The organism is Humibacter sp., from assembly GCF_051954055.1.
In the GTDB taxonomy this organism is placed as follows: domain Bacteria; phylum Actinomycetota; class Actinomycetes; order Actinomycetales; family Microbacteriaceae; genus Humibacter.
The window spans coordinates 115,344-171,697 of record NZ_JBQCIE010000092.1; the positions used below are offsets into that span (position 1 = coordinate 115,344).

Annotated in this window: 51 protein-coding genes, 2 tRNA genes and 1 other RNA gene (2 of these 54 cut by a window edge); 21 read left to right on the top strand and 33 right to left on the bottom strand. The window is 67.2% G+C overall.

The window, feature by feature from the left end; translation table 11 throughout:
• The 4 genes in view from ACTHNC_RS10420 to otsA are tightly spaced (at most 57 nt apart) and all read right to left on the bottom strand, a layout consistent with a single transcriptional unit that may run on beyond the window.
• A protein-coding gene (locus ACTHNC_RS10420; RefSeq protein WP_440294530.1) for an acetolactate synthase large subunit crosses the window boundary here: on the bottom strand, positions 1-184 show its 5' portion. The gene continues 1,655 nt to the left of window position 1, outside the view; the window shows 184 of its 1,839 coding nt (coding positions 1-184); its start codon is at positions 182-184; its stop codon lies off the left edge, out of view.
• Between the two features lie 56 nt (positions 185-240).
• Positions 241-1,935, bottom strand: a complete 1,695-nt coding sequence (gene ilvD, locus ACTHNC_RS10425; protein ID WP_440294531.1) for a dihydroxy-acid dehydratase — start codon at positions 1,933-1,935, stop codon at positions 241-243.
• 57 nt (positions 1,936-1,992) lie between these two features.
• Entirely contained in the window at positions 1,993-2,802 is an 810-nt protein-coding gene (gene otsB, locus ACTHNC_RS10430; protein WP_440294532.1) for a trehalose-phosphatase, read from the bottom strand.
• Positions 2,799-4,316: an alpha,alpha-trehalose-phosphate synthase (UDP-forming) gene (gene otsA, locus ACTHNC_RS10435; protein ID WP_440294709.1), complete on the bottom strand. Its 1,518-nt coding sequence runs from the start codon at positions 4,314-4,316 to the stop codon at positions 2,799-2,801. Before otsA ends, otsB begins: the two co-directional genes overlap by 4 nt.
• Before the next feature lie 263 nt (positions 4,317-4,579).
• On the opposite strand from otsA, the gene ACTHNC_RS10440 reads away from it, so the two are divergent.
• Positions 4,580-4,768 carry a hypothetical protein gene (locus ACTHNC_RS10440; protein ID WP_440294533.1) on the top strand — a complete coding sequence of 63 codons (189 nt, stop codon included), beginning with the start codon at positions 4,580-4,582 and terminating at the stop codon, positions 4,766-4,768.
• Between the two features lie 150 nt (positions 4,769-4,918).
• On the top strand, positions 4,919-5,560 hold the full coding sequence (locus ACTHNC_RS10445) for a hypothetical protein (RefSeq protein WP_440294534.1): 642 nt from the start codon (positions 4,919-4,921) through the stop codon (positions 5,558-5,560).
• A gap of 28 nt (positions 5,561-5,588) precedes the next feature.
• Here the strand turns inward: ACTHNC_RS10445 and ACTHNC_RS10450 are convergent, their stop codons facing one another.
• A complete protein-coding gene (locus ACTHNC_RS10450; RefSeq protein ID WP_440294535.1) occupies positions 5,589-7,112 on the bottom strand; it encodes an ATP-dependent DNA ligase in 1,524 nt (507 codons plus the stop codon).
• A 42-nt stretch (positions 7,113-7,154) separates the two neighbouring features.
• Complete coding sequence (locus ACTHNC_RS10455) at positions 7,155-8,531, bottom strand: glucose-6-phosphate dehydrogenase (protein ID WP_440294536.1); 1,377 nt, start codon at positions 8,529-8,531, stop codon at positions 7,155-7,157.
• A 22-nt stretch (positions 8,532-8,553) separates the two neighbouring features.
• Here ACTHNC_RS10455 and ACTHNC_RS10460 point away from each other — a divergent pair, with 22 nt between their 5' ends.
• Positions 8,554-10,395, top strand: coding sequence for a glycoside hydrolase family 15 protein (locus ACTHNC_RS10460; RefSeq protein ID WP_440294710.1), 1,842 nt, complete (start codon positions 8,554-8,556; stop codon positions 10,393-10,395).
• Between the two features lie 9 nt (positions 10,396-10,404).
• Complete coding sequence (locus ACTHNC_RS10465; RefSeq protein WP_440294537.1) at positions 10,405-11,133, top strand: VIT1/CCC1 transporter family protein; 729 nt, start codon at positions 10,405-10,407, stop codon at positions 11,131-11,133.
• Position 11,134: 1 nt separating this feature from the next.
• Here ACTHNC_RS10465 and ACTHNC_RS10470 read toward each other — a convergent pair whose 3' ends face one another.
• Entirely contained in the window at positions 11,135-12,226 is a 1,092-nt protein-coding gene (locus ACTHNC_RS10470) for a chitinase (protein WP_440294538.1), read from the bottom strand.
• Between the two features lie 387 nt (positions 12,227-12,613).
• On the opposite strand from ACTHNC_RS10470, the gene ACTHNC_RS10475 reads away from it, so the two are divergent.
• From ACTHNC_RS10475 to ACTHNC_RS10485, 3 genes are all read left to right on the top strand, one after another.
• Positions 12,614-14,368: a 2-isopropylmalate synthase gene (locus ACTHNC_RS10475; protein WP_440294539.1), complete on the top strand. Its 1,755-nt coding sequence runs from the start codon at positions 12,614-12,616 to the stop codon at positions 14,366-14,368.
• A gap of 98 nt (positions 14,369-14,466) precedes the next feature.
• Positions 14,467-14,542 (top strand) — tRNA-Lys (locus ACTHNC_RS10480).
• 38 nt (positions 14,543-14,580) lie between these two features.
• The gene (locus ACTHNC_RS10485; RefSeq protein WP_440294540.1) at positions 14,581-15,393 is read left to right on the top strand and encodes an inositol monophosphatase family protein; all 813 of its coding nucleotides are present in this window, start codon (positions 14,581-14,583) and stop codon (positions 15,391-15,393) included.
• 17 nt (positions 15,394-15,410) lie between these two features.
• On the opposite strand, the gene ACTHNC_RS10490 is transcribed toward ACTHNC_RS10485, so the two are convergent.
• The 3 genes from ACTHNC_RS10490 to ACTHNC_RS10500 form a co-directional block, all read right to left on the bottom strand.
• Complete coding sequence (locus ACTHNC_RS10490) at positions 15,411-17,045, bottom strand: SulP family inorganic anion transporter (RefSeq protein WP_440294541.1); 1,635 nt, start codon at positions 17,043-17,045, stop codon at positions 15,411-15,413.
• A 33-nt stretch (positions 17,046-17,078) separates the two neighbouring features.
• Positions 17,079-19,424, bottom strand: a complete 2,346-nt coding sequence (locus ACTHNC_RS10495; protein ID WP_440294542.1) for an arylsulfatase — start codon at positions 19,422-19,424, stop codon at positions 17,079-17,081.
• Positions 19,425-19,528: 104 nt separating this feature from the next.
• Complete coding sequence (locus tag ACTHNC_RS10500) at positions 19,529-20,659, bottom strand: AI-2E family transporter (RefSeq protein ID WP_440294543.1); 1,131 nt, start codon at positions 20,657-20,659, stop codon at positions 19,529-19,531.
• Positions 20,660-20,823: 164 nt separating this feature from the next.
• On the opposite strand from ACTHNC_RS10500, the gene ACTHNC_RS10505 reads away from it, so the two are divergent.
• Positions 20,824-21,495: a GAP family protein gene (locus ACTHNC_RS10505; protein ID WP_440294544.1), complete on the top strand. Its 672-nt coding sequence runs from the start codon at positions 20,824-20,826 to the stop codon at positions 21,493-21,495.
• Positions 21,496-21,514: 19 nt separating this feature from the next.
• Here ACTHNC_RS10505 and ACTHNC_RS10510 read toward each other — a convergent pair whose 3' ends face one another.
• On the bottom strand, positions 21,515-21,715 hold the full coding sequence (locus ACTHNC_RS10510) for a hypothetical protein (RefSeq protein ID WP_440294545.1): 201 nt from the start codon (positions 21,713-21,715) through the stop codon (positions 21,515-21,517).
• A gap of 97 nt (positions 21,716-21,812) precedes the next feature.
• Positions 21,813-24,377, bottom strand: coding sequence for a LuxR C-terminal-related transcriptional regulator (locus ACTHNC_RS10515; protein ID WP_440294546.1), 2,565 nt, complete (start codon positions 24,375-24,377; stop codon positions 21,813-21,815).
• Between the two features lie 200 nt (positions 24,378-24,577).
• Here ACTHNC_RS10515 and ACTHNC_RS10520 point away from each other — a divergent pair, with 200 nt between their 5' ends.
• From ACTHNC_RS10520 to ACTHNC_RS10535, 4 genes are all read left to right on the top strand, one after another.
• The gene (locus ACTHNC_RS10520; protein WP_440294547.1) at positions 24,578-24,964 is read left to right on the top strand and encodes an SHOCT domain-containing protein; all 387 of its coding nucleotides are present in this window, start codon (positions 24,578-24,580) and stop codon (positions 24,962-24,964) included.
• A 13-nt stretch (positions 24,965-24,977) separates the two neighbouring features.
• Complete coding sequence (locus tag ACTHNC_RS10525) at positions 24,978-25,355, top strand: hypothetical protein (protein ID WP_440294548.1); 378 nt, start codon at positions 24,978-24,980, stop codon at positions 25,353-25,355.
• Between the two features lie 100 nt (positions 25,356-25,455).
• On the top strand, positions 25,456-26,721 hold the full coding sequence (locus ACTHNC_RS10530) for an Nramp family divalent metal transporter (protein ID WP_440294549.1): 1,266 nt from the start codon (positions 25,456-25,458) through the stop codon (positions 26,719-26,721).
• A 15-nt stretch (positions 26,722-26,736) separates the two neighbouring features.
• On the top strand, positions 26,737-27,123 hold the full coding sequence (locus tag ACTHNC_RS10535; RefSeq protein WP_440294550.1) for a TraR/DksA family transcriptional regulator: 387 nt from the start codon (positions 26,737-26,739) through the stop codon (positions 27,121-27,123).
• Between the two features lie 4 nt (positions 27,124-27,127).
• On the opposite strand, the gene ACTHNC_RS10540 is transcribed toward ACTHNC_RS10535, so the two are convergent.
• The 8 genes from ACTHNC_RS10540 to ACTHNC_RS10575 form a co-directional block, all read right to left on the bottom strand.
• On the bottom strand, positions 27,128-28,570 hold the full coding sequence (locus tag ACTHNC_RS10540) for a phytoene desaturase family protein (protein ID WP_440294551.1): 1,443 nt from the start codon (positions 28,568-28,570) through the stop codon (positions 27,128-27,130).
• Between the two features lie 88 nt (positions 28,571-28,658).
• Positions 28,659-28,991, bottom strand: a complete 333-nt coding sequence (locus ACTHNC_RS10545) for a hypothetical protein (protein WP_440294552.1) — start codon at positions 28,989-28,991, stop codon at positions 28,659-28,661.
• Positions 28,992-29,124: 133 nt separating this feature from the next.
• Positions 29,125-30,318: a Gfo/Idh/MocA family protein gene (locus tag ACTHNC_RS10550; RefSeq protein ID WP_440294553.1), complete on the bottom strand. Its 1,194-nt coding sequence runs from the start codon at positions 30,316-30,318 to the stop codon at positions 29,125-29,127.
• A complete protein-coding gene (locus ACTHNC_RS10555) occupies positions 30,315-32,021 on the bottom strand; it encodes a hypothetical protein (RefSeq protein WP_440294554.1) in 1,707 nt (568 codons plus the stop codon). Before ACTHNC_RS10555 ends, ACTHNC_RS10550 begins: the two co-directional genes overlap by 4 nt.
• A gap of 44 nt (positions 32,022-32,065) precedes the next feature.
• Positions 32,066-33,055, bottom strand: coding sequence for an SIS domain-containing protein (locus ACTHNC_RS10560; protein ID WP_440294555.1), 990 nt, complete (start codon positions 33,053-33,055; stop codon positions 32,066-32,068).
• Positions 33,055-33,969: a carbohydrate ABC transporter permease gene (locus ACTHNC_RS10565; protein ID WP_440294556.1), complete on the bottom strand. Its 915-nt coding sequence runs from the start codon at positions 33,967-33,969 to the stop codon at positions 33,055-33,057. The genes ACTHNC_RS10560 and ACTHNC_RS10565 overlap by 1 nt, the downstream gene beginning before the upstream one ends.
• The gene (locus ACTHNC_RS10570) at positions 33,966-34,919 is read right to left on the bottom strand and encodes a carbohydrate ABC transporter permease (protein ID WP_440294557.1); all 954 of its coding nucleotides are present in this window, start codon (positions 34,917-34,919) and stop codon (positions 33,966-33,968) included. Before ACTHNC_RS10570 ends, ACTHNC_RS10565 begins: the two co-directional genes overlap by 4 nt.
• Before the next feature lie 22 nt (positions 34,920-34,941).
• The gene (locus ACTHNC_RS10575; RefSeq protein WP_440294558.1) at positions 34,942-36,255 is read right to left on the bottom strand and encodes an extracellular solute-binding protein; all 1,314 of its coding nucleotides are present in this window, start codon (positions 36,253-36,255) and stop codon (positions 34,942-34,944) included.
• 198 nt (positions 36,256-36,453) lie between these two features.
• Between ACTHNC_RS10575 and ACTHNC_RS10580 the strand changes: the two genes are divergently transcribed.
• The 3 genes from ACTHNC_RS10580 to ACTHNC_RS10590 all read left to right on the top strand — a co-directional run bounded on the left by ACTHNC_RS10580 (position 36,454) and on the right by ACTHNC_RS10590 (position 41,710).
• Complete coding sequence (locus tag ACTHNC_RS10580; protein WP_440294559.1) at positions 36,454-39,516, top strand: alpha-mannosidase; 3,063 nt, start codon at positions 36,454-36,456, stop codon at positions 39,514-39,516.
• Between the two features lie 131 nt (positions 39,517-39,647).
• Positions 39,648-40,790: an ROK family protein gene (locus tag ACTHNC_RS10585; RefSeq protein ID WP_440294560.1), complete on the top strand. Its 1,143-nt coding sequence runs from the start codon at positions 39,648-39,650 to the stop codon at positions 40,788-40,790.
• Positions 40,787-41,710, top strand: coding sequence for a BadF/BadG/BcrA/BcrD ATPase family protein (locus ACTHNC_RS10590; protein WP_440294561.1), 924 nt, complete (start codon positions 40,787-40,789; stop codon positions 41,708-41,710). Before ACTHNC_RS10585 ends, ACTHNC_RS10590 begins: the two co-directional genes overlap by 4 nt.
• A 154-nt stretch (positions 41,711-41,864) precedes the next feature.
• Here the strand turns inward: ACTHNC_RS10590 and ssrA are convergent.
• Positions 41,865-42,257: a transfer-messenger RNA gene (ssrA, locus tag ACTHNC_RS10595) on the bottom strand.
• Between the two features lie 105 nt (positions 42,258-42,362).
• Between ssrA and clpS the strand changes: the two genes are divergently transcribed.
• Complete coding sequence (gene clpS / locus ACTHNC_RS10600) at positions 42,363-42,695, top strand: ATP-dependent Clp protease adapter ClpS (protein WP_440294562.1); 333 nt, start codon at positions 42,363-42,365, stop codon at positions 42,693-42,695.
• Complete coding sequence (locus ACTHNC_RS10605) at positions 42,692-43,231, top strand: DUF2017 family protein (RefSeq protein ID WP_440294563.1); 540 nt, start codon at positions 42,692-42,694, stop codon at positions 43,229-43,231. Before clpS ends, ACTHNC_RS10605 begins: the two co-directional genes overlap by 4 nt.
• 9 nt (positions 43,232-43,240) lie before the next feature.
• Here the strand turns inward: ACTHNC_RS10605 and smpB are convergent, their stop codons facing one another.
• The 4 genes from smpB to prfB all read right to left on the bottom strand — a co-directional run bounded on the left by smpB (position 43,241) and on the right by prfB (position 47,325).
• Positions 43,241-43,717 carry an SsrA-binding protein SmpB gene (gene smpB, locus ACTHNC_RS10610; RefSeq protein ID WP_440294564.1) on the bottom strand — a complete coding sequence of 159 codons (477 nt, stop codon included), beginning with the start codon at positions 43,715-43,717 and terminating at the stop codon, positions 43,241-43,243.
• A 113-nt stretch (positions 43,718-43,830) separates the two neighbouring features.
• Positions 43,831-44,745 (bottom strand): permease-like cell division protein FtsX, encoded by a 915-nt coding sequence (gene ftsX, locus ACTHNC_RS10615; protein ID WP_440294565.1) that lies wholly within the window; start codon positions 44,743-44,745, stop codon positions 43,831-43,833.
• Complete coding sequence (gene ftsE, locus ACTHNC_RS10620; RefSeq protein WP_440294566.1) at positions 44,742-46,157, bottom strand: cell division ATP-binding protein FtsE; 1,416 nt, start codon at positions 46,155-46,157, stop codon at positions 44,742-44,744. The genes ftsX and ftsE overlap by 4 nt, the downstream gene beginning before the upstream one ends.
• Before the next feature lie 58 nt (positions 46,158-46,215).
• The gene (gene prfB, locus ACTHNC_RS10625) at positions 46,216-47,325 is read right to left on the bottom strand and encodes a peptide chain release factor 2 (protein ID WP_440294567.1); all 1,110 of its coding nucleotides are present in this window, start codon (positions 47,323-47,325) and stop codon (positions 46,216-46,218) included.
• 214 nt (positions 47,326-47,539) lie between these two features.
• On the opposite strand from prfB, the gene ACTHNC_RS10630 reads away from it, so the two are divergent.
• Entirely contained in the window at positions 47,540-48,829 is a 1,290-nt protein-coding gene (locus tag ACTHNC_RS10630) for an MFS transporter (RefSeq protein ID WP_440294568.1), read from the top strand.
• Between the two features lie 77 nt (positions 48,830-48,906).
• Positions 48,907-50,220, top strand: coding sequence for a right-handed parallel beta-helix repeat-containing protein (locus tag ACTHNC_RS10635; protein ID WP_440294569.1), 1,314 nt, complete (start codon positions 48,907-48,909; stop codon positions 50,218-50,220).
• Positions 50,221-50,408: 188 nt separating this feature from the next.
• Here the strand turns inward: ACTHNC_RS10635 and ACTHNC_RS10640 are convergent, their stop codons facing one another.
• The 7 genes from ACTHNC_RS10640 to ACTHNC_RS10670 all read right to left on the bottom strand — a co-directional run bounded on the left by ACTHNC_RS10640 (position 50,409) and on the right by ACTHNC_RS10670 (position 55,051).
• Positions 50,409-50,900: a pilus assembly protein TadG-related protein gene (locus tag ACTHNC_RS10640; RefSeq protein WP_440294570.1), complete on the bottom strand. Its 492-nt coding sequence runs from the start codon at positions 50,898-50,900 to the stop codon at positions 50,409-50,411.
• Positions 50,897-51,355 (bottom strand): hypothetical protein, encoded by a 459-nt coding sequence (locus tag ACTHNC_RS10645; protein WP_440294571.1) that lies wholly within the window; start codon positions 51,353-51,355, stop codon positions 50,897-50,899. Before ACTHNC_RS10645 ends, ACTHNC_RS10640 begins: the two co-directional genes overlap by 4 nt.
• Before the next feature lie 10 nt (positions 51,356-51,365).
• Positions 51,366-51,752, bottom strand: coding sequence for a TadE/TadG family type IV pilus assembly protein (locus ACTHNC_RS10650; RefSeq protein ID WP_440294572.1), 387 nt, complete (start codon positions 51,750-51,752; stop codon positions 51,366-51,368).
• 1 nt (position 51,753) lies between these two features.
• Positions 51,754-51,957: a hypothetical protein gene (locus ACTHNC_RS10655; protein WP_440294573.1), complete on the bottom strand. Its 204-nt coding sequence runs from the start codon at positions 51,955-51,957 to the stop codon at positions 51,754-51,756.
• A gap of 75 nt (positions 51,958-52,032) precedes the next feature.
• Positions 52,033-52,971: a type II secretion system F family protein gene (locus tag ACTHNC_RS10660; protein WP_440294574.1), complete on the bottom strand. Its 939-nt coding sequence runs from the start codon at positions 52,969-52,971 to the stop codon at positions 52,033-52,035.
• Positions 52,968-53,831: a type II secretion system F family protein gene (locus ACTHNC_RS10665; RefSeq protein ID WP_440294575.1), complete on the bottom strand. Its 864-nt coding sequence runs from the start codon at positions 53,829-53,831 to the stop codon at positions 52,968-52,970. Before ACTHNC_RS10665 ends, ACTHNC_RS10660 begins: the two co-directional genes overlap by 4 nt.
• Positions 53,828-55,051 carry a CpaF family protein gene (locus tag ACTHNC_RS10670; RefSeq protein ID WP_440294576.1) on the bottom strand — a complete coding sequence of 408 codons (1,224 nt, stop codon included), beginning with the start codon at positions 55,049-55,051 and terminating at the stop codon, positions 53,828-53,830. The genes ACTHNC_RS10665 and ACTHNC_RS10670 overlap by 4 nt, the downstream gene beginning before the upstream one ends.
• Positions 55,052-55,175: 124 nt before the next feature.
• Here ACTHNC_RS10670 and ACTHNC_RS10675 point away from each other — a divergent pair.
• Positions 55,176-55,258 (top strand) — tRNA-Leu (locus tag ACTHNC_RS10675).
• A gap of 176 nt (positions 55,259-55,434) precedes the next feature.
• Positions 55,435-56,241, top strand: a complete 807-nt coding sequence (locus ACTHNC_RS10680; protein ID WP_440294577.1) for a DedA family protein — start codon at positions 55,435-55,437, stop codon at positions 56,239-56,241.
• Between the two features lie 33 nt (positions 56,242-56,274).
• Here ACTHNC_RS10680 and ACTHNC_RS10685 read toward each other — a convergent pair whose 3' ends face one another.
• A protein-coding gene (locus tag ACTHNC_RS10685; protein ID WP_440294578.1) for a cation diffusion facilitator family transporter crosses the window boundary here: on the bottom strand, positions 56,275-56,354 show its final stretch. 841 nt of this gene lie beyond the right edge of the window; only the last 80 of its 921 coding nucleotides appear in the window; its start codon lies off the right edge, out of view; it ends in the stop codon at positions 56,275-56,277.

Here is a 56,354-nt window from a genome sequence, read left to right on the forward strand (position 1 = left end):
GGATGACGGCGCCGCCCGGGATGCCGAAGACATCCTTGACGCCGAGGTGGGCGAGCGAACGCAGAATGGCGGCCGACCCGGTGATGAGATCCGGCCGGTGTGAATTGGTTGATTTGCGGGGAGAACCGTCGGCCCCGGCAGCACGCGCTGCCGAAGTCGGCACGGCTCGAGGTTCCGTTGTCATGGGGGACGATTTCCTTGAGATGCGTCGAAGGGAGGAACTGAACGAGAACGCGAGGACTACCCCGTGATCGCGCCCTCGGCGGCCGAGTGCACGAGCTTGGAGTACTTCGCGAGAACGCCACGGGTATAGCGCGGAGGAAGGGGCGCCCAGCCTTCACGGCGGGCGGCCAGCTCGGACTCGTCGACAAGTAGGTCGAGAGAGCGAGCCGCGATATCGACCCGTATCAGATCACCATCGCGCACGAAGGCAATGGGACCACCGTCCACTGCTTCGGGTGCTATGTGGCCGATGCACAAGCCGGTTGTGCCGCCTGAGAATCGACCGTCTGTCAAGAGTAGTACATCTTTTCCGAGCCCTGCGCCCTTGATGGCCGCGGTGATCGCGAGCATCTCGCGCATCCCAGGACCGCCCTTCGGGCCCTCATAGCGGATCACCACGACGTCGCCATGGTCGATCGCACCGTTGGTCAGGGCGTCCATCGCCTCGCGCTCGCGCTCGAACACTCGGGCGGGTCCTTCGAACACCGTGGCGTCGAATCCCGCGGTCTTGACCACGGCACCATCCGGGGCGAACGTGCCCTTCAGGATGGTGAGGCCGCCAGTGGGATGCAGCGGGTCGTCGAGCGTGTGCAGCACCTCGCCGTCCAGCGGCGCCGGGTCGATCTCGGCGAGGTTCTCGGCGATCGTCTTGCCGGTCACGGTGATGCAGTCGCCGTGCAGCAGGCCGGCGTCGAGCAGTGCCTTCATGAGCACCGGGATGCCGCCGTGCCGGTCGACGTCGTTCATCACGTACTTGCCGAACGGCTTCATGTCGGCGATGTGCGGCACCCGGTCGCCGATGCGGTTGAAGTCGTCGAGCGTGAGCTCCACCTCCGCCTCACGCGCGATGGCGAGGAGGTGCAGCACGACGTTCGTGGAACCGCCGAGCGCCATGGCGACGGTGATCGCGTTCTCGAACGCCTCTTTGGTCAGGATGTCGCGCGCGGTCAGCCCGAGTCGCAGCATGTTCACGACGGCCTCGCCCGAGCGGTGCGCGTAGTAGTCGCGCCTGCGGTCGGCCGATGGCGGAGCGGCCGATCCCGGGTAGCTCATGCCGAGCGCCTCGGCGACCGACGCCATCGTGTTCGCGGTGTACATGCCGCCGCACGCGCCCTCGCCAGGTGCGATGGCGCACTCGATGCGCTTGAGGTCGTCGAGGCTCATGGTGCCCGCCTTGCAGGCGCCGACGGCTTCGAAGGAGTCGATGATGGTGACATCCTTCTCGGTCCCGTCGCTGAGCTTGACCCAGCCGGGAGCGATCGAGCCCGCGTAGAGGAAGACGGAGGCCAGGTCGAGTCGCGCCGCCGCCATGAGCATGCCGGGGATCGACTTGTCGCATCCGGCCAGCAGTACGGAGCCGTCGAGGCGCTCCGCCATCATGACGGTCTCGACGGAGTCGCAGATGACCTCCCGGGAGACCAGCGAGAAGTGCATGCCCTCGTGGCCCATGGAGATGCCGTCGGAGACCGAGACGGTTCCGAATTCGAGCGGATAGCCGCCGCCGGAGTGCACGCCCTCCTTCGCCGCCTGCGCCAGGCGGTCGAGCGAGAGGTTGCACGGTGTGATCTCGTTCCAGGAACTGGCGATGCCGATCTGCGGCTTGTCCCAGTCCTCGTCGCCCATGCCGACTGCGCGAAGCATTCCACGACTCGTGGTGGCTTCGATCCCGTCGGTGACCACGCGGCTGCGCGGCTTCATGTCGATCTCAGGCATGAAGTCGAGTTTAGGACTGTAAGGGATGCCGCCAGGCACCGGATCCTGGTGCCTGCACTACCAGCGCGGGGCTCGTGCCGCCGCCAGCTCGGCGAGCAGAGCGGCGACGGCGTCCGGGTCGCTCACGCGATGGCCAGCCTGGGTCTCGCCAGGCCCCACCTTGACGCCGACATCGCCGGGATGCAGCGCGGCGAACGCGTCCTCGTCGGTGACGTCGTCGCCCGCATAGAGCACGGCGGTCGCGCGAACGTGCTCCCTCAGCCGCTCGACGCCGTCGCCCTTCGTCGCGTCCCGTACCGCGAACTCGAGGATGTCTTTGCCCGCGCGCTCGAGGAACCCGCCTCCCAGAGACGACGCGGCCTCCAGCGCTGCCCGATCAGCCGCGCGTGCCTCCTCGGCGCGCACGCCTCTGGTGTGCAGGCCGAGTCCTACCGGCTTGCGCTCGAGCTTGGAACCCGGCGTCGCAGCAACGATGCCCTCGAGCTCGACGGCCAGTGCGTCGAGCTTCCCGCGTTCCTCGTCGGTGAGGCCGACGTCCACCGCTCCGCCGGTGAGCCGCACCTCCACGCCGTGCGAGGCGATCAGCAGAGCCTCGTCGTCGGCCTCGGTCACCCGAACCAGGCCGGCGAGCGGGCGGCCGGAGACGAAAGCGATCCACGTGTCGGGCATCCTCTCGAGCTCGTGCAGCGCGGCCCGCGCGGCAGGCAGCACCCGAGAGTCCCGCGGGTTGTCGACGAGTGGGCTGACGGTGCCGTCGAAGTCGAGCGCGACGAGAAGGCGTTGTGTCGAGGCCAGCCGTTCGATCGCTTCCGGCAGGCTCTCGTCGACGTCGACCCGGCCGGTGGGCCGCGAAGCCTCGCCGCTCACGACTCCGCCGGTCCCTCCGAGCCGGGCACCGACCGCGCGGTCTGCGGGTTATGCGCCGCCTCGTGCGCGCCGAAGTCGTCCTCGTTGGTGACGTGGGTCAGCGCGTCGAAGAAGGTCGCTGACCAGCGCTGCACGTCGTGCGTGAGCACGCGTTTGCGCAGGGCGCGCATGCGGCGCGAGCGCTCCCGTTTGGGCATCTCGATCGCGCGAACCATGGCGTTCTTCAGCCCTTCGATGTCGTGCGGATTCACGAGCAGCGCCTGCTTCATCTCGTCGGAGGCACCGGTGAACTCGCTCAGCACGAGCACGCCGTCGTTGTCGATGCGGCTGGCGACGTACTCCTTGGCCACCAGGTTCATGCCGTCGCGCAGTGCGGTGACGAGCATGACGTCGGCCGCGAGGTAGAGCGCGACCATCTCCTCGCGCGGATACCCCTGGTGCAGGTAGCTGATCGCGGTGTGGCTGATCGTGGAATAGTCGCCGTTGATGCGACTGACCGTGAGCTCCACCTCGTCGCGGAGCTGCTTGTACGTCTCGACGCGCTCCCGGGAGGGACTCGCGACCTGCACCAGCGTCACGTCCTCGACGTCGATCGACTGGTCGCGCAGCAGCTCGCCGTACGCCTTCAGGCGATGCCCGATGCCCTTCGTGTAGTCGAGCCGGTCGACGCCCAGCATGATCGTGGTCGGGTTGCCCAGCTCCTCGCGGATCTGACGCGCTCTCGCCTGGATGTCCGGCTGCGACGCGAGATCCTGGTAGCGCTGTGCGTCGATGGAGATCGGGAACTGCTTGGCCAGCACGGTGCGCACACGGGCGCCGCGCCGGTTCGTCTTCACGTGCCGGTGGCCGACGCCCTCGTCATGGTCGAGCGGCACCTCGATCACCGCTCCCCGGGTCTCGTACCCGAGCAGCCGTCGCACCGCACGGGCGAAGTTGCCCGCATCGCCCAGCCGCTGGAACCCGATCACGTCGGCGCCGAGCAGTCCCTCGACAACCTGCTTGCGCCACGGCAGCTGGGCGTAGATGCCATATGCCGGGAATGGAATGTGATCGAAGAATCCGATGACGAGGTCAGGTCGGGCGTCCCGCAGCATCTTCGGAACCAGCTGCAACTGGTAGTCGTGCACCCACACGACAGCACCGGGGGCCGCCGATTCGAGCGCGGCATCCGCGAACCGGCGGTTCACCTGCACGTACGCCTCCCACCACTCGCGGTGAAAGCTGGGCGGCGCGATCACGTCGTGATACAGCGGCCACAGAGTGTCGTTCGAGAAGCCTTCGTAGTAGTACTCGACGTCCTGAGCGCTGAGCGCGACGGGCTTGATGTCGATGCCGTCCGCCTCGAACGGCTCGAACTCGGCGTCGGCGATTCCCACCCAGCCGATCCAGACGCCGTCCTCGCGCTTCATCATCGGCTCGAGCGCCGCGACCAGCCCACCGGGCGATGGCCTCCAGACGGCGTCTTCGCCCTCGCCGGAGACGTGGTCAACCGGGAGCCGGTTGGAGACGATCACGAGGTCGAATGCGCGAGACCGCTTGGCGGACTCAGAATCGCGCTTAGGCTTCGACGACCCGTTTGCCGCGGCTCCCCCGCCGCCGGATTCGGACTCGTCGTGAGCGGGCGTCGGAAGAATGAGTGCCTCCTGATTGAAAGCCTGGTCGGCCCCCAGCACGTTACCAGGCGGCGCATGGATCGCGTCGGAGACGCCGCGAGCCGTTGACAGTGCGGACGGCGGCAGGCTAGGCCGGAATAGTCGGCCGAACGTGAGGGGATTCGATGCGCAAGTACCTGCTGAACTGGGGCGTCGTGAGCACGGCGCTGGGAGTCGTGTCGGTCATCCAGACCACGCGCAACGGACCGCGAGACTGGCGGGTGCTGCTGGCGTGGGCGAGTTGGGCGCTCTCGCTCGCCGTGGTGGTGACGAGCGTGCACGACCATTCGAAGGAGCTCGAGAGCCGGCGATAGGACTCTGAGGCCGACACTGGCGGGCGGCGGCGTGTCCAGACCGGGCAGAGCCGAGCATCCGTCAGACTGTCTCGTGCGGGGGTTGGAAACGCGCACCACACGAGGGAGAAGTCGGTCATGTTCGGTCGTCGGAGGCACGCTGCTCAAGCGGTGGCCCCCACCGTCGAGGTCGCCGCGACCTCGACTCCTCTCCCCCGCCTCGCCGAGGAGCAGATCTTCGAGCTCGTGCACACGCGGATCGCCGCAGCGATCGGCGAAGGTGGCGAGTGGGTCGTGCGCAGGCGCACCCCGGAGGACACCGACGATCTCTTCCGCACCGTGCTCGCTCATCAGGTCGCCCTGGATGTGACGAGCGCGCTCCAGAGTGCACAGCTTCAGCTCGAGGCCGGTGAACAGCTCACCGTCGCCACCCGTGAGGGCGCCGTCGCACTGCGGTCGGCTGTGCACGTGGAAGAGGGGGCCGTCCTGGGTCGCTCCGCCGTGCACGCCGACGTCGACCGCGACGAGGTCGTTGTCGCGGTCGCGCAGGAAGCCGGCCGACTCGCGATGTCACCGGCATCCGAGGACGAGGCGGATGCCCTCCCTGCGGTCATCGCCGCGAGCGAGCGGCCCGAGGGCGACGACTCGGAGCACGGCCCGGCTCACCGGCACGACGAGCCGCAGGGCGACGAGGAGGCCGTACTCGACGAAGACGCCATCGCTCTGCAGTGGGAGCCGGCGCCCATCACCGTGTGGACCGACCTGAAGAAGCCGGTCACGGACTCCATCGCCCTGCAGTTGAGCAGGGCCTGACCCCGCCCACTCGAGTTGACCGCCGCGCTCAGCCGCGCAGCAACGACCTCAGCGTCTGGATGGTGTCGGCTTCTGCCGCCGTCTTGTCGTCGCGGTACCGTTTGACGCGCGCAAACCGCAGGGCGATGCCACCCGGGTAGCGAGAGGATGTCTGCACGCCGTCGATCGCGATCTCGACCACGGTGACCGGGTCCACCCACACCGTGCCCGGCGTGCGCCTCACCTCGAGCTGCTGGAACCGCTCGGTCTGCCAGCGCAACAGCTCGTCCGTCAGGCCCTTGAACGTCTTGCCGACCATGACGAACCCGCCAGTCTCGCCGAACTCCCCCGTCGGGTCGTAGGCACCGAGGTGCAGGTTGGACAGCCATCCGTGTCGCCGCCCGGAGCCCCATTCGCACGCCAGCACGACGAGGTCGTAGGTGTGCACCGGCTTCACCTTGATCCACCCGGAACCGCGTCGCCCCGCCGTGTAGGTCGAGTCGATCGCCTTCACGACGACGCCCTCGTGACCCTTCGCCAGCGCTTCCCTCGAGAACGCCTCACCGGCATCCGGATCGCTCGTGATCACACCGGGGATGAGGAGATGCGGGGCGATTTCGCCCAGAACACTACGACGGACCGATAGCGGCTCGTCGATGAGGTCACGACCATCCAGGTGCAGCAGGTCGAAGAACCACGGGCTGAGAAGCGCCTCTCGCGAGGCCTCCGCTCCGAAGCGCGACATGGTCTGCTGGAACGGGCGCGGCGCTCCCTCCTCGTCGAGCGTGAGGGTCTCCCCGTCGAAGATGGCGTCGTTGAGCGGCAGACGCCGGACGGCATCCACGACCTCGGGCAGACGATGTGTGACATCGGCGAGGCTCCGCGTGAAGACGCGCACCTCGTCGCCCCGACGATGCACCTGGATGCGCGCACCGTCGAGCTTGTACTCCACCGATGCCTCCCCCGTCTCGGCGAGCGCATTCGCAACGGTGGCGGCGGAGGCGGCGAGCATGGGCCGCAACGGTCGTCCGACGGTCAGCCTCACGCCTGCCAGGGCATCCGCTCCGCCGAAGAGGGCAAGCACGGCGGTGTCGCCGAGGCTTCCGGACAGCATCACGGCGCGCCGCACGACCTCGCCGGGGACGTCGGCCGCGCGCGCTATCGCGTCGACGAGCACACCCTCGAGCGCCCCCGTACGCATCTCGCCCAACATGGCCCGCACCAGGAAGCGCTGCTCCGCCTCCGTGGCGCGACCCAGGAGCTCAGCCAGCACCCCCGCGCGCGCCGTCGCAGATCCCGCACCCTCCGTTGCGGCGAGCCGGTCGAGGAGCGCGTGCACCTCCACTACGGTCAGCGTCGGATCCGTCGCCGGCGGTGTGGTGGCCGAGGACATGGAACGCCACCCGACGCCGAGCCGGCCCTGCACGGGGGAACCGATGAGCAGACCGACGCCGGGCGCCACCTCGTCGCGATCGAGCTTCGAAAGGAGCGCGGCGAAAGCATCCACCTTGGCCAGGCGGGACCGCGTCGCCCCGACGGCGGCATCGGTGACGACCAGCTCGTTCAGCAGCACGGGAACAGTCTGCGCGTCACCACCGACACCGATTCGAGATCGTCATGGGATGGCCGGCCAGTCCGAGGGCCCGTCCGATCCGGCCGGATAGTCCTCGAGCGGCACCTCGCCGTCGCCCCATGCGCTCAGCACGGGAGCGACGATGCGCCAGCACTCCTCGGCCGTGTCGCCGCGTACCGACAGCGATGGGTTCCCGTCGAACAGGTCGGCGAGCACCTCGCCGTATGCCAGCAGACTCCCCGGCCCGAAGTCGGCTTCCAGCGACGCCCGGCTGAGGTAGTGCGGGTCGCCCGGTCCGTTGGTGTTGAGCTCGAGTTGCATGACATCGGGCCCGAGGCGGATGCGCAGCCTGGTCGGATGCGCGGCTCCGCGCAGACCCTTCGGCACCCTCTGCGCGTCGCGGAACGTGATCACGATCTCGTGCCGCTGCCGGCCGATCGCCTTCCCCGAGCGCAGTGTGAAGGGCACTCCCGCCCAGCGCCAGGTGTCGATGCCGAACGTGACCTGGGCGAGCGTCTCGGTGTTGCGGTCCGGGTCGACCCCGTTCTCGTCCACATACGAGCGGAGCTCTCGCCCGTCGACGCGCCCTTTCGTATACCGGCCGCGGTGGCTGTTCGCGATCGCGTCGTCGTTCCATACGTGCGTCGCGCGGATGACGATGCCCTTGGCATCCCGGATGTCCGCCGCGCTCATCGTCGAAGGCGGCTCCATCGCCGTGACCGCCAGCACCTGCAGCAGGTGGCTCTGCAGCATGTCGACGAGGGCACCGGCGTGGTCGTAGTAGCCTGCACGACCCTCCAGGCCCAGGCCCTCGTCGTACACGATGTCGACTCTGGCGATGTGCTCAGATCTCCAGAGTGGCTCGAAGATGCGGTTGGAGAACCTCAGCCCGAACAGGTTCTGCACGGTGGAGTTGCCGAGGAAGTGGTCGATGCGATGCACCTGGTCCTCCGGCACGAGCTTCGCCAGCCGGCGATTGAGCGCGGCGGCGCTCCGCTTGTCGGTGCCGAACGGCTTCTCCAGTGCGAGCCGGAGCCCCTCGGGCAGGTCGATCTCGGCGAGGCCGGCGCAGACCTCCTTCGTCACCGCGGGCGGCAGCGCGAAGTAGAGCGCAGGCGTGCCGTCCGCGCGAGAGAGCAGCTCGCGAAGGTGATCCGGGTCGGTGACGTCGCCGGAGACGAAGTCCGTGCCGTCCAGGAGCGCGTCGACCGCCGGACCCTCGGCATCCACCGTCGCGAACGACGCCTCGACGACGCTGCGCCAGCGCTTCGCATCCCAGTCGTGCATGCCGGCGCCGAGGAGCGTGACGCGACGCTTGTCCTCCTCGGTCAGCAGCTGGCCGAGCGCGGGAAGGAGGAGCCGCGACGTCAGGTCGCCGTCCGCCCCGAGGATGATAAGAGTCCGCACCGCCTCAGCCATGTTCCTCACGCTACCTGCCATGATGACTTGCGTGGCATTGGCGATCGAGGACTATGCACTGATCAGCGATTGCTACACGGGTGCCTTGGTGGGAAGAGACGGCAGCATCGACTGGCTCTGCCTACCGCGATACGACTCGCCCTCTGTCTTCGGTGCGCTGCTCGGCACCCGGGATCACGGCAGATGGCTGGTGGCGCCGACCGACCCCGAGGCCACCAACGAGCGTCACTATCGGGGCGAGTCGTTCGTGCTCGTCACCACGTGGACGACGGCCGACGGCGTGGTTGAGGTGGTGGACGCCATGCCGCGCACACCGCACAGTGCGAACCTCGTGCGCCGCATCCGCGGTGTGTCGGGCGAGGTCGAGATGCGCGTCGACCTGCGCATGCGATTCAGCTACGCAGCCGCCGTGCCATGGGTTCGGCAACTGCACGACGAGCACCACACGCTGCTGGCCGCCGCCGGGCCGGACGCGCTCGTGATGCGAGGTGTCGAACTGCACCCCACCGATCACGCGCACGAGGGGACGTTCACCGTGCGCGAGGGCGAGGTGATCGACCACACCATGGGCTGGTATCCGTCTCACAAACCGCTGCCCGACCCGATCGACGGGCCGAAGGGCATCAGGGAAAGCGAGAAGTGGTGGGCGGACTGGGCTGCCACGTTCACCCATCGCGGGCAGTACGCCGACGAGGTGCTCCGTTCCCTGCTCGTGCTGCGCGCACTGACGCACGACGAGACAGGTGGCGTCGCCGCCGCCGCGACCACCTCGCTCCCCGAGGAGTTCGGCGGCACACGCAACTGGGACTACCGATACGTGTGGCTGCGGGATGCCTCGCAGACGATCAGCGCACTACTCGCGCACGGCTACCGCGACGAGGTCGACCACTGGCGCTCCTGGCTGCTGCGGGCGCTCGCCGGCGACCCGGACGACGTGCAGATCATGTACGGCCTCGGTGGTGAGCGCTTCCTCCCCGAGTATGTGATCGACACGCTCCCCGGCTATCACGGGGCGAGTCCCGTGCGCATCGGGAACGCGGCGGCCAAGCAGTTCCAGGCGGATGTGATCGGCGAGGTCATGATCGCCCTGCACGACGCGCGCCTTTCCGGCATGAAGGAGACCGACTTCTCGTGGTCTCTGCAGCGTGCTCTGATGGGCCGGCTGAACGCCGTGGCGCACCGGGCGGACCAGGGCATCTGGGAGATCCGCGGGCCGGCTCGCAACTTCACGCACTCGCGCGTCATGGTGTGGGCGGCGTACGACCGCGCCATCCGCGGTGCGGAGGAGTTCGGCCTCGAGGGCCCCGTCGAGGACTGGCGCGAGCGACGCGCCGCGCTGCGCAAGGAGATCGAGCGGAAAGGGTTCGATCGTCGACGCAATACGTTCACCCAGCACTACGACACCGCCGAGGTGGATGCATCCCTTCTCCAGCTGTCGCAGGTGGGTTTCATCGCACCGGACGACCCGCGGATGCTCGGAACCGTCGAGGCGATCGAGAACGACCTCCTGCACAGGGACTTCCTGCTGCGATACCGCTCACGCACGGATCTCGACGGACTCCCCCAGGGCGAGTACCCGTTCGTCGCCTGCTCGTTCTGGCTCGTGGAGCAGTATGCGCGCTCCGGGCGGCTCGAGAAGGCGCACGAGCTCATGAAGCGCATGTGTGCGGTGGCGAACGACGTCGGCCTGCTGAGCGAGGAGTACTCGACCGCGTCCGGCCGTCAGGCCGGCAACACGCCTCAGGCGCTTTCGCACCTCGCGCTTGTTCGCGCGGCGGATGCCATCGCCCGTGCCGAGGGTCACGGCGAGTCGCTCGTGGGCGGCGGCAGTCCATCGCGCGCCCTGGACGCCTCGGACGACTAGGGTAGGGCGGTGCCCGATCCGCTCATCCCGCCGTTCCGGAACCCGCACGACTACGACCACCGGCACTCGGATGTCTCCGGCGGCTGGCTGCGCGCCGCGGTCTTCGGCGCGATGGACGGCCTCGTCACCAACATCGCCCTGATCGCCGGCATCGGTGCGGCCGGAGCCCCGCTCGGCACGATCATCCTCACCGGTCTCGCCGGACTCGTCGCCGGGGCCTTCTCCATGGCGCTCGGCGAGTACACCTCGGTAACCACCCAGAACGAACAGGTGGACAAGGAAGCCGCGGTCGAACGCAAGGCGCTGGACCGCAACCCCGAGGGCGAGATGTACGAGCTCTCCGGCATGTTCCAGGAGATGGGCATGTCGGCGGCGACGGCACACCGGGCCGCGGCGGAGGTGCACGACAATCCCGACCGCGCCTTGCGTGTGCACGTCACCCAGGAGCTCGGCGTCGACCCCGACGCCAAGCCGTCGCCGTGGATCGCCGCCGTCTCCTCGTTCGTGATGTTCTCGATCGGCGCGGTCATTCCGCTGCTGTCGTTCCTGTTCGGATTCGGCCAGCTGTGGCTCGGCCTCGCGATCGGCGGTGTCGGCCTGCTGGTCGCCGGTGCGTTCGCCGCCTACTTCACGGGCAAGGCCTGGTGGCGAGGTGCGTTGCGGCAGCTGCTGTTCGGAGCGATCGCCGTCGCCGCAACGTACCTCGTCGGCCACCTGCTCGGCGTGCAGGCCGGCTGAGTCAGAACCAGGAATTGAACGCCGCGTAGGCGTTGCTGAACGCCCAGGTGGGCTGCACGAGACCGTCGCAGGAGTTCGCGCCCTTCACGCCCGGGCATCCGCCGTTGTCGCGTTGCAGCGCCCAGAAGCTCACGGTCTGGACGCCATGCGACTTCGCCCAGGCGGCCAGGGGCGCCGCCTCGTCGAGCGTGAAGGTCTCCTGCGGCCCGTAGTCGTCGATTCCGATCATCTGGATGATGCCCACCGTGTGCCACAGCTGCCATGCGGACGCGTGCGGCAGGATCGTCTGCTTCAGCTGACCGGTGAGCGCCGTCGCCGCCTGCTCCGCATCCGCGAGCATGTCGTGCGTTGCACCGTCCCAGTAGTCGAACGTCATCACGTTGACGTCGGCGATCTTCGCACCGTACTTCGCCGCCGACTGCAGCACCGCAACGCCGCTGGGCGCGAGCCCGGTCGGGAACGTCGGCAGCGTGTACGAGAACGAGACCGGCCAGTGGTGGGCTCTCCCCCACTGCTCCACCTCGGCGATCGCCTGATTGCGCCGGTCGACGCCCGCCTGGTTCGTGATCGAGTCCGACTCGACATCCAGGTCGATGCGGTGCACCTTGTAGACCGCGAACACGTTCTCGTACGCGAGCGCGATGTTGTGCACGTCGGTGCAGCTGTCGGCGATGTCGGTGCTTGTGGTGTCTGCGGTGTATCCCCCGAACGACGGGATGACGTCCCCGCCGTGGTCGCGGATGCGGTCGAACTGCGCGCCGTAGACATCCGGTGTCACGGGCTTCGACGTGTCACCGGCCCAGTACGGCGTGCACGAGCCGGGCGCCTCGGTCTGCAGGAAGGCGAGGCTGAGGAACCGCGAACCGGATGCCTGCGACAGGTCCGCAAGATCACCCACTGCCGTGACGTCGATGTACGGCGCCGCGATGCGCGACGGCAACGGGAGGCCCGGGTACACGATCGTCTGCGAGTGCGGTGTCGGCAGCCACGGATCGGGACCCTGAGATCCAGTGGCGGATGCCGGTGCTGCTGCACCGAACACGGCAAGCGCTGCGGCCAGGCCGGCGCCGGCGAGAACGGGCAATCGTTTCATCTGATGCTCCCTTGCATGGTGGTGCCGCGCACGGATGCACGCCACGAGATGAGGCGGCCGACAGGGTTAGTACATCTTCCTAACAAACCCACCGCACTCCAGCCTAGCCGCGGCGACGTCCCCCTTACAAGGGTCATGCTCGACGCCGAAGGCAGCGGCTGCTACCGTCGGAGCATGCTTCGCTTCGGGCTCCTTCTTCTTCGCCGCCACGGCGGGGCCTGATCGACGACCGGCCTCCCGTCGTGGAGGCCGCGGCGTGCCGGTCGATCAGACCATGAAGAAGAAGGATCACCGATCATGTCCGGCACCGCTTTTCCGACCATCTCTACGCCTTCGGGCCCCGTTCCCGACGGCTCGCCCTCGTGGAACCGGCAGCGTCGTTCTCAGATGCCGTCCCACAGGTACACGGATGTCTACCACCGGGTCCCCGTTCCCCTCGCCGACCGCAGCTGGCCGTCGGGACGCCTCGAGCGAGCGCCCCTCTGGGTACCGGTCGACCTCCGCGACGGCAACCAGGCCCTCGCGGAGCCGATGGACCCCGCTCGTAAATGGCGCTTCTTCGAGCTGCTCGTCGCGATGGGATACAAGGAGATCGAGGTCGGCTACCCGTCTGCATCGCAGACGGACTTCGACTTCGTGCGCCTCATCGTCGAGACGGCGGAAACAGGCGCGCCGATCGCTCCGGACGACGTCACCATCGTCGTGTTCACCCCGGCCCGCCGCGAACTGATCGAGCGCACGGTGGAGTCGGTGCGAGGCATCCGCAACCCCGTCGTCATCCACATGTACGCGGCCACCGCGCCGACCTGGCGCGACGTCGTGCTCGGCCACGACCGGGACGCACTGAAGCGCGTGATCCTCGGCGGTGCTGCGGACATCCTGCGTCTGACCGGCGACGAGCAGCACGTGCGCTACGAGTTCTCTCCCGAGGTCTTCAACCTCACCGAGCCGGACTACGTGCTCGAGGTGTGCGACGAGGTGACGCAGTTCTGGGATGCGACGCCGCAGCGCCCGGTCATCCTGAACCTGCCCGCGACGGTGGAGGTGGCGACGCCGAACGTGTATGCCGACCAGATCGAGTACATGCACCGCAATCTGGCCAGGCGCGACGCGGTCATCCTGTCGGTTCACCCGCACAACGACAGGGGAACGGGCATCGCGTGCGCCGAGCTGGCCATGCTGGCCGGAGCGCAGCGCGTCGAAGGATGCGTGTTCGGCAACGGCGAGCGCACCGGCAACGTCGACCTCGCCACGCTGGCGCTGAATCTGCACGCACAGGGCATCGATCCGATGATCGACTTCAGCGACATCGACGAGGTGCGCCGCACCGTGGAGTACTGCACGCGGATGCCCGTGCACGAGCGGCATCCGTACGTCGGCGACCTCGTGCACACCGCCTTCAGCGGCACGCACCAGGATGCTATCCGCAAGGGATTCGCGGAACACCGTTCTCGGGCGCAGCAGACCGGCGTGGCGGAACGCGAACTCGACTGGCGGGTGCCGTACCTGCCGATCGATCCGGCCGACATCGGACGCAGCTACGACGCGGTCGTGCGCGTCAACTCGCAGTCCGGCAAGGGTGGAATCGCCTACCTGCTCGAGACCGAGTACGGGCTCTCGCTGCCCCGCCGTCTGCAGATCGACTTCGCGCGGCACGTTCAGCGCCATACCGACACGACGGGCGAGGAGGTCACGGCCGCGCAGCTGTGGCGCCTGTTCCAGGATGCCTACCTGCCGGCATCCGGCGTCCGCAGCATCGAGGTGGTGGAGTTCGACGTCAGTGAGGGGCGCGACGACGACGCGAAGGGCACCGCCGAGCGAACGCGTATCCGGTTGCGGGTCGAAGACATCGAGTACGCGACCGAGCATGTCGGCGTCGGTCCGGTGGAGGCACTGACCGAGTCGCTGGCCGCGCGGGGCATCCAGCTCGATGTGCTCTCGCTGAGCCAGATGTCGACCACGGAGGGTTCGTCGAGCGACGCGATCACGATACTCGAGTTCCGCGGGGCCGACGGGCCGCGGTGGGCTGCCGGCCGGGATCGCTCAGTTCTCAAGGCGAGCATCGCCGCAGTGCTGACTGCGGCCGAACGGGTGCACGCCGCCGGGCGGGTCGACACCGATCCCCCTGCGTCTGCCGCGTAAGGTTCGGCGCTCCGCGGGCACCGGATCGATTCGCACCCAACCGTCCGCGATGCTATCGTGGTGCTTCGGTTCGGCAGTCCTCGTGGAAGCCGCACCATGCGCCTCTAGCTCAATCGGCAGAGCAACTGACTCTTAATCAGTGGGTTCAGGGTTCAAGTCCCTGGGGGCGCACCACCTCCTCCGTCGCCGAGCAAGTCGATAGGCTTTCGCACGTGCCCGACCTCGACGACGACCTGAAGTTCGCCCTCCGCCTCGCCGACGCGGCCGATGCCATCTCCGGCGCCCGGTTCCGCGCCAACGATCTGGACGTGACGACCAAGCCCGACCGAACGCACGTGACGGACGCCGACCAGGCCGTGGAGCGCGCCATCCGGGAGTTGATCGAGACCGAGCGAGGGAGCGACGAGATCCTCGGTGAGGAATACGGCAGCGCCGGCGGCGACCCTCGCGCCGCACACCGGTTGTGGATCGTCGACCCCATCGACGGCACGCACAGCTACGAACGCGGTCTGCCCATGTGGGGCACGCTGATCGCGCTCGTCACCGACGGCGAGCCAGTGCTCGGCGTCGCCAGCTCCCCCGCACTCGCCGGTTCGGACGGCGTCGGCAAGCGGTGGTGGGCAGCCGTGGGCGGCGGGGCATGGATACGTGAAGGCGAGGGCGAGCCGACGAGGCTGCGGGTGTCGGGCATCCGCAAGCTGGCGGATGCGTCGATCAGCATTCAGAGCATCCGTCAATGGGACGCGACGGGTCACCTCGATCAACTCGTCGCGCTCAGCAGAACCGTGTGGCGCGACCGCGCCTACGGGGATGTCTGGGCCTACACGCTCCTCGCCGAGGGACTCATCGAGGCGGTCGCCGAGTTCGGACTGCACCCGTACGACATCGCAGCGCTGATCCCGATCGTCGAGGAGGCCGGTGGACGCGTCACGGCAGCCGACGGTTCATCGGCCCTCTGGGACGGCAGCGCGGTAGCGACCAACGGCGCCATCCACGACGAGTTCCTGACGCTGCTGGGCGATTGAGCCGCCGCGCGGCAGGCTCACGAACCCCCGGCCAGCGCCGCTTCAGCTGAGTCGTACACCCGCCCCTCGGCGACGAGCCCGCGGAACCACTCCGACTTGTCCAGCAGGGTCCGCGCACCCGGCTGAACGTTCGCCAGCAGAAGTGCGACGCCCGTTCCGCCGAGCTCGCGGTCCAGATCCTGCAGCCCCTCCAGCACCGTCGCGGACGTGACTCGCATGTGCCAGAGATCGAGCACGACCGCGTCGACCGGCCGCGCTGCGTCGACGAGCGCGAGGACCCGGTTCTCGGTCTCGAGGATGTTCGCCGTGTACATGCTGCTGTCCACCGAGAGCGCGAGCCGCCCGTGCCGTTCACCCTTCTCCGCCACTCGCACGCGGCTCAGCTCGCGGATGACGAGCCCGAACGTGATCAGTACCCCGGCCGCGACCGCGACGAGGAGGCCGGCGCTCAGCCCGAGGGCCGCGGTGACGACCGCTGTCCAGAAGTCGGCCCGGCTCAGCCTCGCCAGGCGGATCAGCGCCCGCACGTCGATCAGTCCGATCACGGCGACGAAGACCAGTGACGCCAGCGTCGCCTCCGGCAGCAGGCTGAGCACAGGGGCGAGCAGCAGCGCGACGAGCACGGCGAGGGCGACAGTGACGAGCCCCGATATCTGCGACCGAGCTCCCGCGCTCTTGTTGACGGCGCTCTGCGAGAATCCTCCGGCCGACGGCATGGCCTGAAAGAACGACCCGAGCACGTTCGCCGCCGCCGTGGCCAGAAGCTCCTGATTCGAATGGATCTGCGGCTCACCAGGGTCCCTGATGCCCCTGGCGACCGCCGCCGACTCGAGGAACGCCATCATCGCGATCGCGAGCGCGCCCGGCACGAGTTGCACGATGTGTCCGAACGACGGCAGAACTGGCAGCGGGATGCCGAACGGAACGTGCGCGATGAGCCGCACACCGACATCCGGAAGCGGCGTGAAGGCGGCGAGAAGGATGCCGGCGACCACGACGATCAGCGGCCCCGGCACGCGCTTCGCGAATCGCTTGAGCAGCACGAGGAGCACGATGGAGCACGCCGAGAGGATGACCGTGGCAAGGTTCGCGTGCGGCACCGCCCCCACCACCGCGACGATCGACCGGATGAAACCGTGCCCCGTAACGTTGTCCGACTCGCCCAGCAGCTTCGGCAGCTGGCCGACGGCGACGGTCGCGCCGACCCCGATCTGGACGCCGATGATCGTGGACTTGTTGATCGCCTCGACGGCCCCGCCCAGCCGGAACACCCGGGCGAGAGTGAGGATGGCCCCGACCAGCAGGGTCAGCATGGCGAGGTCCCCCACCGGATCCTTGCCGCTGGTGGCAACCCCCGCGGAGACGAGCGTCGTCGCGGTGAGCGTCGCGATCGTGGACGTCGTGGAGACGCTCATCGCGCGCGAGCCGCCCAGCATGGCGTATACGAGCATCGGAACCATGCAGGTGTAGAGGCCCACCTGCACCGGGAGATTGGCGATGGTGGCATAGGCCATCGCCTGTGGAACGACCACAGCACCGGCCGACAGACCGGCCAGTACATCCCAGCCGAGGTTCGCCGGCCGATACCCGGCGAGGGTCGGCAGGAGCCAGGGCCGCCGACCGGTCCGAGTCGCCGGTGCTGCAGTCGTCATGCCGCGCCGCTCAGTCTGCGCGTAGTTCGCCGCTCAGTCCCTCGCCATGGCTGCCGCCAGATGCGCCTCGAGATCGACGTACGCGTCGTCGGCGATGTCGAAGACGACCTTCTTGATCCGGCCACCGGTGTAGTCGAATCGGGACCCTTGGTACTGCTTCGACACCGCGTCGCCGCTGTCGTATCCGATGCACAGACCCTCGCCACACAACGAGAAGTGCCCCAGCACTGTCCGGATGTCCTGCTGCGCCACGAGCTCGTCGTCGATGTACAACTTCAACGGCCCGGTCGCCTCGCGATACTGTCCGGTTCCCGTCTTGGTGAACTCGACACCGAAGATGTGCTTGCCGGGAGTCGGCAGCGGCGCCGACACGTCGACCTCCGGCGGGATGCCCAGGAAGTTGTACGCGTAGGTCAACTGTCCGTCCTTCACGAACATCGCGTGGCCACCGAACCGGGAACCGTGTGCGAAGATCACACCCTCGGTGTCCGCGGTCGTGTCCACCTCGGCCAGCACCTTGTACGACACGCCGTGCACGTTCGCCGCCGACCGCTCCGGCACCTCGGTGGTCCCCGGGTAGTAGGTGTACTGCCCGGACGGCGGCACAGGCACGTGGAACTCCATGTTGATGAAGGTCTCGAAGTCCTTCGGGTTACCGATGACCTGCAGATCGTTCAGTGGCAGCACGAGGTTGCGCTGCGCCTCCGCCATCCAAAGCCTCTTCAGCTCTTCGAGCTTCTCCGGATGCTCCGCCGCCACATCGTGCGCCTCCGAGCGGTCGACATCCGTGTGGAACAGCTGCCACACGTCGTTCTCGAAGTCGCCCTTGCCGCTGACGGGCCCGTGCTCCGTGACGGCCTTCCAGCCGTCGTGCCAGATTCCGCGGTTGCCGAACATCTCGTAGTACTGCGTGTGCTTCTCGGATGCCCCGTCGGCGCTCGCGTCGAAGCTGTACCGCATCGACACACCGTCGAGAGGGCGCTGCGCCACACCGTTGTACTCCTCGGGCATGGAGACACCGCAGACGTCGAGGATGGTCGCGACGACATCCGTCGAGTGGTGGTACTGGTTGCGGATCTCGCCCTTGGCGCTGATGCCGGCCGGCCAGTGGATCACCATGGGGTCGCAGACGCCGCCCTGGTAGACGTAGCGCTTGAACATGCGGTACGGCGTGGAGAACGCCGCCGCCCACCCCGTCGGGTAGTGGTTGTAGGTGTCCGGTGAGCCGAGCTTGTCGACCATGCGCAGGTTCTCCTGCTCGTCGTCCGGATAACCGCCGAAGATCTTGCCCTCGTTCACGGACCCGTTCGGGCTGCCCTCACCGGATGCCCCGTTGTCGGCGCAGTAGAAGATGATCGTGTTGTCGAGCTGACCGGTCTCCTCCAGGTAGTCGACGATGCGGCCGACCTGGGCATCCGTGTACTCGCTGAACCCCGCGTACACCTCGGCCATGCGGCTGAACATGCGCTTCTCGTCGTCGTTCAACTCGTCCCAGGGCCGCACGCGGTCCGTCTCGGAGAACGTGCCCTCCGGCATCGGGTTGAGCTCGGTGAGATCCGTGCCCTCGGGCAGGAGGCCCTTCTCGATCATGCGCGCAAGGACCCACTCGCGGTACGCCTCGTAGCCGTCGTCGAACACACCCTTGTACTTGTCGATGTACTCCTGCGGCGCGTGGTGCGGAGCATGGTTCGCCCCCGGGCAGAACCACAGGTACCACGGCTTGTCGGGCTCCGTCTGCTTCACGTCGCGGAGCATCTTCAGCGCCTGATCGGCAAGGTCCTTGGAGAGGTGGTACCCCTCCTCCGGTGTGTACGGCTGGTCGATGTAGCGGTTGTCCTCCGCCAGCGACGGGTACCAGTTGTTGGTCTCGCCGCCGATGAAGCCGTAGAACCGGTCGTAGCCCTGGCCCAGTGGCCAGTTCTTCTTCGACGCCCCCGCCGTCCACTCGTCGATGGGCACGTTGTGGTTCTTGCCCACCCAGAACGTCGCCCAGCCCGCGTCGCGAAGGATGTTGGCCATGGTCGCGTTCTGCGGCGGAATGTGCGAGTTGTAGCCGGGAAAGCCGGTGGACGACTCCGAGATGGTCGCGAAGCCGTTGGCGTGATGGTTGCGACCGGTGAGGAACGTCGACCGAGTCGGCGAGCACAGCGCGGTCGTGTGCCATTGCGTGTAGGTCAGGCCGCCCGCGGCGAGGCGCTCCATCGTCGGCATGTTGATACGGCCGCCGTAGGTCGACCATGCCGCCTGCCCGGTGTCGTCGTAGAGCACGACCAGCACATTCGGCGCGCCCTGCGGCGGCTTGTCGGGCAGGAAGGCGTCCCAGTCCGCCTTGGAGTCCCGCACGTCGAGTTTGATGTCGCCCTTGAATTCGCGTGGCATATCCGCACCCTCCCTGTGGATGTCGCGAGTCTGGCGACGCCTGACCCAGGCGTCATCGTCACGCTAGACAGGGCGTCCGGCGCGCAACGGCGACGCGGAGGCAATCACCCGTTTAGGGTGTGCTGTCGAAGGTCGCCCAGCACCGGCCGCCACCACTTCGCCCGCGGGTCGGAGTCGATGAGGATCGTGCGCACCAGCAACGTGAGCGGAACGGCGAGGATGGCGCCGACCGGGCCGACGACGACGGCCCAGAACAGCACGGAGACGAACGTGATCGTCTGGCTGAGCGCGACAGCGTTTCCGACGACCCTGGGCTGGATGATCGACTGCACGACCGAGTTGATGACGCCGTAGATGACGATGACCGCGATGAAAATTCCCCACCCGCCGCTCAGCAACCCGAAGACGAGTGGGGGGACGATCGCGATGAAGTAGCCGATGTTCGGGATGTAGCTGCAGAGGAACGAGAGCATCCCCCAGAGGAAAGCGCCGGGCACCTGAAGGATCATGAGCGCGACCCAGTTCAGCACTCCCTGTGCGATGCCTAAGCCCGTCGTCGCCACCATGTAGCGGCGCACCCCGGTGGCGAAGCCGCCTAGCGCTGTCACCATGTGCGGCCGGTGACGTGCGAGCTGCTTCGACACGATCGACATGGCGCTGGCATCCACCGCCATCAGGATCAGGCACGTGAGCACCACGACCAGGCCGAACGTGACGTTCGCCACGCTTCCGAGCAGTCCGCCGACGAAGCCGATGATGCGGCTCGGATCGAGGTCGGCGACGAAGGCCTGCACCTGGTTCGCGTCGAAACCCACCGCTCGCAGCCACGACCCGATCGTCTTCCCGGCCTGCTCCAGCTGCGGCGCGAACTGCGGAAGCAGGCTGGCGAACTGCGCGAGCGCGACGACGAGAGCCGCCACGAATGCGGCCAGCAGAACGAACACTGCAGCGATGACGGAGCCGGTCGCGATGCCCCGGTGCACACCCCAGCGCTCCAGTGCTCGTCGCAGCGGATGCACGCAGATCGTGAGAATCAGAGCCAGGAGCACCGGGGCGAGGAAGCCACGAAGGTAGAACATGCCGATGGCCGTGACGGTGGCACCCGCGAGCCCGAGCAGGATCGCGTCGGCCCGCGGCCACCCGGAGGTGGGGCCGACGGATGCCTCGGCGAGCTGCTCGCCATCGAGCGGGGCATCCTGAACCGCGTCATCCCTGCGCCTGCGCCACCAGCTCATGCGGTTCCCTCCGACCGTGCTCAAGCTAACCGCCGCCTCGGAACGGAAACGCGGGTGGAGGGCCAATCACCCGAAACGGAGGACGGTCGCCCAGCACTGTTCGACTAGCGTCAGGCGCGGGGAGTCGCGCGGGATGCTGCACGACGCGCGGATCGGAGGCCGTCATGGGACCGCTCATCGGGACGACACTGCCGGTGGCGATCGGCATCGCCATCAGCCCGGTGCCGATGATCGCGGCGATCCTGATGCTCCTGTCGCCGCGCGCGAAGAGCACGGGTGTCGGGTTCCTGATCGGCTGGATCGTCGGGATCGCCGTGGCCGTCATCGTGTTCGCGGCGCTGTCCTCGATCCTGCCCGCCGCTGACCCGGAGGCCACGCATCCGATCATCGGGGTGATCGACATCGTGCTCGGGGCGCTCCTGCTGCTGATCGGAATCCGCCAGTGGCGCAGCCGGCCCAAGGACGGCGATGAGCCGAAACTGCCGGGGTGGATGAAGGCGATCGACTCCATGACGGCGCTTCGTGGCTTCGTGCTGGGCGTCGTGCTCTCCGCCGTGAACCCGAAGAATCTGCTTCTGGCGGTCAGCGCCGGTCTGGCCATCGGGTCGTCCGACGTCGTCCTCTGGCAGGAGGCGATCGTGATCGTCGTATTCGTGCTGATCGCGGCGAGCTCGATCATCATCCCCGTCGTCGCATACCTTCTGGCATCCGCCTCGATGGCCCGCCCGTTGGATGCTCTGCGCGGCTGGCTCACCGACAACAACGCAACGATCATGGCCGTGCTCATGTTCGTGCTCGGCTTCGTCGTGATCGGCAAGGGCATCGGACAGTTCTGAGCTGCCGACGCGTGGGATCTCAGCCGTCCTGGCGCACCTCGAGGATCTCCAGCCCCATGTCGGCGATGCGGGCGAGAAGCCCGTGCAGCTGGGTCTGGTCGCGCAAGTTGCCCACGAGGATCGTCATGGACGGCGCTATCTGCACGGCGTCCATCTCGGGGAATGCGGCGGCCAGCCGCTCCGAGAAGGCATACGGAAGACGGATCTCGTAGCGCTTCACACCGCACCTCCCCCGTGCTGCACATCCAGGTTCGTGCGGGCCGGAGGAGAGCGCGTCACCTACCGCGGGTGATTCCCTCGGCAGGCGACGACGACCGTCAGATGAGGCCGAGACCTTGCGCCGTGGTGACCGCCTCGCTGCGGTCGGAAACACCCAGCTTCTGATAGATGTTGCGCAGGTGGGTCTTGATCGTGTTCACGCTCAAGGAGTGCTTTCGCGCGATCTCCGCCACCGACTGATGCACCGGGAGCTCCGTCAGGATGTCCCGCTCCTTCGGCGTCAGCGACTCGATGACCAGGGCGTCTTTGTCCGGATGCGCGGCAGCCCGTGGAGCGGACGCGACGATGCGTCGTGCCTCATCCTCCAGGTGTCCGAACCGGCCGAGCCGGCGGGTGACGAGTCCGATGCCGTCCGTGGCCGGCGCGAGGAAGGGACGATCCACCCGGTAACGCACCGCCAGCTCGACGGCCTGCAGGGTGAAGGCGTCCGCTTCGGTGCTTCGCCGGTTGTCTTCCGCGGAGCGGGCCAGGTGCAGTGCCGCCGTGACGAACGACGCGGAGTGCCAGGCGTGGCCGCTCCTGGCGGCATCGTCGAGCTGGCGTGCCGCGGGCTCCGTGTTCCGCAGCGGCGGGCTGAGAAGGTAGCGCACGATGGCGCCCTCCAAGCTGTTCACCCCGAGCACCGAGTACGCCAGCTCGGCTGTCTCCTTCGCCCTTGCCCGGCCATCGAGCGCGAATCGGGCCGCGACCATCCGCGGTGCGGCGAGCGCGAAAATGCGGGGCACGTATACCGCGGTCTCTCGCATCAGCCGTTCGAGTTCGTCGACCGTGTTCCGCGGGTTCGGTTCGGCGTCGAGCGAGGGCAGCAGTTCGAGCACGCACGCGGTCGCGCTCAGCTCGGGGTCGAGGCCGAGCGGGTCGGATGCCACGACGTCGCCGAGCCCGAGCGGTCCGCCTTCGACGCACCGCAGGTAGCGGCGGGTGGCTGCCACCACCTCCACTCGGCGCCGCGCGCGGTCCCTCGGAGCCGACGTGAAACGGTCAGCAGCCTCCACCAGCCGGTCCTCGAGGACGACGGCCTCGTCCCAGCGGCCGAGGTCGCTGAGAATGCCGATCGAGAACTCGCTGGCGACGAGGAACAGCCAGTCCATGCCGGCACGATGTGCGGAGACCCGTACATCGCGCAGCATTCCGTGCGCGCGCTGCGACTCTCCGATCCTGGCGAGCAGCCAGGCCTCGGCGGTCGCGCACAGGAGGTCGAGACCGAGGCTGGCCTGACGCTCCGCGACGGCGACGGGATCGGTGAGGCGAGACGCGCCGGCGGACGCGGTGCCCTCGCGCACCTCGACGAAGCAGCGCACGGCGTCCAGGGCGACCACCCACGCGTCGGAGCAGGCCGGTCGAGGCGCGGCGGCCGCGAGATCGGCCATCGCCAGCAGGTGACGCGCGCGGCGGCGATCCGCGAAGGTGGGAGCATTCAGGAGCAGCCGGAGCACCAGCGCGACCAGCGGCTCGTCTTCCTCGGGCGTGAAGCGCGCGAGCGCAGAGGCGATCAGGCGGCTCCGCCCGGCGAGCGCGAGCTCGAGCCCGACACGGGAGAGCACGTCGGCCAGCACCGCGCTGTCGCGTGACTCGATCGCCTGGTGCAGCGCATCCGCGGGCCGTTCGTGCGCCGCATACCAGTCAGCGGCATTCGCGTGCCCGCGTGCCGCCCGGCTCCGGTCGATCCTGCGTGCTTCCGCCTTGAGGAACGCCAGCAGAACCGGGTGGAACCGGAATCCGTGCGGGTCCTCGGTGATCAAGGCATTCGACCTGGCCACCTCGTGCAGAAGGGCGAGGTGATCGGCGTGACCGCTCAGCATCGCGGCAAGATCGACCGGCACGTATCGGTTCACCGCGACCGAGACGAGCAGCCGCCTGGTGTCGTCGTCGAATCCCGCGAGCACCTCCGAGATGAGAAAGTCCGCGACGGCGCCGTTGTCGCCGCTGAATTCGCTCACGGCAGCACTGACATCTGCGCTGCGGGCGAGCCACGGCATCGCCAGTGTGATGGCGGTCGCCCAGCCGCCGGTGCGCTTGACGAGGGCACCCGCCGCCTCGTCCGCCAGTTCCAGGCCGTGGCGTTCCGCCAGTTCTGCAACCTCATCGCGGTCGAACGCGAGATCTTCCGTGCACAGCTCCAGCAGCCGGCCGGAGGCCAGCAGGAACGCGAGTCCCGAGACCGGTTGATATCGTCCGGCGACGACGACGCGGATGTCGTTCGTCGCATCCTCGAGCACGGAGGTCAGCGCCGCCTTGGCGCGCACCGAGGTGATCCGGTGCGCGTCTTCGATGAACAAGTAGACGGTGCGCCTGCTGCCTCGCAGTTCCGCGGCGACGTCGGGCAGTGCCGGCCCGCGTACCCACCGCACGGTCTCGCCGCGCTCGCGCAGGCCGCGCGCCCACCGGGCGATGAGCACGCTCTTGCCCGCTCCTGCCGCTGCCCACAGTGCTACGGCCGTTCGTTCCCCCGATTCCAGTTGCTCGAGCGGCTCGTCCAGTCTCGGTCTGGCGATCTCGAAGACCGCCTCGGCCGGGACTCCGGATGCCTGCCTGGTCCCGTCTTCGCGCCGCGTCTGTCCCGCTACCTCGGACTTCGCTGAGCGTGCTCCGATCGTCGACATGCGCCTCCCCCATGCAGCATTGTCACCGCCACCCTAACCAGGAAGACACGATCTGCAACAGATGTCTATTTTCTTGGCCGCGCCGATGACCTCACCCGATCTAGGTGTGCCTGCACCTGTTCGCGGCCGCTTGACTGGCGTTGACCGCAGGCCCCGCGGTCGCATTCGCGCCCGCTGGCGCACGAGAGAGGACAGCAGCCATGAGCTTCTGGGACAACTTCTGGAACGTGATCTGGGTCATCTTCTGGAGCTTCGCGTTCGTCGCCTACCTGTTCGCGTTATTCGCCGTGGTCGCCGACCTGTTCCGTGATCACAGACTCAATGGCTGGTGGAAGGCGCTGTGGATCATCTTCCTGGTCTTCGTGCCGTTCCTCACGGTGCTCGTGTACCTCATCGCCCGTGGAAGAGGCATGGCGGAGCGCAGCGCGAAGGAGCAGAAGCAGGTGCAGAGGGCGACGGATGACTACATCAAGCAGGTGGCCGGCGCATCACCGGCTGACGAGATCGCCAAGGCGAAGTCGCTTCTCGACGCGGGCACCATCACTCAAGACGAGTACAACTCGTTGAAGTCCAAAATCCTCGCCTGAGGGGAGCACCGAGATGACGTTCGTCGGCCTCATCTGGATGTTTCTCGACATCCTGTTCTTCGTCGCGTACCTCGTGGCGGTGTTCTACATCCTCTTCGACCTGTTCGCAGACCACACCCTCAACGGGTGGTGGAAGGCACTGTGGGTCATCTGCCTCATCTTCGTGCCGCTCATCACTGCGCTGGTCTACGTGATCGCACGTGGTCGTGGCATGGCAGAGCGCGCGCAGCGGCGCCGCGGGGTCGTGCCCGAGGATGACTCGTATCGACCGCGTCCGTCGGCCAACCCGGCAAGCGATATCGCGCGGGCGCAAGAGCTGCTCGACGAGGGCGCGATCTCGCAGGGCGAGTTCGAGGCGATCAAGAACAAGGCGCTCACCGGTCGTTACTGAAACACCACAGTCGCCCGTTCAGATGCAACGGGTTAAGCACCTCTGACCTCAAGAGTTAGACTGATCTAACTTTCTGCACGACAGGTCATGAGGCGAGGCGATGACGCGCGAGTCCGTTGAGCAGCCGGCCACCGACATCCGCGCCGACCGTCCCGCGGAACGCCGGCTCCTCTGGCTGATCGGGCCGGCCTTCGTCGCCGCCATCGCCTACGTCGACCCGGGAAATGTGGCGGCGAACCTGACCGCAGGCGCGCAGTACAAGTACCTGCTGGTCTGGGTGCTGGTTGCCGCGAACGTCATGGCCGTCATCGTGCAATATCTGTCGGCGAAGCTCGGCATCGTGACCGGCCGCAGCCTGCCAGAGCTGCTCGGAGAGCGGATGCCCCGCACCGCTCGGCTGCTCTACTGGGCGCAGGCCGAGATCATCGCGGCCGCCACCGACATGGCAGAGGTGATCGGCGGGGCGATCGCGCTGCAGATCCTGTTCGGGCTGCCGCTGCTGGCCGGAGGCGTCATCGTCGGACTCGTGTCCATGGGCATCCTCGCCGTGCAATCCCGCCGCGGACAGCGCGCGTTCGAGTTCGTGATGATGGGCCTGCTGGCGGTGATCACCATCGGGTTCGTCGCCTCTCTGGTCGTGAGCCCGGTGGACTGGCAGGCAGCGGCTGCCGGCGTAGTGCCACGGTTCGAGGGGTCGCGGTCCGTTCTGCTGGCGGCCAGCATGCTCGGGGCGACCGTCATGCCGCACGCCGTGTACCTGCACTCGGCGCTCGCCCTCGACCGGCACGGAGCCTCTGGCGACCCGCGGCGGGTGCGCCATCTGCTGCGCGCCAATCGCTGGGACGTGATCTTCGCGCTCATCGTGGCCGGCTCGGTGAACATCGCGATGCTGCTCCTGGCCGCTGCGAGCCTTCCCGGCGTGAGCGGGACGGACAGCATCGAGGGCGCGCACACCGCGATCACCCAGGCGTTGGGACCCGTGGTCGGCGTGATCTTCGGCATCGGGCTGCTGGCATCCGGCCTCGCCTCCACCTCGGTCGGATGCTATGCGGGTGCCTCGGTCATGTCGGGGCTGCTGCGGGTACGCGTGCCCATTCTGGTCAGACGCGCCATCACACTCATCCCGGCTCTCGTCGTGCTCGGCCTGGGCGTCGATCCGACGTGGGCCCTTGTGATCAGCCAGGTCGTGCTGAGCGTGGGCATCCCATTCGCCGTGATCCCGCTCGTCTGGTTCACCTCACGCCGCGGCACGATGGGGACGTTCGCGAACCGCACTCCCCTGCGGATCGCCGGGGCCGTGACGGTCGCCGCGATCGTCGCTCTGAACGGCGCGCTGATAGTACTGACAGCCATCGGCGCGGTGTAGGGCTACTATCGGCGCGTGTCTTCCGTGCGACGAAGCCTGACAGACGCCCAACGGCGTGAATTCCACGACGCCCTCGATGCGCGGCGCCGAGAGGTGCTGGCCAGGCAGGGCAGACTGGATGCCTCGCTCAGTGACGCGCGCGAGGCACGATCGGGCGGACAGGCCGACGACGAGCACGATCCCGAAGGCCCAACGATGGCCGCGACATGGTCGCAGCTGACCGGGCTGCACGAAGATCTCGAGCTCGAACTGACCGAGATCGATCACGCGCTCGCTCACCTCGAGGCAGGAACCTACGGGGTGTGCATGAACTGCGGCAAGCCGATCGGGGTGGCTCGGTTGCGCGCCCGGCCGTTCGCCGAGCTGTGCATCGACTGCGCGAAGGCGCTCGAGTCCCACTGACGGGTCACGCGCCGATCGACAGATCGGGCTTCGTCGTGATGCCGAATTCACGCTCCAGCGCTCGCAGCGCCGCGTTCCATCCGCCCAGGCCGTGCACGCCCGGCCCCGGCCACGTCGACGCCGAGCACAGGTAGACGCCTCGTACCGGCGTCTGCCACGGGTGCGGTCCGAACGTGGGACGCGCGACCAGCTGCCCGAAGCTCACCGCCCCGGATGCGATGTCGCCGGCCACATCGTTCGGGTTCCGCTCGTCCAGCTGTTCGGCGCTCTGGCCGTTGCTGGCGACGATCGTGTCCCTGAACCCGGGGGCGAACAGCTCGATGCGCTGCACGATCGCCTCGGTCGGATCGTCCACCGATCCCGCAGGCACGTGCGTGTATGCCCAGAGCACGTGGCGTCCGGGCGCACGATCCGGGTCGAGCAGCGTCGGCTGGGCGGTGAGCACATACGGATGCCTGGCATGACGTCCCGCAGCGACCGCATCCTCCGCTTTCGCCAGCTCGGCGCGCGACCCGCCGACGTGCACTGTCACGGCGCTGCGCAACTCCTCGTTGCGCCACGGCACCGGATCGGAGAGCACGAAATCCGCCTTCGCGGCCGCGTTTCCATAGCGGAATGTGCGGTACGGCCGGGGCGTTCGCACGCGGTCGCCGGCGAGCTGCAGGAAGGCGCGGGGTGTGACATCCAGAATCGTCGCCCGTGCCGGAGGGAGCTCGTCGAGGCTTCGAACCCACGCACCGGTCTCGATGCGTCCGCCGTGGGCCACCAGGTCGTCTGCCAGGGCGGTCGCGATTGCACCGCTCCCGCCGCGAGGAATGGGCCAGCCCCCGCAGTGGGCGAACGCGGCAAGAGTGAGACCGGGTGCCGCGGAGCCGAGGGAGGGCATCCGCTGGATCGTGTGCGCGAAGACACCGGTCAGCAGTGCCGCAGCCTCCTGGGTCTCGAAGGCGCCCTTCCACAGACGAGTGCCGTGCCTGAGCGAGCGCAGTCCGAAGCGGACGAGCGCGAGCGGATGCCTGGGCACGCGAACCAGCGGACGCCCCATCACGTCGGAAAGGGCTCGGCCGTCGTCCCGCGCGAATGGAGCGAACAATCGCCTCCAGGTCTCGCCGTCCGCCGCCAACCCTTCCGCCGTGCGCTCCAGGTCACGGTAGGCGATCGCTGCTCGCCCGTCGTCGAGCGGATGCCCGTAGGAGATCTCCGGCACCAGGAGCTGGATGCGACGCTCCAGCTCGAACCTCCGGAAGAACTCACTGGCGAGTGCCATCGGATGCACCGCCGAGCAGACGTCATGCACGACTCCCGGGATGGTGAGCTCGGCCGAGGCACTGCCGCCTCCGATATGGTCACTCCCCTCGAGCACGATCACGGAGAGTCCGGCGCGAGCGAGCGTGACCGCGGCCGCGAGCCCATTGGGCCCCGACCCCACGACCACGACGTCTTGCACGGCTCGTCCTCCCAGCGGTGACCGGTCAACTCCGTTCTAGCCGATCACGACGAAGTGTGTCGCTCGATTCCCAGCTGGATGTCCGGCGTCAGTCGTCGTGCGACGGATCCTCGTACCAATCGTCGTCGAAAGGACCGGAGAGCTCGTCGCGCACCATCCGGGCGCGCTCGCGCAGCTCGCTCACGGCATCCGAGGATCCTGCGATGCGCCGACCCGCCGTGTTGGGCAGCGCGAGAGAGCCCGAGATGGCGCCGCGTCCCAGGATGAACTCGCACACCGTGTCACCCTCGTTCACGAAGACCGGGACGATGACGCGTTCCGTGCGATGATGCTCCGCGAGCGCGAATTCGTAGTCGAGCAGGGCATCCGCCACGGCGTCCTCGGTGCAGATGCGTGTGGCCGCGACGAGCAGTTGTTTCATGGGCCCTCCGTTCGCCGGTGTTCGGCGGTTCGCGCCATGACATTCAACAGCCGGCACCGGCATCCGCATAAGGGCCTGGCGAAGAGCGACCGCGCGTGGCATGCTTGCGCTCTGTCTCTCTATGGGCGCGCAGTCATCTCGCCCATGACGCCTCGGGCAGTTCACGGAAGAGCCGTTCGCGCGACAGGGCCAGCTCGATGTTTTCGACGATTCCAGGAATTACCGGATGCGCGTGCTCTCCGGCGCCACGCCACCGGACGTTCTCCTGTTCGATCGCGTGGACAGGGGCGGCCCCCACCGCCTCGATGACGGAGACGAAAGCGCCGGTGGCACTCAGCGGCGACAGCAGCTCGGCGCTCTCCGCGCGGGCATCCATCAGGTTCTGCATGAGGTCGACGCGGCCGTATCGCCGCGCGCCGCTAGCAGGCAGGGTGAGCCGATCCTCCGTGTAGTGCAGCACCGCGGTGCCCTTCGAGCCTCGAACCATGACGAAGGGGTCGTCCTCCCGGGGCCCAGCGAGCGTGAAGGCGCACGTGAGGATCCCGTCGAACGTGGCCTTCCCCGCCGTGCTCGGCAGGACGCGCACGACAGACGTGTCGTCGACCTCGATCGCATTCGCTCGGTGCAGATCCGTCTCGACCGACCCGATGGCATCCGGTGCGTTCCAGCCCGCCACGGTCAACGCCGTCATGACGGCATGGGCGAAAGGGTTGGAGACCGCTCCGTCCGAGACACGATGACCGTTCAGCATCCTTCGGCCCGCCCAGGGTGCCCTGTCCCAGTAGGCGCGGTCCCTCGTCCAGGAGCCTCCCGCTCCGATCGCCTCGATCGTCCCCAGTTGTCCCTGCGAGATGACGCGACGCAGTTCGGCGAGCGCCAGCGACCCCAGGCTCTGGAATCCCACCTGTACGAGCCCGCCTGTGCGCCGCTGCACCTCGCTCAGAGCCTCGAATGCGGTCAGATCGGTGACGGGGGGCTTCTCGAGCAGCACATCCGCACCCGCAAGAAGCACCCGCGATGCGAGCTCCGCATGCGTGTGCAGAGGCGTGGCTATTGCCACGATGTCCACCTGGGTCGAATCGAGCAGGTCTTCCAGGCTCGGCAAGATGCGCGGAAGGTCACCTCCCACTCGCTTGCCCTCGCGGTAGATCGGACCGTCGGCCGTGTCGACAAGCCCCACGAGGCGAGCCTGTCCCGATCGTTCAAGCGCCTGCACCGTGAGCACGTGCGCGGCGCCGTAGCCGTGAACTCCCACCACCGCGATGCGGGCCGGGCGCGCGGCTGCGTCCGGCCCTCGACTCGCCGAGGTCTCTGTCGTCGACGTCACTGCGCTGTTCCGGGTTCCGCACAGAGCAGCACCGTGAACGCCGCAGGCGCCATTCCTCCCACGCGGGCACGGATCCCACTGACCGCATCCGTCCCGTCGAGAAACGCGTAGTCCTGTCCCGGTTGGTACGGCAGCGGGTCACCGCTGAGCTGCGCCCCCTGGACCTCGATGCTGATCGCATCCGCACCGACTCGATATCTGCCTCGTCCCTCGGGCAACACCCACGTGTCATCCGGCCTCCGGTCCGCGCCCTCGAGCACGCCGCCGTCCCGGAAGCCGAATTCGAGCGACCACGGCAGTTCGGGCGAGTCGATGGACACCTCGAGAACGAGGCCTTGGTCGAGAAGCCGGGCCTCGATCCGCGTCCTCATCGACACCTCGTCCCTGTCTCGCGAGGAGAACGCCATCGACGCGCTGAAGCGGCCGTCGTCTTCCAGTCGGTACCCGCCGGTCGCTGCCCGGTCCTCGGCAGCCAGAGGTTGGTAGTACGCGGCCGTGAGCGTCTCTTCGAGTAGGTAGGAGTCATCCTTGAGGCGCCGCATGCGCTGCGCCCGGAAGGGTCCCAGGTCGAAGAAGGAGCGTGACAGGCGCACGGCGTCCAGGATCGCCGCTCCTGCAAAAAGCCTGCAGAAGGTGGGATTGTTGGCCAGGCCCGAACGGATGCGACCCTGCGTGCCATAGTCCGATCCGCCGTACAGGACGGTTTCGGTTCTCTCGCTTCGACGTCCGGCCAGCGCGACGGCTTCGAGGAAGTAGGAACCCGTCGCGTCCTGCCGCTCTGCCGGCAGCGGCTCGAGCAGCCTCGGATTCAGCAACGTCTCCGCCAGGAGCTCGGGATCGGTCACGGCCGCGCCCTCCGCACGCAGGGCCGCGGCGGCGAAATCGGAACGCCCGGAGCAGATGGCGGCGTCGCGGAATGCTGCGAGGTAGTCCCGCAGAGGGAAGTGCGCGCCCTGGTCCTGCCGTCGCGACTGGACCGTTTCCACCGTGTCATCCGGCCGGATCAACATGAGCGTCGCCTCGAGATTCCGCAGCACGACGTCAGCGAGCTCGGGCCTTTCCAAGACCCCCGCCAGCAGGCTCAGCGATGGATTGCTCACGTGCGCCGCGTAGTTCGGGCTGCGCTCGGAATACAGTCCATCCGTGTCGACGTCCACGCCCTCACTGAGCCACTCCTCGGCCCGCTCGACGAGCCGATGGTCGGGGAAGGATCGGTGGATGCGAGCGAGCGCGGCGCTGATCTCCCAGCGATGGTTCGGCGTATGAACCCCGCCGGTGAGCAGGGGTGGCGTGACGTCGCGGATGATGGCGGCGAGGACTTCGAGAATCTCATCGATCTCATTCCGCGGACGATCGGGTCGAGTTGTCCGCAGCTGCGAGAGGAACTCGTACGTGTCGCACGCGTCGTTCACCGTGAACGCACTGTCTGGTGGCGACTCCAGGTTGTCACCGCCGACGAAGAGCCCGGAGCGCGATTGCCGAGCGTGCAGCAGTTCGAGGCGCTCGAGCGCAGCAGCCAGATGCCGGCCGCGGTCCTGCGCGGTCGCCTCACCGGATGCCACCAGCGAGAGCAGAACCTTCGCGTCTCGCATCAGCTCCCGGTGTGACTGGCCCGAGATGGCCGAGCTGCCCTGGGCGAGCAGCACGACCGCCCGTTGCCTGGCGGCCGCTACGACGGCGTCGTGAAAGTGTGTATCGAACACCGGAACCTCTCCTCGATGTGGTGCTGAGCTGCGGGTCCGGTGGTTCACACCTTCGTATCCGTCTGACTGTGCACGAACTCCTCGATCTCGAACGGCAGCCGGCCTATCGCCGCGGCCATGAGCCGCTGCCCTGCGACCACCTCGACCGCGACGCGTGCCAGCCCGTCGGCTCTGCCTGTGTCGAAGTCAGCAAGCTCGCCGCCGTGAGCGCGACCGATCGTGATGCATGTCGCGCCGGATCCGTGCAGCGAGTCGGGGATCGCGCGTTCACGTGAGTCTCCGATGAGGATGACGGCGGTACCTGCACCCACCGACTCCATCGGACCGTGCAGGTACTGGTGCGTCGGGTACGCGGATGCCGGAATGCGAAGGCATTCCCGGGCGAGCAGGGCGATCTCCGCCGCAGCGGTGAAGGAATCGCCGGCTCCGACGACGTCGATAGAGGATGCGCCGGCCAGCACATGTGCGAAGTCTTCGGCGGGCCGGATGAAACGCTGGAGCGCGTCACCCACTTCACCGGCGATGGATCCGCCGCCTGAGGCGACTCCGAGGGCTCCCGCGAGCCCGTTGTACGCCACGAGCATCGCTGTGAAGCCCACCGTGTACGCGCGGGAGTCGGGGAAGCCGCCCAGCTCGATCACGGCATCCGCGATCTCGGCCACGGGCGCGGCGGGATCGTTCGTGATCGCCGTTCGTCTACCGGATGCGAACCCACGCGCGAACTCGATCGGCTCGGGGCTACGACCGGATTCCGAGACGACCACCACGTGATCACCGAGGCTCGCGGCTTCGAGGCCCCTGCCCTCCGAGGCGACCAACGGCAGCGCCCGGATGCCAGCGGTGCGGAGCAGCCGAGCGAACGCGTGGGTGGAATGATGTGCCGCTCCCATGGCGGCGAGCACGACCGTCTCCCCCGCGCGCCATGGAACGATCTCTGCGGGGAACTCGGCGAGGCGGGCATCCAGCTCCGACTCGAGCCTGGCGAGTCGGGCGGGCTGCGAATCCATCGCCTCCGCGAATGAGACGAACTCCATCAGTCCTTCAGCCCAGCGTTGATGTTGGCGTTCATCACGTACTTCTGGAACACGAGATAGATGAGGATCAGCGGGATGATCGAGATCACCGATGCCCCGAGCAGTACCGACCAGTTGATGTTCTGCGCGCCGACGATGCTCTCGATCCCGATCTGCAGAGTGAACTTGTTCGGGTCGTTGAGCACGAGCAGCGGCCAGATGTAGTCATTCCATCGCCACTGGAACGAGAAGATCGCCAGTGTGAGCATGATGGGCCGGGACACCGGAACCATGATGCGGAAGAAGATCGACAGCTCCTTGGCTCCATCGATGCGTGCGGCCTCGACGATCTCATCGGGCACCGTGAGGAAGAACCCGCGGAACATGAGCACACCGGTCGCGGTCAGGATCGAGGGCACGATGATGCCGGCTAGCGAGTTGTAGAGCCCGAGGTCACGAACGACGAGGAATGAGGGCGCGAGCATGACCTCGGTGGGCAGCATCGTCGTGGCGAGGATGCATACGAAGAACACCTTGAGCCAGCGGTTGGAGTACTTGGCCAGGGCGTAACCCGACGCGCAGCTGGCGGCGACGGTCAGCACGGTGGTGACGCAGGCGACCACGATCGTGTTCGCGAAGTACTGCGCGAAGTTGAAGCTCTGCCACGCCGTCGCGTATCCCGTGACCGTCCAGTGCTTCGGGAAGAGGGTCAAGGGGTAGGAGAACAGGTCGCCGGACGGCTTGAAAGAGCTGAGGATGAACCAGAGCAGCGGGAAGGCGAACCCGATGGCGAACACCCAGAGCAGAGTGGTCGCCGAGAGGTGCCTGCCGATCTCGCCCGGCGCGATGCCCTTCTTTCTGCGAGGCGGTCGCCGCTTCACCGAATCAGAACGCGTGCCGCGCTGGTCGTTGAGGACTTCTGCCTGCGTCGTCATCGGGGGCCCGCCTTCCGGTTCACGGCCAGCTGGATGAGCGCCACGGCCATGAGGATGATCATCAGAATGAAGCTGGCCGCGCTCGCATAGCCGATCTGGCCGCGCTGGAAGCCCGTCTGGTAGATGTACTGCACCAGGAGGTTGTTGTCGGTGCCCGGTCCGCCGTTGTTCAGCGACAGGAACAGGGCGTACTCCTTCATCGTGCCGATCGTGCTGAGCAGGATGACGATGAACGAGGTGGGGGCGATGTTGGGCAGCGTGATCGAGAAGAACAGGCGCACAGGTCCGGCACCGTCGAGCGATGCCGCCTCGTAGTACGAGGTCGGAACGTTCTTGATGGCTGCGATGAACAAGAGCATCGAGAACGCCATCCCGGCCCACGTGGCCGCAAAGACCACCACGAGGAGCGAGAGGGTCGCGTTCGACTGCCACGGAACGGCCTTTCCCCCCAGCGACTCGACGACGAAGTTGACGAGGCCGAAGTTCTCACCGAACAGCCAACGCCACACCACACCGGTGATGATCGGCGAAACGAGCCACGGGATGAAGAAGATCAGCCGAGCGACGAGCTTGCCCTTGGCGTACTTGCTCACCATGAGGTTCGCGATGAACAAGGAGAGCGCATAGCTGATGGGCACGACGAGCAGCGTGTACTCGCACGTCCGCAGAAGGGCGGCGTAGAAGTTCGGGTCCCCGAGGAGTTGCGTGTAGTTGCTCACCCCGACGAACTGAGGATCGCCGACTCCTGTGTAGTTCGTGAAGGAATAGCCCAGCCCGATGGCTGCCGGCCACACGAAGAAGAGCGCGAAGAGCACGACGTTCGCGGCGATGAGCGCGAGTGGGGCTGCCGTGTAGTGGTTGAGGCGCACACGGCGGCTCCCCTTCGGGGCAAGGACTGGGCGTCCCTGCCCCGAAGCGGTCTGCGCCGCCGTCGTTCCGGTGACTGTCATTGTCGATCGCCGATCGGAACGCCTACTTGCCGACCTGCTGGTTGTAGCTGTCCACGATGTTCTTCAGCGCGGCATCCACCGTCTCTTGACCGTTGATGGCCTTGCCGATCTCGGTCACGCTCGGGTCGGTGGTCAGAGACTTTCCGGCGAGCACCCACTGGGTCTGTGCCTGGTTGAAGTATCCGGAGATCGGCGCATACAGCGGAAGCTCCTCGTTGTAGAGCTTGAAGGCGTTCTGAGCCGCCGTTGAGCTGAACGGGTAGACGGGGTTCAGCCCGCTCTCCACCGGCAGGTACCCGTTCACCTCCGTGAGCTTCTTGTACTGCGCGGGTTGGTACATCCAGGTCAGGAAGTCCTTGGCCGCGGTCGACTCGCTTGAGCTGTTGTTGAAACCGACGACGAGCCCTCCAGAGTTCACATCGCTGGCCTGCACGGGCTGGGCCGGCGTCGGCACGCTCGCCCAATCGAACTTGGTGATCGTCTCGGCGAAGGAAGCGACCTGCCACACGCCCGACCAGTACGCGACCACCTGACCGCTCTGGAAGAGCGCCGACGGGTCGGCGCCGCTGGTCCACACCGACTTGGGCATGGTGGTGTCGTTGTTCAGGCTCACGAAGTACTTCACCGCTTTGCTCGTCGCGGCGTCGGTCGAGAAGGTTCCGCTCGAGTCGGCGTGCACGTATTTGCCGCCCATCTCGTAGACCATCGCACGAAGACGCGAAGGCGACGCGTCGTAAGTGAGGTCGTACTTGGCTCCTGTGGCTTGACGCACCTGGTCAGCGGCCTTGATGAACTCCGGCCAGGTCCAGGTCTTGCTGGGCGAGGTCGGATAGGAGACGCCGGCCTTGTCGAAGAGGCTCTTGTTGATGAAAAGGCCGGATGCCGTGACATCCGACGGAATCGCCAGAACCTGCCCCTTGGACGTCTTGGCGATGAAGTTCTCGTTGATGTGATTCGCCTTCGTCTTCACAATGGACGACAGGTCGATGAGCTTGTTGGTCCAGATCGGATCGAGGGACGGAACGCTCGCGATGTCGGGCAGTGCGTTCGCCTGTGCTGCGTCGCGCAGCTTCGTGGTGTATCCGCTGTACGGGATGTTCACGATCTTGATCGACACGCCCGTCTTCTTCTTGTACTGCGCGGCGAGCTGGTCGTAGCCGGCCTGCTGTGCAGCACTCGATGACAACCACAGCGTGAGCTTCTTCGTCTCGCTCGCCGAACTCGAACCGGAGGATGAGCACCCGGCGAGTACGAGACCAGCGGCGGAGACCGCCGCGACCGCAGCAAGGAGGCGACGCGTACGCGACATCCCTGCCAGCGATTTCTTGAGAGTCATCATTGATTCCTTCGATGGGGCAGAGCCTGTCCGCTTGGTCCGGAACGGCCTGCGAGGGTTGTTGCAGACATTCATATCACTATGATGGATAAGCGGCAACGCCTAGATCAACAAGTTGCCATCTGGCCTCCAATCGCCCGGGCCAGATGCGACTTCACTCTGATATGAAACCCTCGACGTGGAAGGTGACCCACCGACATGGACTCTGCCAGCCGGCTGATCATCGACCGCACGCAACGGGTTCTTGACGAGCGCATCCGCCCCGCGATCTCGGCCCTCAGGGTGCCGCTGGAGCTCGCGTCGGCCGAGCTTCCCGGTGAGCCCATTGCGGCCGCCGACGCACTCGGGCTCGAGTACCTGCCCTATCGCGTCGGCACGGCGTGGGGTGCCGCCTGGTCGACGGTGTGGTTCCGAGCCACCGGCCTCGTCCCGGACGAGTGGCACGGCCTGCGCGTGGAGGCGGTGATCGATCTCGGTTTCGACTCCACGCTGCCGGGGTTCCAGTGCGAGGGGCTCGCCTACGACCCCCACGGCACGCCCATCAAGGCGGTGAACCCGCGCAATCAGTGGATTCCGATCTCGGACGAGGCGTGCTGCGGCGACCAGATCGAGTTCTTCGTCGAGGCTGCCGCAAATCCCGATCTGCTCGATCACCTGCCGCTACTGCCGACGTGGCAGGGCGACGTGCTCACCGCGTCTCCCGATCCCCTTTATGCGGTGCGTCGTGCCGACCTTGTCGTGTTCGACGTTCAGTGCCACGAACTGGCCCTCGATGTCGAGGTTCTCCTCGAGCTGCAGGCCGAACTCGACGACGGGCCGCGTCGTGCAGGCATCCTGCTCGCGCTCGATCGGGCGATGGATGCCATCGACGTGCACAGAGTCGGCGAGACGGCGGCCTCGGCTCGCGACGAACTGCGCGCCGTGCTCGCGAGTCCCGCGTCGTCGAGCGAGCACATCTTCTCCGCCGTCGGGCACGCTCACATCGACTCGGCCTGGCTGTGGCCCGTGCGCGAGACGGTGCGCAAGGTGGCGAGGACCACGTCGTCGATGACTCGTCTGCTCGAGGAGAACCCGGAATTCGTCTACGGGATGTCGAGCGCTCAGCAGTATGAGTGGCTGCGCGACCACCGACCGGAGGTCTACGACCGGGTGGTGGATGCCGTACGCGGTGGTCGATTCGTGCCGCTCGGCGGCATGTGGGTGGAGAGCGATGCCGTCATGCCGTCGGGCGAGTCCATCGTTCGCCAGTTCCTCTACGGGCAGTCGTTCTTCCGCAGGGAGTTCGGCGTGACCTGTCGCGGCGTCTGGCTGCCGGACAGCTTCGGGTACTCGGGCGCGCTCCCCCAGCTCATCCGCAAGGCGGGATTCGAGTGGTTCCTCAGCCAGAAGCTCTCGTGGAATCAGGTGAACACCTTTCCCCACCACACGTTCTTCTGGGAAGGAATCGACGGCTCCCGCATCTTCAGCCACTTCCCGCCGATAGACACCTATAACGCCAGGCTCTCGGCATCGGAGCTGGCAGGAGCCCGTCGGCGATTCGCGCAGTCGGCCAGGGCGTCGGGTTCGATCGCGGCGGTCGGCTACGGCGACGGTGGAGGAGGCACCACCAGAGAGATGATCGGCCGAGCTCGCCGTCTTGCCGATCTCGAAGGCAGCCCGCGCGTCATGTGGGAGCAGCCGGATGACTTCTTCGAGCGCGCGCGTGCCGAACTCCCGGATGCGCCGGTCTGGGTGGGTGAACTCGTGCTCGAAGCGCACCGGGGCACGTTGACGAGCCAGCACCACACGAAGCAAGGCAATCGGCGTGGAGAACGTCTCATCGTCGAGGCCGAGCTGTGGGCGACGACGGCTGCTGTGCGCGGAGTCCTGGATTATCCGTACGACGAGCTGGATGCACTGTGGAAGACCCTGCTTCTGCACCAGTTCCACGACATCCTCCCCGGCTCCTCGATCGCGTGGGTGCATCGCGAGGCGGTCGAGACCTATTCGAGGCTGATCGGCGCCGCGGAGGCGATCAGCCGTCGTTCGCTGCTGGCACTCGTGGGCGATGGAGAAGCAGAGTTCACCGCAAACGGTTCTTCTCTCGATCGAGGGGGCGCTTCCGCGTTCTCAGTGACGCCCGCAACCGCGACAGACGCCTTGCGTCCCGTCGTGCACGAGCATTGCGACGGAGTTCAGATCGACAACGGAGTCATCCGGGTCGTCATCTCGCCTGATGGGCTCATCACATCGGCCGTCGACATCTCGACCGGCAGGGAGATCATCCCGAAGGGACGCCCGGCGGGTCTACTGCAACTCCACCAGGACTTCCCCAACACGCGCGACGCCTGGGACCTCGACGAGCACTACCGGCACCATGTCGAGAACCTGGCGCAGGCGGACTCGTTCGCCGTGGAATCCGACAACGACGGCGTGCATGTCACCGTCGAGCGCCGGTTCTCGAGGTCCTGGGTTCGTCAGCGGATCACGGTGGCACCCAACACCCGGACCTTCCGCATCGAGCAGACGACGGATTGGCACGAGCACGAACGGCTGCTCAAGGTGGCCTTCCCGCTGTCATTGCACGCGGAGTACTCCGTCGCCGAGACACAGTTCGGATGCGTGAGACGCCCAACGCACACCAACACCAGCTGGCAGACAGCGCAGTTCGAGCACTCGATGCACCGGTTCGTGCACGTTGCCGAACCGGGCTTCGGCGTGGGATTGCTCGGCGACTCCACGTACGGGTACGACGTGATCAGAGACGCCGACCCGGAGCACGGGGTGACGACGACGGTCAGGCTCTCATTGCTGCGTTCGCCGAGGTTCCCGGATCCAATGGCGGATCAGGGCGGTCATACTCACGTCTACGCCTTCGCGATCGGCACGGACCTCCTCGGCACCACAGCGGCAGCCACCGAGCTCGACGTTCCCGTGCGTTCCGTCCGCGGTGGAAGCGCTGTGACTCCGATCGTCACCGTCGACGAGCCCGACGTCATTGTGTCGGCCGTCAAGCTGGCGTCCGACCGTTCCGGCGATCTCATCGTGCGGGTGTACGAACCTATCGGTCGGCGCGCCTCCGCAAGGATCACCGTGCCCTCGGAATACGGTCCGGGACAAGCGGTGTCGCTGCTGGAAGAGCACACGGATGCTCCGGTCGGCGCCTCGCCGGGACCAGACGGGACCGTGCGGCTCGCGCCCTTCGAGGTGCTGACGTTGCGCTATCCGGTGCACCGCCGTCCGGGTCCGGAACACCGCTTCGGGAAGGGAACACGATCGTGACGTCCACCGACGAAGGGGAGAACGGCACAGTTGCGCGGCCCGATTCCGGCCGGCGCAAGTCGCCGACCGCCCCTGTGCCTCACCGGGCCGGCCACTCCCGGATCTCGCCTCGCACAGCGACGACGAGGGATGTGACCGCGATCAACCGTACGGCCATCCTCGATCTCCTTCGGTCCAACGGTCCCCTATCGCGACGCGCGATCGGGCAGAGCACCGGGCTCAGCTCCGCCACCGTGGAGCGGCTCTGCCAGGCACTCCTCGAGGAGGGTGCCATCGTGCACGGCGGTGTTGACCGCTCAGCCACGGGTAGACCGTCGCACCTCCTGAAGTACGTGGCAGACATCCGTACGGTCGCCGCTGTCGATATGACCGAGAACAACGCGCGTGGCCGCATCATCGACCTGAGTGGCAACGTGCTGTACGAGACGTACGAGCCGTTCAACTTCCGGGACAGCGATGCCTCGACGGCACGCCTCGACGGGCTGCTGCGGCTGGTCGATCGAATCACCTCAGGCGAAACCGGAACGGATGCGCCGCTCACCGGCATCGGAATCGCCCTTCCCGGCATCACCCATGACGGCGTCGTCGTCAACGCCATCGAGCTGGACTGGCGGGACGTTCCGGTCGCTCGGATCGTGACGGAACGCACCGGTCTTCCCGTGCTCGCCGAGAACGACGCCAACGCAACGGCGTACAGTGAGCTGCTGCATGGGGCTGCACGGGATGCCGAAAGCGCCGTCGCTCTGGTGCTCGGCACCGGAATCGGCGCTGGCATCGTCAGCGAGGGGCGGATTCATCGAGGCGCGGGTTCGGTCGCCGGTGAGGTGGGGTACCTGCTCACCTCGGCCAAGTCGTTCTCCCGCTACTTCACCGACCTCGGCGATGTCGAGGGTTGCATCTCCGGCGAGATCCGGCCGTACATGCAGCACGGTGACGGCCACCTGGACCGACGGATAGGTCCGGCTTTCCGAGCGATGATGAAGCTCGTCGAGCAAGGAGACGCCGACGCAGCCCGCGCCCGAGACGAGTTCTTCGACAACATCGCCTTGATCTGCGCGGCCACCGCCGTCGTAGTCGCACCGAGCGTCATCGTGCTCGCCGGCGCCTTCGCACAGTACAGCGTTCTTTCCGCCGAACAGATCACGCGACGGCTGGTCGGTCGCATTCCGTCGGTGCCCCGTATCGTGCCCAGCCGGTTCGGCTTCGACGCAGCGATCACCGGGATCGGCGATCTCGCCATAGAGCGTGCGCGCACCGCCACATACCTGACATGAACCGGCATCCGGATCGTCTCATCGGGGTGGACGTCGGCGGCACAAAGACGCACTTGGCTCTCATCGACTCTCAGGGTGCACGACGAGACATCGTGCGCCCGTCGTCCGAATGGCGCAACGGGCACCTCTTCTCGGACGAGAGGAACCTCATCCGTCTCGCGTCATGGATCGGCAGTCAGGCGCTCATCGGAACGATCACGAGCGTCGCGATAGGACTGCGCGACTGCGACACCGAAGCAGAGCTCCAGCGTGCTCGCGATGCCGTCTCTGGTGCGCTGGGCATTTCGGTCCGCATCGAGAACGACGCCGACCTCCTGGCACCGGCGATGGGAATGGACCGTGCGATCGCCATGGTCGTGGGCACCGGTTCGATCGTCAGTGCAAGGGATGCAGCAGGCGCACGGGTCACCGCGGATGGCCACGGCTGGCTCCTCGGCGACTGGGGCAGCGGCCCCGGCCTTGTACGCGACGCCCTGATCAGAACCCTCGCCGCGATGGATGCCGGGGCGGGCCCAGGCGATGATCCACTCATCGCCGGCCTGCTCGCGCACCACAAAGCCGGAAGCGCGGCGGAGCTGGCGGCGTCAGCGACCCTCGCCGCGTCGCCCGACTACTGGGGCTCGGCAGCCATGCGCGTCTTCGAGGCGGATCAGGCGGGATCGGCGCTCGCGGGCGAGACCATCGGGTTCGCTGCCCAACGTCTGGCGGACAACGTCGCGGCCGTGGTCAACCGTGGAGGACTTGGCGATCACGTCGTGGCCGCAGGCGGGGTGATCGTGAATCAGCCCGCTTTGCGCCGGGAAGTGAGCCAGCGCCTGAACAGCTTTTCCCCGCCACTCGAGTTGCGCATCCTGGACGTGCCGCCCGTGGAGGGAGCGCTGCGGCTCGCCGCCTTGGCCTCTCCAGTGCCTGAATGCTGACACCCCATCGCACACACGAAAGGCCGCCCCTGTGGGCGGCCTTTCGTTTCAGCAGTGCGAGACAGCGGCTTGAATGGTGTTCGGCGCTACGCGCCTCAACACTCACTCGCTCAGTCCGAGAGCAAGCAGGCTTGCTCTCTTCCCTCGCTCAATCGTGTGGAGATGGGGGGAATTGAACCCCCGTCCATCGCTGTGGTCATACGCCTTCTACGGGCGTATCCAATGACGGCGCTTTGCTCGGTTCCGGAACTTGCCATTGGCAGCTGATCCGACGAACCCAGTCACGGTTGGAGTCCCTCTACGCCCCATGACGATGCGTAGAAGCAATCTCTCTAGCTGACGCCAGGATCCGGGTAGAGAGCATTCCCGGGCTGACGGTCTCTTAGATCGCTAAGTACGATCAGGCCGCGAGAGCGACCTGGGCCTTAGCGGAGACAGTGCTGTTGGAATTGGCACTTATTTTTTGCAGGGAGCGTTAGCGAGATAACCCTGCATCCTCGACCCGCTTCTCGTAATCTCGCAGACGATGTCGAAACCGATCATCCCCATGAGGCGGGCCGCTGTCGCGCACTGTTGAGTTTCTTGTGAGGTGCATCCGCAACCGGTGCGGCCTTACAGAGTACAACACCGAGCGCGCGCATGTCATGCCCGGATGTGCGAATCTGGAGGGGTGGCATCCTCGATCCCCGCACCGAGCACGATCGAACGCACAGACGAGGCGCTCGACCTCACGCCGCGCCACACCCTCGACACACCGTGGCGGGCCATTGTGTGGAACGACCCGGTCAATCTCATGTCGTACGTGGTCTACGTGTTCCGCAGCTATTTCGGCTTCAGCCGGGAGAAGGCGACGCAGCTGATGCTCCAGGTGCATCACGAGGGCCGAGCGATCGTCGCGACCGGCACCCGCGAGGCGATGGAGGTGCACGTGCATGCGATGCACGGCTACGGGCTCTCCGCGTCGGTCGACAGGGCCGAGAAGTGACGCACATCCGCCGTCTCGACGGCGGTTCGCTGGCCGTCACCGTGTCGGACAACGAGTTCATCGCGCTCTCGCGGCTCGAGGCCGACCTACTCGGCCTTCTCGCCGACCGGCTCACCCGACTGGCCGCCGGTACAGCCGGCCGCGACCGGATGTTCCCTGACGCCTACCGCGACGACGCCGAGGCGGCGGCGGAGTTCCACGCGCTCACCGACGTCGACCTGGTCACCGCGAAGAGCGGAGCCGCACGGAACGTGATGGATGCCTTCATGGCCGCCGAGCAGGAGGCATCCGGTTCCCGTTGGAGACGTGCGACCTCACGCACGGTCACCACCGACGCCGAACTCGCTCTTGCGCTTGTGCGCAACCTCACCGACCTGCGGTTGATGGTGGCGGACCGGCTGGGTATTGAGAACGATGACGACGACGGGAGCGGCGGAGCGGCCGCCGACCGGGTCGTGTACTGGTGGCTGGGCGAGACGCAGGAATTGCTCGTGGAGGCGCTCGCTGCCGATGCGTTCGGCCGCGAAACGGCCTGAACCGTCCTGCTATTCGCCAAGGTGGTTGCGGTTGGACATGGCGCGCTCCGCCTCGCGCCTGTCCTGCCGTTCGCGCAACGCCTGCCGCTTGTCGTACTCGCGCTTACCCTTGGCGACGCCGATCTCGACCTTCGCGCGGCCGTCGGAGAAGTACAGCTGCAACGGAATCAGCGTGTAGCCGCCGTCTTTGATCTTGTTCGCGATCTTCACGATCTGCTGCTTGTGCAGCAGCAGCTTGCGCTTGCGACGAGGCGCATGGTTGTTCCACGTCCCGTCGAGGTACTCCGGGATGTACACGGCATCCAGCCATGCCTCTCCCCCGTCGATGAACGCGTAGCCGTCGACGAGTGACGCACGGCCCTCGCGCAACGACTTCACCTCGGTGCCCGTGAGCACCAACCCAGCCTCATACGTGTCTTCGATCAGGTAGTCGTGGCGGGCGCGGCGGTTGGTCGCCACCACCTTCTGACCACGTTCCCTGGGCATGGCTCACCTCTCCACTCGACACGGCGCGCCAGCATTCTGCGCACATGAGCGCCGCACCGGGCTTGGGCGCAGCAGCCCACCAGCCTACCGTGCAGATGGGACGCATGGGTCGGTCACACCCGCAAGTAGCGACGGATCGCGACGCTGGAGGCCAGCGCCGCCAGCCCGATGCCGACGATCACGAGTATCGGCGCGACGATCCAGGCACTGTCGAGCCCCACGAAGGAGGTCAACTGCATCTTCTGCGACAGATAGCCGCGCACGAAGAACTGCACGATCGCGAACACCGCACCGACCGAGAGTAGCGATCCGATCAAGGCTGCGAGTACGCCCTCCAACACGAACGGCGTCTGGATGAACCCGTTCGATGCACCCACCAGCCGCATGATGCCGAGCTCCCGTCTTCGAGAGAACGCGGAGAGTCGGATCGTCGTGGCGATCAGCAGCGCTGCGGCGACGAGCATCACGATGGCTATGGCTATCGCGGTGAGGCTGGCTGCGTTCAGGATGCGGAAGATCTGGTCCAGATAACTTCGCTGGTCTGTGACGGACTGCACTCCGGCGACGCCGCTGAGGCTCTGCGCGATCACGTCCGACTGCGCCTGGTTCTTCAGCTTGATCCAGAACGTCTGGTTCAGCAGTTCGGGGGTGACGTAGTCGGCGACCGGGTTGCCCTTGAACTGCTTCTTGAAGTCCGCGTACGCCTGCTGGTGATTCTCGAAGTAGAACTTCTCGATGAACGGCGCGAGCGCCGGCGACGAGAGCTTCGCCTTCACTGCCGCGATCTGCTCGGCCGTCGCATCCTGCCCCTGACAGGTCGTGCTCACATCGGTTTCGGTGCACATGTACACCGCCACCTGCGCACGGTCGTACCAGTACGTCTTCATCTGGCCGATCTGCATCTGCATCAGGATGGCCGTGCCCACGAATGTGAGCGAGATGAACGTCACAAGGACGACCGAGATCACCATGGACAGGTTGCGCTTCAGGCCGCTCCCCGCCTCGGACATGACGAGTGCGAATCTCATGACACCGGCCCCACATCCTGATTGGAGTCGTCTTCGTGATCGTGCTTACCCGGTGCGCGCAGGCCGAGCCGCTCGGCGAGGGTGAGCTCCGCAACATCCGAGTCGGGACGCCGGATCGGCGCGGTCGGCGGATTGGCGAAGTGCCCTTCGAGCACGGACTCACGACTGGTGGATGCTTCGCGCGGCACCCCCGCGGGCACGGGCTCGCGTTCGGTGCGCGGTCGCGCCGGCTGCAGCGCGGACGAGTGCTCCTCACTCTCGGGAGCCTGCGGCAACGGCACGGCGGCCGTGGCCGGCTTCGCGTGCTGACCCGTGTCGGCGCTGGGTTCCACGACGACGGGCACGGCCGCGACCGGCGCAGCAGCCTGTTCCGCCGCGCCCGGTTCGGCGACGGCGGGCTGCGCGGGCGCGGGCTGCGCGGGCACCGTGTATTCCTGCGCCTGCGGGTCCTGAGCAGCGACTGCAGCCGTCACGGGCGCCGCAACCGACGTGACCGTCGGTTCGGACGCGACGGGTGTCTCCGCAGCGCGCTGCGAGCGACGCGTGCGCGAGGCATCCTTCACCGCCTTCTTCTCCGCCTTGCGGTCGGCCCGCGAAGGCTTCCCGGCGCGAGCGCTGACGAGCGTTGCGGATGCCGCGGCGCCGGGTTGCTGCGCCGGTTCGTCTTCAGCGCCGTATGCGCGCGGAACCTCAGCTCGACCGTGCTCGTCGAGCACCGGGATCGCCGCGGTGAAGCCGTAGCCGCCGTGTCGTTCGTCGCGGATGAGCTTGCCGCCCACGAGCTCGATGACACGCTTCTGCATGCGGTCGACGAGGCCGGCCTCGTGCGTGGCCATCAGCACGGTGGTGCCCGACGCGTTGATGCGCTCGAGCACGGCCGTGATTCCCGCGCTGGTGGCGGGATCCAAGTTTCCGGTGGGCTCATCGGCGAGCAGGATCTGCGGCTTGTTCACGACGGCGCGGGCGATCGCGACACGCTGTTGCTCACCGCCGGAGAGCTCATGCGGAAAACGCTGGCCCTTGCCCTCGAGTCCCACCATGGCGAGCACGTCGGGGACGGCCTCGTGGATGAATCCCTTCGACTTGCCGATCACCTGCAGGGTGAACGCGACGTTGTCGAAGACGGTCTTATTGGTGAGCAGGCGGAAGTCCTGGAAGACCACGCCGACGTTCCTACGGAAGTAGGGCACCTTGCGGTTCGAGATGTTGCTGAGGTTCTGGCCCAGAACATGCAGCTTGCCGCGCGTGGCGCGCTCCTCGCGCAGGATGAGGCGCAGGAAGGTGGACTTGCCGGATCCGGACGCGCCGACCACGAACACGAACTCTCCGCGGAGAATCTCGGTCGTGATGTCGTCGAGGGCCGGGCGGGGAGTTCCCTTGTAGCTCTTGCTGACGTGGTCGAATCGGATCATGACCCGCTCAGCCTAAGCACTCGTCCCGCCGATGCGACCCAGCGACTCACCTGCGTGGTCAGCCGACGGGCTTTTGCTTGCGCCAGCGGATGCCGGCGGCGATGAATCCGTCGAGGTCGCCATCGAACACCGCCTGTGGGTTGTTCACCTCGTGCTCCGTGCGGAGGTCTTTCACCATCTGATATGGCGCCAGAACGTAGGACCGCATCTGGTCGCCCCAACTCGCCGTGATGTTGCCGGCGAGCTCCTTCTTGGCTGCCGCCTCCGCCTCTCGCTGGAGCAGCAGCAGCCGGGACTGCAGCACCCGCATGGCCGCTGCCCGGTTCTGGATCTGCGACTTCTCGTTCTGCATCGACACCACGATGCCCGTCGGCAGGTGCGTGATGCGCACAGCCGAGTCCGTCGTGTTCACCGACTGGCCGCCCGGACCCGACGAGCGGAAGACATCCACCCGGATGTCCGTTTCCGGGATGTCGACCTCCTGCGCCTCCTCCATCAGCGGAATGACCTCGACGGCGGCGAACGACGTCTGACGCTTACCGGCTGAGTTGAACGGGCTCATGCGCACCAGCCGGTGCGTGCCCGCCTCCACGGAAAGAGTGCCGAACGCGTACGGAGCATCCACCTCGAACGTGGCGGACTTGATGCCCGCCTCCTCCGCATAGCTGGTGTCCATCACCTGCGCCGAGTAGCCGTGCTGCTCCGCCCATCTCAGGTACATGCGCAGGAGCATCTCGGCGAAGTCGGCGGCATCCACCCCGCCCGCGCCCGCGCGAATGGTGACGACGGCGGGACGCTCGTCGTACTCCCCGTCGAGAAGCGTCTGCACCTCGAGATCGCCGACGGTCTTCTGCAGTTCCTGCAGCTCGTTCCTGGCCTCCTCGGCCGACTCGTCGTCGCCTTCCGAGTTGGCGAGCTCGACCAGCACCTCGAGGTCGTCGAGACGCTGCTCGATGCCGTTCAACCTGGTCAGCTCGGCTTGCCGATGGCTCAGCGCGCTGGTCACCTGCTGTGCCTTCTCGGGGTCGTCCCAGAGGTCGGGAGCTCCGGCCTCCTCGCTCAGTCGCTCGATGTCGGCACGCAGCCTGTCCACGTCGGCGACGGCGCGGATGTCTGCGAAAGTCGCGCGCACTTCGGCGATCTGCGCGCTCAGGTCCAGTTCGATCATGACCGCACAAGCCTACAGATGACTGAGGCGAGAGCCTTGCGAGCTTGCTCGCTAGGCCGAGCCGATGGAATCTGTTGAGCGGCGCGAACAGCGGCGACCGAGGCGAGAGCCGTGAGAGCTCGCTCTCACGGCCGAGCCGACCGAGCCGTTGAGCGGCGCAGCCGCGAACAGTAGTGCGGAGTGGTATACCACTGGCCGTAGGCTGGTAGCCGACATGACCTCGAGCGACGCGAACTTCAGCATCCGCGATATCGCGCTCGCCGCATTCCTGCCAACGGCGCTGTTCTCGATCGGTGAGGGCGCGGTCATCCCGATCATTCCGGTGCTCGCGCACAATCTGGGCGCCGGGCTCGCCCTGGCCGGCTTCATCGGCGGCATGATCATGGTCGGCGAGATGGTCGGCGACATCCCCAGCGGCTGGGTCGTCTCCCGATTCGGCGAGCGCCGTTCGATGATCGGTTCCGCACTGCTCTGCGTCGTCGGTCTCGTGATCTGCCTGCTCGCTCCTGGTGACCTGATGCTGACCATCGGCGTCTTCCTGATCGGGCTCGCGACGAGCGTCTTCGCCCTTGCGCGGCACGCCTTCATGACCGGTTACGTGCCGCTTCGCTACCGCGCACGCGCGCTGTCGACACTGGGCGGGGTGTTCCGCGGCGGCTGGTTCATCGGACCGTTCATCAGCGCCGGCGTCATCGCCCTGTTCGGCAACCCGCACGCCGTGTTCTGGGTGCACATCGTGATGTGCCTGGCCTCGACGCTCGTACTGATCGTGGTTCCCGATCCCACCGAGAAGATCGTGGCCGCTCGACCGGTCTCCGCCGCGACCACCGGCGGAGTCGCCGTGCCCTCGGCAGAAGCGGAAGGCGTGCGGGATGCCGGCCGCGTCGAGGCGAAGGAGCGTACGGAGGGCCTCTTCCGCACCATCTGGACCAACCGTGCGGTTCTGCTGCGCATGGGAACGTGTGCCGCCCTCATCTCAGCGCTGCGGTCATCCCGCACCGTGATCCTGCCTCTGGCCGCAGTCGCAATCGGGTTGTCCGCAACGAACACCGCACTGATCATCGGCATCGCCGGCGCCGTCGACTTCGCGCTGTTCTACACGTCGGGACAGATCATGGACCGGTTCGGACGCCTGTGGTCCGCACTGCCGTCGATGCTCGGACTGAGCGTGACGCACATCGCACTCGCGTTCGTCACCGACCAGACGTGGTTCACGGTGGTGGCCATCGCGATGGCCGTCGTGAACGGCGTGGGCAGCGGCATCCTCATGACCCTCGGCGCGGATCTTGCGCCTCGGTCGGATCCTGCGCCGTTCCTCGGAGCGTGGCGCTTCACCAACGACGTCGGGCAGGCGGGAGCTCCGATGTTCGTCTCCGGCTTGACGGCGCTGTTCTCGCTCGCCGCGGCATCCGTGTCCATGGGCGTTCTCGGGCTGATCGGCGCCTGGATGCTCGTTCGCTACGCACCGAGATACATCCCGCGGAAGCGCGCGGTCGCGAACTGATCAACTTCGGCCGCCGCGCCTTGTCGTGGTCGGAGCACGAGAGGATCCTGGAAGCGAGAGTGTGGATCTGACGGGAGGTGGCCCTCCTGCTTCGCGCATCGCGACTGAAGGCCGGTGCCTTCACCGTCGTGCTGTTGGGCGCGACGGCCGGTCTCGCGCTGACTCCCGCGGCCGCCGCATCCGCCGAACCGGCTCGCACGATAAGCGTGAACCCCGGAGGCGACGTGAACGCCGCGATCGCACGGGCACGCACCGGCGACACCGTCGCCCTGCGACCCGGAACCTACCGGGGAACAGTCCGAGTGGACAAGGCGATAACCCTTGCGGCCAACGAGGCGACGGTGGACGCGCCAGACGACGGCGCGGCGATCGCCGTCGCCGCCGACAACGTCACCATCGACTCGGTGGCCACCAGTTGTTCCCACGCCGCCGGGTCGCCGACGGGCATCGCCGTGACGGCTCAGCACGCACGCATCGTCGGCGCAGCTGTGCTGCAGTGCGCGACGGGCATCCGACTCGATGGCGCTCGCGACGCCTACCTTCAGGGCGACTCGCTGCTCGGCAGCCGGTCCGCGGGCGGCCACGGGGTGGGCGTGAGCGCGAGCGACGCCGACGGGGTCACCATGCTGGGCAACACGTTCGAGGACGACGACACCGGCGTACTTGTTCGCGGTACTGCGACGCCGCTCCTCGACTCGAACACGTTCTCCCAGGTCGGAACGGCGGTCGAATTGGATGCCGTCAGCGAGGCGGTCGTCAACGGAACGCTCGTCGTCGGTGCGACCGGACCCGCGGTGCTCGTCACCGGCAGCCGCGGAGCCGAGATCGCACGACTGAATCCCGCGGGCAATGGAAACGGAGCGGGGCCGGCGATCGAGCTCTCCGCGGCGTCCGGCCCGTCGTTCGTGGTGGACGTGGAGGACTCGAGCCTCGCGCACTTCGCCACCGGCCTGACGATCGACGCGGGATCGGTGACCGGCAGCGTGATCGTGATCGGCACGACGTTCGATGGGGTCGAGCGAGCCGCCATCGTCGTGGCGGCCGGCGCCGGCGGCACGGTCAACGCCACGATCGGCGACTACTTCGGCGGGTGCGGACCCCGCGCTCCCGATCACGGCTACGACGGAGGCGGCGCCGTAGTGCTCGATCCAGAGCGCGCGGTCTCCTACAGCGAGAACAACTGCCGTGCTCCGGCATCGGCCGTGCCTGCGACGTCGGGCGGGAACGCGAGTCCCCCGCCTGCGGCGAACAACGCCACGGGTGGATCGAGCGGCATCGACCTGCCGTCCGCGATCGGTTCGACTCTCGTCACGATCGGCGTTTCCGTGCTGCTCGGGGTGTGTGCAGGGGGCGTGCTGTACGCGATCCGTCGCAACCGGCACGTTCACTGACGACTGAGGCGAGAGCAGAGCACGCTCGCGTGCTCTGCCGAGGCGATGGAGTCAGTCGCAGCGCGCAGCGCGACTACTGACGACTGAGGTGAGAGCAGAGCGAGCTCGCTCGCTCTGCCGAGGCGATGGAGTCAGTCGCAGCCCCAGCGCCACTATTGATGTGCCAGCGAGCGGGCACGATGGCGTGCTCACCAGAAAACGCTGCGTGCCGTCGACGTGACTTCGATGCGGATGCCGGCAGGCACAAGCACCGAGACCATGGGCGGGTGCCACACCGCGGACAACCTCACGACGGCGCTGCGGCCATCCGCACTGCCCGCCTGCTCGACCTCGAGCGCGTCGAAGCCGTCGGCGACAGCCGTCGACAGGAATTCCGTGACCGCCGCACGCACCGCAGGCGACTCCAGCGTCGGACGCGGATGCCCGTCGACGACAGCCACACTCTCGAGATCGTAGGACTCAGCGCCGGCGAGAGCCGCACCGTCCGCCACCGCGTACAGGCGCTCGCGTTCTAGGTACAGCGAGGTCACTGCAGAGACCAGAAGAACGAGAACGAGGCAGAGGAACGCGTAGAAGATCACGAGCGGCAGGATCGACCCGGTGTCATCGGCCAGTCCGCGTGCGATCGTCCCTGACCGAAGGTGCCTGGGGAATCGGGTTTCGCTTCGGGTCCCGTTCACCCTGCACCCCACAGTCGCGACACCCGGTTCGTGCTGGTCGCCTGCACCGTCACAGACGCGTCGCGGCGCAGATCCAGCACATCCGGCACAAGCGGCAGCGGCGCACGCACCTGCACGGCGATCGTGACCGTTCCCAGCCGGGTGAGGCAGGCATCCGGACGTGGTGCGCAATGAACCTCGACCGTGGCCGCGTCGGCGGGCAGGCCGAAGTCGGCGAGCGCGAACGCGACGGCCGCGGACGACTCGTCGGAGGCATCCGCTTCGCTCTGCGCTTGCACGAAGACCCGTGCCGCCTGACGTGCTGCGCCGGCGGCGGCGAGTTCGGCACCCTGGATGCTCGCCAAAGCGACAACGAGATACACGGTAGGGACGAGGAGGATGAGACCGGCGGTGACGAATTCGAGAGCCGCGGTACCGCGGTCGGATGCCATCACACGGGCCAGACCGGTCCGCACCGCACGGTCCTCAGCGAAGTGATTCCACCGGCGCATGGCCGCTCACCTCCAGCGCTCGGCTAGGTCCCAGGAGGCCAGCCAGCGGAAGCGGCGCGCGAACAGTCACCACCACCGCACTCATGCCGCGATAGGTTCCGTAGGTGGCGGAAACGCCCTTCGCATAGCCGTCGCCAAGAGCCGAGCCGATGAGCTCGCGCGTGCGCTGCTTGCCGTCGCCGAGCGTGTTGTCGGCCAGAGCGGCGACGTGTGCTCCTTCGGCCGCCGCGTCGATGAGCGTGTTGCGAACCAGCAGGGCGAGCCCGAGTTGCAGTACAGCGACCGTCAGAATCGTCAGCAAGGCTCCGACCATGACGAACTCCGCCGGAGCAGAACCTCGCTCCTGAAGCCACTTCGACATGTCAGAACGACGTGACGCGTTCGATCGCCTGCTGAAACACCCCGCTCAGGGCTGGGCCGGCCAGGCCCCAGATGATGATCACGAGCCCTGCGGTCATCAGCGTAATGAGTACCCAGCCCGGCACATCGCCACGTTCGTCCTCCACGAGCGATGCAGCGCGTGCTCTCCGCCGCCACGGCGCATCCCACCAGTCTGTTCTTCTCATGAAGCGCGTCCTTCCTTCATCGCGTCTCTCGACGTCGTCCTGTTTCGTCCCATGCAGCACAGATCGCCGCCGGCATCAGAAGCCCGTCTCCAGCACGACAATGCCGGGGTACACGGCGAACAACACGGTCACGGGGAGTATCAGGAACACGAGCGGAATGAGCATCCCGATCTCCTTCTTGCCCGCCTGTTCTAGGAGTCCCCGCTTCGCCGCCTCTCGCGCATCGGTCGCCTGTGCTCGCAGCACCTCGACGACAGGTGTGCCGCGCTCCAGAGCGGTGACGACCGCGTCGACACAACGCGTGAACTGGGGCAGACGGATGTCTCGACTCGCCTGGCCGAGCGCCGTCGCCAGCGGCACGCCCATGCCCGTCTCCGCGACCACCCGACCCAGTTCAGCTGCCAGCTCTCCCGAGCCGCTGCGTGCGACTCGGCGCATCGCGTCGAGGATGCCTTCGCCCGCGCTCAGCGACAGCGTCAACAGTTCGAGAACGGTCGGGAACTCCTCCGCCATGCGGGTCAGGCGTCGCGCGACCCGCCTCGACAGCAGACGGTCCGGCAGGAGGAACCCGACGGCGGCCAGCACAATCGGCAACGCGAGGAGCACGGCAGTAGGCAGCGGGCGCAGGGAACCGGCGACCGCCGCTAGCGCACCGCCTGCGGCGAGGCCACCGAGCGCCCACGCCACCTGCCGGAGGCGGAACTCCTCCACCGTGAGCGGACTCGCACTCTGGCGAAGGCGGGCGGTGATGGCTTCGCTGCCGCCGAGCATCCTCGACGCCGCATTGCGCAGAGCGGCGAGCGCGGGCGTGAGCACCGAGCCGATCACCGGAAGCGGCTGCACCGTGCTCCGTCCGGCATGGGCCCGCGCCGCCTCCGAGACGTCGACGAGATACGGCGCCACCCGATCCGCGAGCCGTGGCCTTCGCATCCGAGGCATCAGCGCGACCAGCGACCACATGCCGAGCCCGAGGCCGATGCCGCAGAGCACGCCCCATCCGAGTTCACTGGTCATCGGAACCACCGGTGTTCCTCGGGAAGCCGCCCGATCGCCAGCATGACCCGGTACGCCACCAACGACACCACGAGACCGACCACGATCACCACGGCGCCGAGTGGTGTGTTGTACGCGACAGACGCCTCCGGCCTCGTCGCCAGCAACGCGAGCACGAGCCACGGCGCAGCGACACCGAGCCGAGCGGCACCCACCGTCCAGGACTGCCTCGCCTCGATCTCGGCTCGGACCGCCGCATCGTCGCGCAATGACGCGGCCAGAGCCTTCAGCACGCCGACGAGCTCACCACCGCCGACCTCGCGCGCCATCTTCAGGGTTTCGATGATGCGATCGGCGACAGGATCGGCCAGAGCGGCCTTGAGCCGATCCGCTGCAGGCGCGAAGACGCCGCTCGACCGGTAATCGCGTTCGAACGCCGCGAACGCCGCGCGAGTGGACTCGGGCGCGGTGCGCGCGAGCGCGGCGACGCCGTCGGGGAGCGCGAGTCCCGAGCGCACAGCCGAGACGAGCTGGTCCACCACGTCCGGCCACATGGTCCGGTTCGCGCGCGAACGCGAGGCCGCGCGCCACGAGACGAGGCTCCACGGAAGCCACGCTCCGACCGCAGCCAGCCCGACGGACAGCGCAATGAGGCCGAACAGGGCTTGCGCGATCGCGAAGCACACGAGTGCGAGCAGCGCGCTGACCGCGACGAACGCGGACGGGGCGAGCCCAGGCATCCCCGCGAGCACGAGCTTGCGACGCAGGCCATCGGTACGCGGCGGCTTCCGCACCCTCGCCCGCGGCGGCCACAGGAACGGTGAGGCGGCCAGCAACAACCCGACGCCGAGGGCACCGCCGAGAACGATTCCCGTGATCATCGTGCGAGCACCACAGCCGGGTCGAGCCCGGCTGCCTCGAACTTGGCCCGCTTGGCCGGGTAGCCGCCGGTGGCGACCAGCTCGCCGTTCCGGGTGGCGAACACCGGGCTCGCCTCGATCACCCCGCCGGTCACTCCGCCGGTCGGAGCGAGGATCTCGGTCACGCGCCGTCGCCCGTCGCGCTCCAGCGAGCAGAACACGACGATGTCGACGCAGGACGCCACGGTCGGCACGACGAAGCCGGAATCGATGTTCCGACCGGCCAGCAGGGGCAGCGTGCAGAGCTTCGCCAGCGCCTCGCGCGCGCTGTTCGCATGGATCGAACACGCGCCGGGCAGTCCGGAGTTGAGTGCCAGGAGCAGATCGAGGCTCTCGGCTTCGCGTACTTCGCCTACCACCAACCTGTCTGGTCGCATGCGCAGTGCCTCCTTGATGAGGCGCCGCAGCGTGATCTCGCCGGTTCCTTCGAGGCTCGGCTGCCTGCACTGCATGCTCACCACGTCGGTTGCCGCGAGGTCGAGTTCGAAGGTCTCCTCGACCGTCACGATGCGCTCGCCTGGCCGGGCCGCTGCCAGGAGGGCGCCGAGCAGCGTGGTCTTGCCGCTCTGCGTGGCACCCGCGATGAGGATGTTCTGATCGGCGAGCACGCACATCCGCAGGAACTCAGCACCCTGCCTGGTGATCGAACCCAGCGCGACCAGGCGACCGAGATCTCTGATGCGCTGCGAGAACTTGCGCACGTTGACGGCCCAGTGCGCCCGAGTGACGTCAGGGATCACCACGTGAAGGCGGGATCCGTCGGGCAGCGAGGCGTCGACGAACGGGGACGAAACATCCACTCGGCGACCGGATGCCTGCAGCATCCGCTCCACCAGGTCGCGCACGTGCGAGTCCGTGAGCGCGAGATCGATCCGCTCTGAGCGGCCGTCGCGGGCGATGAAGACCCGATCGGGCGCGTTGATCCAGATCTCCTCGACGGTGGGATCGTCGAGATAGGGCTGCAGCGGCCCGAAACCGGTGAGCGAGGCGAGCACCTCCCGCTCAGTGCGCACCTCGTCGGCGACGAGCGGCAACGATCCACCGAGCGCGTGCTCCGAGTACTTGCGCACCTCGTCGCGCGCGTAGGCCATCGCTCGCGGGGCATCCGTCGTGAGATCGATGCCGTCGCGCCGCACCCGGTCTCGCACGCGGTCGGCGATGAGGCGCACGGGATCGTTCATGCGGTCATGATGCCGTCAGCGCCGGTCGCCTCGCCGAAGTTATCCCCAGGCGCCGACGCGGCAAACGGAATTCGTGGATGCTCGAGTGCGGGAACCGGCTGCGGCTATGCTGATGGGCGCCCTCGCGGGAGTGGTGAAATTTGGCAGACACGCAGGATTTAGGTTCCTGTGCTTTCGAGCGTGGGGGTTCAAGTCCCCTCTCCCGCACGGAGGGTTGAGTAGCAACCACCCCTCGATTCGTGGGGCTAACACCCGGTTTCACTCGACCTCTCGTCGGTAGACTCACTGCAAACGCGTATTCGACGCACTGCTCACCGTCACATCCCTCAGCTCATCGCCGGCGGCCGTCGCCGCGTACAGCGGGCGCCGACGACAGGAGACTCGTGTTCCACACCGCACTCATACCGTGGCTCGACCCGAACGTCATCATCCACTCGGTCGGCCCATGGGCGCTGCTGGTCGTGTGCGGGATCATCTTCGCCGAGACCGGGCTGCTGGTGGGATTCATCCTTCCTGGCGACACGCTTCTGGTGATCAGCGGCATCCTGACGTTCACCAAGATGGTCTACGGCCTGCCGATCTGGTGGGTCTGCCTCTTCATCGCCATCGCCGCATTCGTCGGCGGGGAAGTCGGCTACCTGATCGGTCACAAAGCCGGGCCGAGCATCTTCGAACGCAAGGAGAGCGGCCTCTTCAGCATCGAGAACGTGAAGCGAACGAATCGGTTCTTCGAACGGTTCGGACCGTTCGCGATCATTCTGGCGCGCTTCGTGCCGGTCGTGCGAACGTTCGCGCCTGTCGCCGCAGGCGTAGGGCACATGAGCTATCGCCGCTACACGCTCTACAACGCCATCGGTGCATTCCTCTGGGGCGCGGGGCTCACGCTGTTCGGATGGCTGCTCGGCTTCATTCCACCGGTCGCGCATTTCGTCGAGCACTACATCGACATGATCCTGATCCTCGCCGTGGTCGTGACCGTCGTTCCCGCCCTGGTGCACTACCTGCTGGGCGTGCGCAAGTCGCGCAGACTGGCCAAGGCGGAGGCTGCAGGGGCGACGGATGCTGCCCCTGCGGCATCCGAATCGGCGGATGTCTCGAAGCCGGCTTCGTCCGCGAAGCAGCGCTCGGGCGAGCCGGAGGTCTTCGGCGGATCGCAGCGCAACTCGAGAACCCCCAGCGGCGCGGAGTAACCGCGACTCCTCGCGCTCGGGGTGCGATCGGCGTCAGCGGTGCGTGTCGCCCTCGTGCTCCGCGTGTTCGGCCGGTTCGAGCTGGAAGGTCGAGTGCGCCACGTCGAAGTGCT

What these genes read in the sequence shown, in the direction of transcription:
- ACTHNC_RS10580 (WP_440294559.1), top strand. Translation starts at nt 36,454, where the DNA reads ATGGACTCTGCCAGCCGGCTGATCATCGACCGCACGCAACGGGTTCTT.
- ACTHNC_RS10660 (WP_440294574.1), bottom strand. Translation starts at nt 52,971, where the DNA reads ATGACCAGTGAACTCGGATGGGGCGTGCTCTGCGGCATCGGCCTCGGG.
- ACTHNC_RS10560 (WP_440294555.1), bottom strand. Translation starts at nt 33,055, where the DNA reads ATGGAGTTCGTCTCATTCGCGGAGGCGATGGATTCGCAGCCCGCCCGA.
- clpS (WP_440294562.1), top strand. Translation starts at nt 42,363, where the DNA reads ATGTGCGAATCTGGAGGGGTGGCATCCTCGATCCCCGCACCGAGCACG.
- ilvD (WP_440294531.1), bottom strand. Translation starts at nt 1,935, where the DNA reads ATGCCTGAGATCGACATGAAGCCGCGCAGCCGCGTGGTCACCGACGGG.
- ACTHNC_RS10470 (WP_440294538.1), bottom strand. Translation starts at nt 12,226, where the DNA reads ATGAAACGATTGCCCGTTCTCGCCGGCGCCGGCCTGGCCGCAGCGCTT.
- ftsX (WP_440294565.1), bottom strand. Translation starts at nt 44,745, where the DNA reads ATGAGATTCGCACTCGTCATGTCCGAGGCGGGGAGCGGCCTGAAGCGC.
- prfB (WP_440294567.1), bottom strand. Translation starts at nt 47,325, where the DNA reads ATGATCGAACTGGACCTGAGCGCGCAGATCGCCGAAGTGCGCGCGACT.
- ACTHNC_RS10630 (WP_440294568.1), top strand. Translation starts at nt 47,540, where the DNA reads ATGACCTCGAGCGACGCGAACTTCAGCATCCGCGATATCGCGCTCGCC.
- ftsE (WP_440294566.1), bottom strand. Translation starts at nt 46,157, where the DNA reads ATGATCCGATTCGACCACGTCAGCAAGAGCTACAAGGGAACTCCCCGC.
- ACTHNC_RS10520 (WP_440294547.1), top strand. Translation starts at nt 24,578, where the DNA reads ATGAGCTTCTGGGACAACTTCTGGAACGTGATCTGGGTCATCTTCTGG.
- ACTHNC_RS10475 (WP_440294539.1), top strand. Translation starts at nt 12,614, where the DNA reads ATGCCGTCCCACAGGTACACGGATGTCTACCACCGGGTCCCCGTTCCC.
- ACTHNC_RS10525 (WP_440294548.1), top strand. Translation starts at nt 24,978, where the DNA reads ATGACGTTCGTCGGCCTCATCTGGATGTTTCTCGACATCCTGTTCTTC.
- ACTHNC_RS10565 (WP_440294556.1), bottom strand. Translation starts at nt 33,969, where the DNA reads ATGACGACGCAGGCAGAAGTCCTCAACGACCAGCGCGGCACGCGTTCT.
- ACTHNC_RS10665 (WP_440294575.1), bottom strand. Translation starts at nt 53,831, where the DNA reads ATGATCACGGGAATCGTTCTCGGCGGTGCCCTCGGCGTCGGGTTGTTG.
- ACTHNC_RS10515 (WP_440294546.1), bottom strand. Translation starts at nt 24,377, where the DNA reads ATGTCGACGATCGGAGCACGCTCAGCGAAGTCCGAGGTAGCGGGACAG.
- ACTHNC_RS10570 (WP_440294557.1), bottom strand. Translation starts at nt 34,919, where the DNA reads ATGACAGTCACCGGAACGACGGCGGCGCAGACCGCTTCGGGGCAGGGA.
- ACTHNC_RS10505 (WP_440294544.1), top strand. Translation starts at nt 20,824, where the DNA reads ATGGGACCGCTCATCGGGACGACACTGCCGGTGGCGATCGGCATCGCC.
- smpB (WP_440294564.1), bottom strand. Translation starts at nt 43,717, where the DNA reads ATGCCCAGGGAACGTGGTCAGAAGGTGGTGGCGACCAACCGCCGCGCC.
- ACTHNC_RS10650 (WP_440294572.1), bottom strand. Translation starts at nt 51,752, where the DNA reads ATGTCGAAGTGGCTTCAGGAGCGAGGTTCTGCTCCGGCGGAGTTCGTC.
- ACTHNC_RS10530 (WP_440294549.1), top strand. Translation starts at nt 25,456, where the DNA reads ATGACGCGCGAGTCCGTTGAGCAGCCGGCCACCGACATCCGCGCCGAC.
- ACTHNC_RS10495 (WP_440294542.1), bottom strand. Translation starts at nt 19,424, where the DNA reads ATGCCACGCGAATTCAAGGGCGACATCAAACTCGACGTGCGGGACTCC.
- ACTHNC_RS10500 (WP_440294543.1), bottom strand. Translation starts at nt 20,659, where the DNA reads ATGAGCTGGTGGCGCAGGCGCAGGGATGACGCGGTTCAGGATGCCCCG.
- ACTHNC_RS10440 (WP_440294533.1), top strand. Translation starts at nt 4,580, where the DNA reads ATGCGCAAGTACCTGCTGAACTGGGGCGTCGTGAGCACGGCGCTGGGA.
- ACTHNC_RS10455 (WP_440294536.1), bottom strand. Translation starts at nt 8,531, where the DNA reads ATGGCTGAGGCGGTGCGGACTCTTATCATCCTCGGGGCGGACGGCGAC.
- ACTHNC_RS10655 (WP_440294573.1), bottom strand. Translation starts at nt 51,957, where the DNA reads ATGAGAAGAACAGACTGGTGGGATGCGCCGTGGCGGCGGAGAGCACGC.
- ACTHNC_RS10670 (WP_440294576.1), bottom strand. Translation starts at nt 55,051, where the DNA reads ATGAACGATCCCGTGCGCCTCATCGCCGACCGCGTGCGAGACCGGGTG.
- ACTHNC_RS10490 (WP_440294541.1), bottom strand. Translation starts at nt 17,045, where the DNA reads ATGACGACTGCAGCACCGGCGACTCGGACCGGTCGGCGGCCCTGGCTC.
- ACTHNC_RS10460 (WP_440294710.1), top strand. Translation starts at nt 8,554, where the DNA reads ATGACTTGCGTGGCATTGGCGATCGAGGACTATGCACTGATCAGCGAT.
- ACTHNC_RS10590 (WP_440294561.1), top strand. Translation starts at nt 40,787, where the DNA reads ATGAACCGGCATCCGGATCGTCTCATCGGGGTGGACGTCGGCGGCACA.
- ACTHNC_RS10575 (WP_440294558.1), bottom strand. Translation starts at nt 36,255, where the DNA reads ATGACTCTCAAGAAATCGCTGGCAGGGATGTCGCGTACGCGTCGCCTC.
- ACTHNC_RS10545 (WP_440294552.1), bottom strand. Translation starts at nt 28,991, where the DNA reads ATGAAACAACTGCTCGTCGCGGCCACACGCATCTGCACCGAGGACGCC.